The organism is Kitasatospora sp. NPDC047058, assembly GCF_040643935.1.
Lineage (GTDB): Bacteria > Actinomycetota > Actinomycetes > Streptomycetales > Streptomycetaceae > Kitasatospora.
Genome location: NZ_JBEYVJ010000031.1, coordinates 1 through 43119 on the forward strand (window position 1 = coordinate 1; position 43119 = coordinate 43119).

At 73.0% G+C, this 43119-nt stretch carries 40 protein-coding genes and 2 riboswitches; of the genes, 25 read left to right on the top strand and 15 right to left on the bottom strand.

The window, feature by feature from the left end; genetic code table 11:
* Positions 1-656 (bottom strand): aminotransferase class V-fold PLP-dependent enzyme (locus ABZ885_RS07315; RefSeq protein ID WP_360184402.1); only part of this gene is annotated, 656 nt, incomplete at its 3' end.
* A gap of 369 nt (positions 657-1025) precedes the next feature.
* Between ABZ885_RS07315 and coxB the strand changes: the two genes are divergently transcribed.
* The 4 genes from coxB to ABZ885_RS07335 all read left to right on the top strand — a co-directional run bounded on the left by coxB (position 1026) and on the right by ABZ885_RS07335 (position 5500).
* Entirely contained in the window at positions 1026-1880 is an 855-nt protein-coding gene (gene coxB, locus ABZ885_RS07320) for a cytochrome c oxidase subunit II (RefSeq protein ID WP_360184405.1), read from the top strand.
* An 86-nt stretch (positions 1881-1966) separates the two neighbouring features.
* Positions 1967-3652: a cytochrome c oxidase subunit I gene (gene ctaD / locus ABZ885_RS07325; RefSeq protein WP_360184492.1), complete on the top strand. Its 1686-nt coding sequence runs from the start codon at positions 1967-1969 to the stop codon at positions 3650-3652.
* Complete coding sequence (locus ABZ885_RS07330) at positions 3652-4068, top strand: cytochrome c oxidase subunit 4 (RefSeq protein WP_360184407.1); 417 nt, start codon at positions 3652-3654, stop codon at positions 4066-4068. Before ctaD ends, ABZ885_RS07330 begins: the two co-directional genes overlap by 1 nt.
* 169 nt (positions 4069-4237) lie before the next feature.
* Positions 4238-5500, top strand: coding sequence for an Ig-like domain-containing protein (locus ABZ885_RS07335; protein ID WP_360184409.1), 1263 nt, complete (start codon positions 4238-4240; stop codon positions 5498-5500).
* 37 nt (positions 5501-5537) lie between these two features.
* Here the strand turns inward: ABZ885_RS07335 and ABZ885_RS07340 are convergent, their stop codons facing one another.
* The 5 genes from ABZ885_RS07340 to ABZ885_RS07360 form a co-directional block, all read right to left on the bottom strand.
* Positions 5538-5909, bottom strand: coding sequence for a GntR family transcriptional regulator (locus ABZ885_RS07340; protein WP_360184412.1), 372 nt, complete (start codon positions 5907-5909; stop codon positions 5538-5540).
* A 143-nt stretch (positions 5910-6052) separates the two neighbouring features.
* On the bottom strand, positions 6053-7714 hold the full coding sequence (locus tag ABZ885_RS07345) for a ubiquinol-cytochrome c reductase cytochrome b subunit (protein ID WP_360184414.1): 1662 nt from the start codon (positions 7712-7714) through the stop codon (positions 6053-6055).
* Positions 7711-8769 (bottom strand): Rieske 2Fe-2S domain-containing protein, encoded by a 1059-nt coding sequence (locus tag ABZ885_RS07350; protein WP_360184416.1) that lies wholly within the window; start codon positions 8767-8769, stop codon positions 7711-7713. Before ABZ885_RS07350 ends, ABZ885_RS07345 begins: the two co-directional genes overlap by 4 nt.
* Positions 8770-8777: 8 nt before the next feature.
* On the bottom strand, positions 8778-9587 hold the full coding sequence (locus ABZ885_RS07355; RefSeq protein WP_360184418.1) for a c-type cytochrome: 810 nt from the start codon (positions 9585-9587) through the stop codon (positions 8778-8780).
* A gap of 187 nt (positions 9588-9774) precedes the next feature.
* On the bottom strand, positions 9775-10395 hold the full coding sequence (locus ABZ885_RS07360; protein WP_360184421.1) for a heme-copper oxidase subunit III: 621 nt from the start codon (positions 10393-10395) through the stop codon (positions 9775-9777).
* A gap of 396 nt (positions 10396-10791) precedes the next feature.
* On the opposite strand from ABZ885_RS07360, the gene ABZ885_RS07365 reads away from it, so the two are divergent.
* From ABZ885_RS07365 to ABZ885_RS07375, 3 genes are all read left to right on the top strand, one after another.
* Positions 10792-11217: a hypothetical protein gene (locus ABZ885_RS07365; protein WP_360184424.1), complete on the top strand. Its 426-nt coding sequence runs from the start codon at positions 10792-10794 to the stop codon at positions 11215-11217.
* A 146-nt stretch (positions 11218-11363) separates the two neighbouring features.
* Entirely contained in the window at positions 11364-12440 is a 1077-nt protein-coding gene (gene trpD, locus ABZ885_RS07370; RefSeq protein WP_360184426.1) for an anthranilate phosphoribosyltransferase, read from the top strand.
* Positions 12441-12546: 106 nt separating this feature from the next.
* Positions 12547-12664: riboswitch (SAM riboswitch) on the top strand.
* Positions 12665-12716: 52 nt separating this feature from the next.
* Positions 12717-14114, top strand: a complete 1398-nt coding sequence (locus ABZ885_RS07375; protein WP_360184428.1) for an aminotransferase class V-fold PLP-dependent enzyme — start codon at positions 12717-12719, stop codon at positions 14112-14114.
* 3 nt (positions 14115-14117) lie between these two features.
* Here the strand turns inward: ABZ885_RS07375 and ABZ885_RS07380 are convergent, their stop codons facing one another.
* Together ABZ885_RS07380 and ABZ885_RS07385 are read right to left on the bottom strand one after the other, a co-directional pair.
* Entirely contained in the window at positions 14118-14399 is a 282-nt protein-coding gene (locus ABZ885_RS07380) for an Lrp/AsnC ligand binding domain-containing protein (RefSeq protein WP_030240061.1), read from the bottom strand.
* A gap of 41 nt (positions 14400-14440) precedes the next feature.
* Complete coding sequence (locus tag ABZ885_RS07385; RefSeq protein WP_360184430.1) at positions 14441-15223, bottom strand: rhomboid family intramembrane serine protease; 783 nt, start codon at positions 15221-15223, stop codon at positions 14441-14443.
* Between the two features lie 214 nt (positions 15224-15437).
* Here ABZ885_RS07385 and ABZ885_RS07390 point away from each other — a divergent pair, with 214 nt between their 5' ends.
* The 6 genes from ABZ885_RS07390 to ABZ885_RS07415 all read left to right on the top strand — a co-directional run bounded on the left by ABZ885_RS07390 (position 15438) and on the right by ABZ885_RS07415 (position 22738).
* A complete protein-coding gene (locus tag ABZ885_RS07390; protein WP_360184432.1) occupies positions 15438-15707 on the top strand; it encodes a hypothetical protein in 270 nt (89 codons plus the stop codon).
* A gap of 307 nt (positions 15708-16014) precedes the next feature.
* The gene (locus ABZ885_RS07395) at positions 16015-17370 is read left to right on the top strand and encodes an NYN domain-containing protein (protein ID WP_360184495.1); all 1356 of its coding nucleotides are present in this window, start codon (positions 16015-16017) and stop codon (positions 17368-17370) included.
* Positions 17371-17581: 211 nt separating this feature from the next.
* The gene (locus ABZ885_RS07400) at positions 17582-18625 is read left to right on the top strand and encodes an NlpC/P60 family protein (protein WP_360184435.1); all 1044 of its coding nucleotides are present in this window, start codon (positions 17582-17584) and stop codon (positions 18623-18625) included.
* A 323-nt stretch (positions 18626-18948) separates the two neighbouring features.
* Positions 18949-19105, top strand: a riboswitch (cyclic di-AMP (ydaO/yuaA leader).
* A 10-nt stretch (positions 19106-19115) separates the two neighbouring features.
* Entirely contained in the window at positions 19116-20252 is a 1137-nt protein-coding gene (locus ABZ885_RS07405) for an NlpC/P60 family protein (RefSeq protein ID WP_360184438.1), read from the top strand.
* A gap of 225 nt (positions 20253-20477) precedes the next feature.
* Positions 20478-21542: an NlpC/P60 family protein gene (locus ABZ885_RS07410; RefSeq protein ID WP_360184441.1), complete on the top strand. Its 1065-nt coding sequence runs from the start codon at positions 20478-20480 to the stop codon at positions 21540-21542.
* 50 nt (positions 21543-21592) lie between these two features.
* Positions 21593-22738 (top strand): hypothetical protein, encoded by a 1146-nt coding sequence (locus ABZ885_RS07415; RefSeq protein WP_360184443.1) that lies wholly within the window; start codon positions 21593-21595, stop codon positions 22736-22738.
* A 68-nt stretch (positions 22739-22806) separates the two neighbouring features.
* On the opposite strand, the gene ABZ885_RS07420 is transcribed toward ABZ885_RS07415, so the two are convergent.
* On the bottom strand, positions 22807-24228 hold the full coding sequence (locus ABZ885_RS07420) for a glycosyltransferase family 87 protein (RefSeq protein ID WP_360184446.1): 1422 nt from the start codon (positions 24226-24228) through the stop codon (positions 22807-22809).
* A gap of 245 nt (positions 24229-24473) precedes the next feature.
* On the opposite strand from ABZ885_RS07420, the gene ABZ885_RS07425 reads away from it, so the two are divergent.
* Entirely contained in the window at positions 24474-25610 is a 1137-nt protein-coding gene (locus ABZ885_RS07425) for a glycosyltransferase family 4 protein (protein ID WP_360184448.1), read from the top strand.
* Positions 25611-25680: 70 nt separating this feature from the next.
* Here the strand turns inward: ABZ885_RS07425 and ABZ885_RS07430 are convergent, their stop codons facing one another.
* Positions 25681-27474, bottom strand: a complete 1794-nt coding sequence (locus ABZ885_RS07430; protein ID WP_360184451.1) for a long-chain fatty acid--CoA ligase — start codon at positions 27472-27474, stop codon at positions 25681-25683.
* 330 nt (positions 27475-27804) lie between these two features.
* On the opposite strand from ABZ885_RS07430, the gene ABZ885_RS07435 reads away from it, so the two are divergent.
* The 5 genes from ABZ885_RS07435 to ABZ885_RS07455 all read left to right on the top strand — a co-directional run bounded on the left by ABZ885_RS07435 (position 27805) and on the right by ABZ885_RS07455 (position 32107).
* The gene (locus ABZ885_RS07435; RefSeq protein ID WP_360184454.1) at positions 27805-28239 is read left to right on the top strand and encodes an SRPBCC family protein; all 435 of its coding nucleotides are present in this window, start codon (positions 27805-27807) and stop codon (positions 28237-28239) included.
* A gap of 27 nt (positions 28240-28266) precedes the next feature.
* Positions 28267-29439 carry an ArsA-related P-loop ATPase gene (locus ABZ885_RS07440; protein ID WP_360184456.1) on the top strand — a complete coding sequence of 391 codons (1173 nt, stop codon included), beginning with the start codon at positions 28267-28269 and terminating at the stop codon, positions 29437-29439.
* Between the two features lie 238 nt (positions 29440-29677).
* Positions 29678-30037 (top strand): DUF5304 family protein, encoded by a 360-nt coding sequence (locus ABZ885_RS07445; protein ID WP_360184459.1) that lies wholly within the window; start codon positions 29678-29680, stop codon positions 30035-30037.
* A gap of 193 nt (positions 30038-30230) precedes the next feature.
* The gene (locus tag ABZ885_RS07450) at positions 30231-31175 is read left to right on the top strand and encodes an ROK family glucokinase (protein WP_360184462.1); all 945 of its coding nucleotides are present in this window, start codon (positions 30231-30233) and stop codon (positions 31173-31175) included.
* Positions 31176-31348: 173 nt separating this feature from the next.
* Positions 31349-32107, top strand: a complete 759-nt coding sequence (locus ABZ885_RS07455; protein ID WP_360184464.1) for an endonuclease/exonuclease/phosphatase family protein — start codon at positions 31349-31351, stop codon at positions 32105-32107.
* A gap of 54 nt (positions 32108-32161) precedes the next feature.
* Here the strand turns inward: ABZ885_RS07455 and ABZ885_RS07460 are convergent, their stop codons facing one another.
* Entirely contained in the window at positions 32162-32701 is a 540-nt protein-coding gene (locus tag ABZ885_RS07460; protein WP_360184498.1) for a hypothetical protein, read from the bottom strand.
* Between the two features lie 184 nt (positions 32702-32885).
* Positions 32886-33680 carry an alpha/beta fold hydrolase gene (locus ABZ885_RS07465; protein WP_360184467.1) on the bottom strand — a complete coding sequence of 265 codons (795 nt, stop codon included), beginning with the start codon at positions 33678-33680 and terminating at the stop codon, positions 32886-32888.
* Between the two features lie 221 nt (positions 33681-33901).
* Between ABZ885_RS07465 and ABZ885_RS07470 the strand changes: the two genes are divergently transcribed.
* The 3 genes from ABZ885_RS07470 (at position 33902) to ABZ885_RS07480 (ending at position 36692) form a co-directional block, all read left to right on the top strand.
* Positions 33902-34738 (top strand): lysophospholipid acyltransferase family protein, encoded by an 837-nt coding sequence (locus ABZ885_RS07470; protein WP_360184470.1) that lies wholly within the window; start codon positions 33902-33904, stop codon positions 34736-34738.
* A gap of 42 nt (positions 34739-34780) precedes the next feature.
* Complete coding sequence (locus ABZ885_RS07475) at positions 34781-35986, top strand: DUF5931 domain-containing protein (protein WP_360184473.1); 1206 nt, start codon at positions 34781-34783, stop codon at positions 35984-35986.
* Positions 35987-36050: 64 nt separating this feature from the next.
* A complete protein-coding gene (locus tag ABZ885_RS07480) occupies positions 36051-36692 on the top strand; it encodes a response regulator transcription factor (RefSeq protein WP_360184501.1) in 642 nt (213 codons plus the stop codon).
* A gap of 57 nt (positions 36693-36749) precedes the next feature.
* Here the strand turns inward: ABZ885_RS07480 and ABZ885_RS07485 are convergent, their stop codons facing one another.
* The gene (locus ABZ885_RS07485) at positions 36750-38708 is read right to left on the bottom strand and encodes an anthranilate synthase family protein (RefSeq protein ID WP_360184475.1); all 1959 of its coding nucleotides are present in this window, start codon (positions 38706-38708) and stop codon (positions 36750-36752) included.
* A 302-nt stretch (positions 38709-39010) separates the two neighbouring features.
* Here ABZ885_RS07485 and ABZ885_RS07490 point away from each other — a divergent pair, with 302 nt between their 5' ends.
* Both ABZ885_RS07490 and ABZ885_RS07495 read left to right on the top strand, forming a co-directional pair.
* Positions 39011-40348: a class II 3-deoxy-7-phosphoheptulonate synthase gene (locus ABZ885_RS07490; protein WP_360184478.1), complete on the top strand. Its 1338-nt coding sequence runs from the start codon at positions 39011-39013 to the stop codon at positions 40346-40348.
* 176 nt (positions 40349-40524) lie between these two features.
* Entirely contained in the window at positions 40525-40788 is a 264-nt protein-coding gene (locus ABZ885_RS07495) for a (2Fe-2S)-binding protein (RefSeq protein ID WP_360184480.1), read from the top strand.
* A gap of 58 nt (positions 40789-40846) precedes the next feature.
* On the opposite strand, the gene bfr is transcribed toward ABZ885_RS07495, so the two are convergent.
* Positions 40847-41326, bottom strand: a complete 480-nt coding sequence (gene bfr, locus ABZ885_RS07500) for a bacterioferritin (protein WP_360184482.1) — start codon at positions 41324-41326, stop codon at positions 40847-40849.
* Between the two features lie 226 nt (positions 41327-41552).
* Between bfr and ABZ885_RS07505 the strand changes: the two genes are divergently transcribed.
* Entirely contained in the window at positions 41553-42182 is a 630-nt protein-coding gene (locus ABZ885_RS07505) for a sulfite oxidase-like oxidoreductase (protein ID WP_360184486.1), read from the top strand.
* Between the two features lie 47 nt (positions 42183-42229).
* Here the strand turns inward: ABZ885_RS07505 and ABZ885_RS07510 are convergent.
* Positions 42230-43119: PASTA domain-containing protein (locus ABZ885_RS07510; RefSeq protein WP_360184489.1), on the bottom strand; the 890-nt coding region annotated here is incomplete at its 5' end.

The window sequence follows — 43119 nt, forward strand, 5'->3', positions numbered from 1 at the left end:
TCGGCCGGCAGCGGCGAGGCGTACCGGACGCCCTTGCGCACCGCGAGGATCCCGACGCCGGCCGGCCCGCCCCACTTGTGCGCGCTGGCGGTCAGCAGGGACCAGCCGGCCGGCACGTCCACCCGCCCGGCACTCTGCGCCGCGTCCACCAGCAGCGGCACGTCGCCGCAGAGCCCGGCCACCTCGGCGACCGGCTGCACCGTACCCACCTCGTGGTTGGCGGACTGCAGCACGGCGAGCGCGGTGTCCGGCCGCAGCGCCGCCGCGAACTCCCCTGGCCCGACCCGCCCGTGGCGGTCCACCGGTACCGCGGTGACGGTGCCCCCGGCGCCCTCGTGCCGTTCGGCGGTGTGCAGCACGCTGGAGTGCTCGACCGCGGAGTGCACCAGGTGCCCGCCCCGCCGCCGGTTCCCGGCCAGCGCGCCGAGCACGCCCAGCTGTACGGCCTGCGTGCCGCTCGCGGTGAAGACGATCTCGTCGGCCCGGGCGCCGAGCACCGCGGCCACCGTCTCGCGGGCGGCGTCCAGCAGCATCCGGGCCTGCCGGCCGGAGCGGTAGAGCCGGGCGGGGTCGGCCCAGCCCTCGTCCAGGGCGGCGGTCAGCGCCTGCCGGGCGACGGGGTGGAGCGGTGCGGTGGAGGCCACATCGAAGTACACGGTCACATTTAACGACACGCACGGGTGCTTTCCGGCCCTCCGCCACTGCTCACCCGGCGTCAGTCGATCAACCCGAATGTCCGATTCGTCCGCGTCCGACGGGTCGTCACCCGTGTTGCCCGAGGTCATCCCCCGATCGGGCGTACGGGCCTCGAATGCCTACGATGACCTGCGGCGCAGCCCTTGCCGGGCCTGATCGGGCGACCGGGCGGCGCGTTACCGGGACCTGCCCGTCAGCAGCGCATAAGGCTGGAGTAGGGTTTGGCCCGCATAAGCATTCAAACCGTGCCCGTGGACGGGTCGCCGGGGAGGGTCACCGATCCTCCACGGGGCGACGCGAAGGCGGGCGAGACTTCGGGAAGGCGCTACGTGAGTCCCAACGGCTCCGACCGCTCGCCGCGGCGCACGATGCGGCGGAAGCTGCCTCAGGCGCTGGCACTGGGCCTCGTCATCGCGACCGCCACCGGCTGCTCGGCCAATGACCTCCCCAGGCTTGGCATGCCAAGCCCCGTCACCGAGGAAGGGCCCCTGGTCCTCCACATGTGGCAGGGGTCCTGGATCGCGGCACTGGTGGTCGGCGCACTGATGTGGGGTCTGATCATCTGGAGCGTGATCTTCCACCGGCGCAGCCGCTCCGGCGTGGAGATCCCCCCGCAGACCCGGTACAACGTGCCCATCGAGGCGCTTTACACCGCGGTCCCCATCATCATCGTGTCGGTGCTCTTCTACTTCGTCGCCCGCGACGAGTCGAGGCTGATCGCCGTCTCCGAGAAGCCGCAGCACACCGTCAACGTGGTGGGCTTCCAGTGGAGCTGGGCGTTCAACTACGAGAACACCGAGAACCCGGACCCGGCCAACAAGGACGCCGCGTACGAGGTCGGCACCCCTGCGGAGATGCCGACGCTGTGGCTCCCGGTGAACGAGAGCGTCCAGTTCCGGCTGACCTCGCGTGATGTCATCCACGACTTCTGGCCCATCAACTTCCTGATGAAGATGGACGTCGTGCCGGGCGTGGTGAACAAGTTCGAGGTCACTCCGAACGTCAAGGGCGAGTACGACGGCAAGTGTGCCGAGCTCTGCGGCGTGGACCACTCGCGCATGCTGTTCAAGGTCAAGGTCGTCGACCGCGCTGACTACGACAAGCACCTGGCGGAGCTGCGGGCCAAGGGCCAGACCGGCGCGTTGCCCTCCGGCATCACGACCATGGGAAGTGAAGAGAAGTGACCATCCTCAACGAGCCCGCCGCGGCCGGCGGGGGCGCCGGGGCCGTCACGGTCGGGGCGCAGCGGACCCGGAAGCCGGGTTCGACCATCATCAAGTGGCTGACCACCACTGACCACAAGACGATCGGCACGCTCTACCTGGGCACGTCGTTCGCCTTCTTCCTGATCGGTGGCATCCTCGCCCTGGTCATGCGCGCCGAGCTGGCTCGTCCCGGGACCCAGATCCTGTCGAACGAGCAGTTCAACCAGGCGTTCACGATGCACGGCACGATCATGCTGCTGATGTTCGCGACGCCGCTGTTCGCCGGTTTCGCGAACTGGATCATGCCGCTGCAGATCGGCGCGCCGGACGTGGCCTTCCCGCGTCTGAACATGTTCGCCTACTGGCTGTACCTCTTCGGCTCGACCATCGCGGTGGCCGGCTTCGTCACCCCGCAGGGTGCGGCCGACTTCGGCTGGTTCGCCTACTCCCCGCTGTCGGACGCGGTCCGCTCGCCGGGTGTCGGCGCCGACATGTGGATCATGGGTCTGGCCTTCTCCGGCTTCGGCACCATCCTCGGTGCGGTCAACTTCATCACCACGATCATCTGCATGCGCGCGCCCGGCATGACGATGTTCCGGATGTCGATCTTCGTCTGGAACGTCCTGCTGACCGCGGTGCTGGTCCTGCTGGCCTTCCCGGTGCTGGCCGCCGCGCTGTTCGCCCTGGAGGCGGACCGCAAGTTCGGGGCACACGTCTTCGATCCGGCGAACGGCGGGGCGCTGCTCTGGCAGCACCTGTTCTGGTTCTTCGGCCACCCCGAGGTGTACATCATCGCGCTGCCGTTCTTCGGCATCGTGTCGGAGATCGTCCCGGTCTTCAGCCGCAAGCCGATGTTCGGTTACTCCGGCCTGATCGCGGCCACCATCGCGATCGCCGGTCTGTCCGTGACGGTGTGGGCCCACCACATGTACGTCACCGGACAGGTGCTGCTGCCGTTCTTCTCCTTCATGACCTTCCTGATCGCGGTCCCGACCGGTGTGAAGTTCTTCAACTGGGTCGGCACCATGTGGAAGGGCTCGCTGAGCTTCGAGACGCCGATGCTCTGGACGATCGGCTTCCTGGTCACCTTCCTCTTCGGTGGTCTGACGGGTGTCCTGCTCGCCTCCCCGCCGATCGACTTCCACGTCTCGGACTCGTACTTCGTCGTCGCCCACTTCCACTACGTGGTCTTCGGCACCGTCGTCTTCGCGATGTTCGCCGGCTTCCACTTCTGGTGGCCGAAGATGACCGGCAAGATGCTGGACGAGCGCCTCGGCAAGATCTGCTTCTGGACGCTGTTCATCGGCTTCCACACCACCTTCCTGGTGCAGCACTGGCTCGGCGCGGAGGGCATGCCCCGCCGCTACGCCGACTACCTCGCGTCGGACGGCTTCACCACGCTGAACACCGTCTCGACCATCGGCTCGTTCCTGCTCGGCCTGTCGATCCTGCCGTTCCTCTACAACGTCTGGAAGACCGCCAAGTACGGCGAGAAGGTCGAGGTCGACGACCCGTGGGGCTACGGCCGTTCGCTGGAGTGGGCGACCTCCTGCCCGCCGCCGCGGCACAACTTCCTCACGCTGCCCCGGATCCGCTCCGAATCCCCGGCCTTCGACCTCCACTACCCGGAGATCGCGGCGCTGGACTACCTGGAGAACCACGGTGAGCCGGCCAAGCACCTCGCGGGTGTGACCCCGGCCAAGTACGACGCCCCGAAGCTGGACAAGGGCAAGAAGGAAGGCGACGCCTGATGAAGGAACAGGGCAAGATCTTCCTCGGCTTCGCGGTCTTCATCCTGGCGATGGCGATCACGTACGGCCTGTGGACGAACAACTCCGACCTGGGTCTCGAGGCCGCCGGCACCACCGCGCTGTTCCTCGCCTTCGCGCTCTGCGCGTTCATCGGGTACTACCTCGCCTTCACCGCCCGCCGGGTGGACAGCGGCGCCGGTGACAACCCCGAGGCCGAGGTCGCGGACGACGCCGGTGAGCTGGGCTTCTTCGCCCCGCACAGCTGGCAGCCGCTCTCGCTCGCGATCGGTGGCGCGCTCGCCTTCATGGGCGTGATCTTCGGTTGGTGGCTGCTGTACTGGTCGATCCCGATCATCCTGGTCGGCCTGTTCGGCTGGGTCTTCGAGTTCTACCGGGGCGAGAACCAGAACCAGTAGGTTCCTCCCCCTCGCAGAGGGCCGGGCTTCCCGCACGGGATGCCCGGCCCTTTTGCGTCCCCGGGGTGAGGCGCTCACTCCGGTGGGCCAACGGCGGGTCCCCCGGATGTCGCTCGCCCGCCCCTCGTTCCTACGATCTGATCAATCGTGCGAACCCTCGGAGGCGGTCATGGCCGACAGGCGCGGAATCGCAGGTATCGGCGGCATATCGCTGGCCCTCGTAGTACTGGTCCCGCTGGCCGGATGCACCTCCGGCGGGGACGACGGCGCCGGCGGCGCCGTGCACAGGATCGACCCGGCCCCGTTGGTGCACGTCTCGGCCGAGGGCAAGGTGGACCCTTCCCAGCCCGTCACGGTGACCGCCGTCCCGGGCAGCCGGCTCACCGACGTCACCGTGGTCGGCCCGGACGGCCGGGTCGTCGCCGGGGCGCTCTCGGAGGACCAGCGCAGCTGGCAGACCACCGGCCGGCTCAAGGCGGCGACCGACTACACCGTCAGGATCGCCGCCGACGACGGCAAGGGCGGCCGCGGCGAGACCACCGCGGGCTTCTCGACCCTGGCGGCGCAGCGCCTGCTCACCGCCAAGCTCGGCCCGGACTCCTCCGGCACCGGCGTCTACGGCGTGGGCCAGCCGCTCACCGTGCAGCTCTCCGAGGCGGTCAAGGAGCCGGAGGCCCGCCAGGAGGTCGAGCGGGCCCTGACGGTCACCTCGCAGCCCGCCGTGACCGGCGGCTGGTACTGGGTGGACGACAAGAACCTGCACTTCCGCCCGGAGGCGTTCTGGCCGGCCGGGACGACGGTGAGCCTGGCCTTCGACGGCACCGGCAGCCGGATCTCCGACGGGCTGTACGGCGGCGACCGGGCCGCCCTGGCACTGCGGATCGGCGAGCGGGTGGAGTCGGTGGTGGACGCCGCCACGCACGAGCTCACCCTGAAGCGCAACGGCGAGGTGGTCCGGACGATCCCGGTGACCACCGGCAAGCCCGGCTTCGACACCCGCAACGGCATCAAGGTGGTGCTCGGCCAGGAGCGCCAGGTCCGGATGAGCGGCGAGACGATCGGCATAGCCTCCGGCAGCTCGGAGTCCTACGACCTGAACGTCGAGTGGGCCACCCGGGTCACCTGGAGCGGCGAGTACGTGCACGCCGCCCCCTGGTCGGTGGGCTCGCAGGGCGTGGCGAACGTCAGCCACGGCTGCACCGGGATGAGCACCGAGAACGCCAAGTGGTTCTACCAGAACACCCGGATCGGTGACCTCGTCACCGTGGTCAACAGCCACGGCGCCGGCATGGAGCCGTTCGGCAACGGCTTCGGGGACTGGAACGTCGACTGGACCGACTGGGTCAAGCACAGCGCCATCGGACAGCCCGTCAGCACCACCCCGCCGGCCACCCGCGCCCCCGCCTCCGGAATGATCCGCCCGGAGGTCTGAGGGCCCGCCACGGCGGCCCGTCCGGCCCGCTCCCGGCTCACTCCTCCCCGTAGGCCAGCCGCAGCGCGGTCTGCACGGCCGCCAGGGCGTCCGCCTCCGGCACGCCGAGGCGCCGGGCCCGCCCGGCGTACTCGGCGGCCGCCGCGGCGGCCAGCCGGTGTCCGGTGTCCCCGGTCGCGGCGATCAGCGTGCCCCGCCGCCCGTGGGTCTCCACCACCCCGTCGGCCTCCAGCTCCCGGTACGCCCGCGCCACCGTCCCGGCGGCCAGCCCGAGCCGGTCGGCCAGGGCCCGGACGGTCGGCAGCTTCAGACCGGTCGGCAGCTCCCCGCTGCGGGCCTGCTCGGCGATCTGGGCCCGGATCTGCTCGTACGGGGGAGTGGCGGCAGCGGGGTCGACGGACAGCTCCACGAGGGCTCCTGACGGTGGGAGGGGCGGTGGGTGTGGGAACGGCGGGAACGGCGGGAACGGCAGGGACGGAAAAGCCCGAGGGCCGCCGACCAGAGCGGAGTCTGGTCAGCGGCCCTCGGGGTGGCGCGGGGGTGCGTACGGGATCAGTGGTGGCCGTGGCCGCTGGTGATCTCGTGGTGCTCCTCGGCGGTGGGCTTGGGGATCTGGCTGCCCTCGCCGTAGAAGCCGCGGGAGAGCTTGGCCCGGGTGCGGGTGACGACGCCGGCCTTGCGGGCCACGCCGTTCTCGTCCGTCTGGGCCGGCAGCTCGACCGGCTGGATCTGCTCGTGCGCGGTGAGCTTGTGCAGGTCGCCCTGCGGCAGCTGCGCGTGCACCTCGACGAACTCGCCGTGCGGCAGGCGCTTGATGACGCCCGTCTCGCGGCCGTGCAGCACCTTCTCCTTGTCCCGGCGCTGGAGGCCGAGGCACCAGCGCTTGGTGATGATGAAGGTGAGGACCGGCACCACGAAGAAGCCGACGCGGACGAAGTACGTGACGTCGTTGAGCGACAGGTGCAGGTGGGTCGCGAACAGGTCGTTGCCACCGGCGACCAGCAGCACCAGGTACAGGCTGATCCAGGCGGCGCCGAGCGCGGTGCGGACCGGGGCGTTGCGCGGGCGGTCCAGGATGTGGTGCTCGCGCTTGTCGCCGGTGATCCAGCCCTCGATGAACGGGTACAGGGCGATGGAGACCAGCACCAGCGGGAAGACCACCATCAGCGGGATGAAGACACCCAGGTTCAGGGTGTGGCCCCAGAGGCTGATCTCCCAGCCCGGCATGACGCGGATCAGACCCTCGGAGAAGCCCATGTACCAGTCCGGCTGGGCGTCCGTGGACACCTGGTCGGGGCGGTACGGGCCGTACGCCCAGATCGGGTTGATCGAGGCGATCGCGGAGATGGCGGCGATGACACCGAAGACCAGGAAGAAGAAGCCACCGGCCTTGGCCATGTAGACCGGCATCAGCGGCATGCCGACGACGTTCTGCTCGGTCTTGCCCGGGCCCGCCCACTGGGTGTGCTTGTGGTAGAAGACCAGGATCAGGTGCGCCACCAGCAGGCCGAGCATGATGCCCGGGATCAGCAGCACGTGGATGGTGAAGAACCGCGGCACGATGTCGTGGCCGGGGAACTCGCCCCCGAACAGGAACATCTGGACGTAGGTGCCGATCAGCGGGGTCGCCAGGATGGCGCCCTCCATGAACCGGATACCGGTACCGGACAGCAGGTCGTCGGGCAGCGAGTAGCCGAAGAAGCCGTCGAACATGCCCAGGACCAGCAGCAGGAAGCCGAAGACCCAGTTGATCTCACGCGGCTTGCGGAACGCGCCGGTGAAGAACACGCGCAGCATGTGCACGAGCATCGCGGCCACGAAGACCAGCGCGGCCCAGTGGTGGATCTGGCGGACCAGCAGACCGCCGCGGATCTCGAAGCTGATGTCCATCGTCGACGCGTACGCCTCGGACATCGGGATGCCCTTGAGCGGGACGTACGACCCGTCGTAGATGACCTCGCCCATCGAGGGCTTGAAGAAGAGCGTCAGGTAGACGCCCGTCAGGATGATGATGACGAAGGTGTAGAGGCAGATCTCGCCCAGCATGAAGGACCAGTGGTCCGGGAAGATCTTGCGCAGGTTGGCCTTGGCGAGGGAGTAGATCCCCAGCCGGCCGTCCGTCCAGTCAGCGGCGGCCTCCCACTTGTTGGCGGGCTTGGCGCGCGTGCTGGCGGGCTTGGCGGCACCGGAAGTGGTGCTGCTCGCGCTACTCATCGAGCACGCTCCCAGTAGCTCGGGCCGACGGGCTCCGCGAAGTCGCCGGTGGCGACCAGGAAGCCCTTCTCGTCAGTGGTGATCTTCAGCTGCGGCAGCGGGTGGCCGGCCGGGCCGAAGATGACGCGCGCGCCGTCCGCCAGGTCGAAGGTCGACTGGTGGCAGGGGCAGAGCGCGTGGTGGGTCTGCTGCTCGTACAGGCTGATCGGGCAGCCGACGTGGGTGCAGATCTTGGAGTAGGCGAGGATGCCCTCGAAGCCCAGCTCGGCGGACTTGTCGTCCTTGATGTCCTCCGGTGCGATGCGCACCAGCATCAGGGCGTCCTTGGCGATCTGCTGCTGGAAGTCCTCGTCGTGCGTGTGCAGGCCCTCCGGCATCGCGAAGGTCAGCGAACCGGTGATCACGTCCTCTGCCTTCATCGGCAGGTTGGTGTTCATGTTGATGAGCTGCAGCGGCTTGGCCTCGGTGGCCTCGCGCCAGCCGGTGTGCGCCAGCTTGTCCTCGGGCAGCGGGCCCAGGTCGCGCAGCAGCACCACGCCGGACAGCGGCACCAGCGCCATCGACCCGATGAGGGTGTTGCGGATCATCTTGCGGCGGCCGAAGCCGGACTCGGCGGCACCGGTCCTGAACTGCTCGATGACGTCGGCGCGGACCTCGTCGTCGGCCTCGATCGGGTGACGCTCGGCCGGGATCTCGTGGTCCGACATCAGGGTGCGGGCCCAGTGGACCGCGCCCGCGCCGATCATGAACAGCGCCACGCCGAGGGTCAGGCCCAGCGCGAAGTTCATCGCGCTGATGTTGCCCAGCGGGAAGACGTAGATGATCTTGTCGGGGTCGATGGCCACGTAGGAGGCGATGAAGCCGATCGTGGCGAGCATCGAGACGACGAACATCAGCGAGACCTGGCGCTCGGCGCGCTTGGCGGCCCGCTCGTCGATGTCGGTGCGACGGGGTTCGTGGGCCGGCAGGCCCGGGTCGGCGAACGGATCGCCGTGGGCGGCCACCTCGTGGTGCCCGGCGGAGCCGTGGGACTCCGGAAGCTTCTCTTCTGACATGTCCTGGCTCATGACTTCTTGGCCTTGGTGGTGTGGGCGGCGACCCAGATCGCGACCGCGATGAGCACGCCGAGACCGAAGATCCAGCCGAACAGGCCCTCGGTCACCGGACCGAGGCTGCCGAGCGTGAGACCACCGGGGTTCGGCTCATCGTTGGTGGTGTGGCGGACGAAGGCCACGATCTGCTTCTTCTGCTCCTCGGGCATGGTGGTGTCCGGGAACGACGGCATGTTCTGCGGGCCGGTCTGCATGGCCTCGAAGATGTGCTTGGCGTCCACGCCCTCCAGCGACGGGGCGTACTTGCCCTGGGTCAGGGCACCGCCCTGGCCCGCGAAGTTGTGGCACTGGGCGCAGTTGGTGCGGAACAGCTCGCCACCCTTGGAGATGTCCTCGGGGTTGGTCGAGGTGTACTGCTCCTCGCGGGGGGTCACCGGGCCGGGGCCGAGCGAGGCCACGTACGCGGCGAGCTGGTCGATCTCGGCCTGCGAGTAGATGTTCTTCTTGCGCGGCACCTGGGCGCCGGGCTGCTGCGCCGGCATGCGGCCGGTGCCGACCTGGAAGTCGACCGCGGCGGAGCCGACGCCGACCAGGCTGGGACCGTCGCTGCCGCCCTGGCCGTTCAGGCCGTGGCAGGAGGAGCAGCCCACGGCGAAGAGCTTCTTGCCCTCATCGATCGCGAGCGACTGCGCGGCGACGTCGGCCTGCGCCTTGTCGGCGGGCGCGAACGCGGCGTACAGCCCCCCGGTTGCCGCCAGGGCGAGAAGTAGGACGACCAGCGCCGCCAATGGGTGGCGCCGTCGTGCGGAGAGCTTTTTCACGGAATAACCCCGGTGTCAGGATCTGGTCGACTGGTGGGTGCACCCGGCGGCCGGTCTGGCCGGCACGAGGCTGCCTGTCTAGGGCTGCGCGCGCGGTCGGTCGGTGGGAGCGTCGGCACCGGACGAAGCGGCCCGTCGCCGGTGAGGGCGGGGCCGTGCGCCGGTGGCCAGCGACCTGATCAGCTGGTTACTTGATCAGGTAGATGGTCGCGAACAGGCCGATCCACACGACATCGACGAAGTGCCAGTAGTACGACACCACGATGGCGGCGGTGGCCTGCTCGTGCGTGAAGCGCTTGGCTGCGTACGTCCGTCCCAGGACCAGCAGGAAGGCGATCAGACCACCCGTCACGTGGAGACCGTGGAAGCCGGTGGTGAGGTAGAACACCGTGCCGTACGGGTCGGAGGACAGCGAGAGGCCGTCCTTCTTGACCAGCTCGGTGTACTCGAAGATCTGGCCGCCGATGAAGATCGCGCCCATCACGAAGGTGATGACGAACCACGAGCGGAGCTTCTTCACGTCCCCGCGCTCGGCCGCGAACACGCCGAGCTGGCAGGTGAGGGAGGAGAGCACCAGGATCGTGGTGTTGACCGAGGAGAAGGGCACGTTGAGGGCGTGCGCCTTCTCGCTCCAGAACTCGGCTCCCTTGACGGAGCGGAGCGTGAAGTACATCGCGAAGAGGGCCGCGAAGAACATCAACTCGGAACTGAGCCAGACGATCGTTCCGACGCTGACCATGTTCGGCCGGTTGACCGATCCGTGCGCGTGCCCGGTTTCTACTGCTGTTGCTGTCGCCACGACGGACATTATGTCGGTCCCTTATTCCGTCTTCACGCCGGGGGGTCTCCCTCGGAGTGTCCGGTGCGTGCGGTATGCCCCGGTGGCAGTCGACGGGGCGTCCGGACGGGGGCTGAGCAGCGGCGTGTCCCTTTTCTGACGGTTCCTCGACGGCCCCTTCGACCCCCTTGCCCAGCGTGTCGCTGCACCCCCGTGGGGCGCGCCGGGAGTAAGGGGAGCGCCCGTTCTGTCGGCCGTACGGGTGGACTGCGCCGCCGGGGGTGACGGCGTGTCCCCCGGGCGGGTGAGCCGTGGGCGCGGCGGCTTGAGACGGATCTCGCGGGAGGGGCTCGGCGGCCGGAGATCGGGAGTAGCATCCGGTTCAGGCGAACGTGGTCCGGATCACACTTTGAGGGAGCAGGGCCCATGGCGTACACGACCGGCGAGACGCTGACCGTTCTCGTCTACAGTCACGACCGCAACACGCGCGAGCAGGTGCTGACGGCGCTCGGCCGCCGGCCCGCGGAGGACCTGCCGGAGCTGTCCTACCTGGAGTGCGCCACCACTCCGGCGGTGCTGAAGGCACTGGAGAAGGGGGGAGTGGACCTCTGCGTGCTGGACGGCGAGGCGGTGCCGGCCGGCGGGCTGGGGCTGGCGCGCCAGCTGAAGGACGAGATCTACGGCTGCCCGCCGGTGCTGGTGCTGATCGGCCGGCCGCAGGACTCCTGGCTGGCCGCCTGGAGCCGGGCCGACGCGGCGATCTCCCAGCCGGTGGACCCGGTGGCGCTGGCCGAGGCCGCCGCCGTCCTGCTCCGCGGACGGCTGGCGAAGCGGACGCCCGCCGTCCGCTAGCGGCCGGTGAAACGGGCCTTTTCCGGCGGGCCGTCTCAGCAGAAGAGAAGAAGGGTTGCGGCGGGACGGTGTCGTCCCGCCGCTCGATAGGCTGACTCCGACCCTACGGACGTCCCCTCGGGGGACCACAGGAGCTGGAGTCGGCCATGGTGAACGTGAACCCTGCGAACGGCGGCAAGGACCCCGTGCAGGTGGTCCGCACCTGGCCGGACATCCTGTCGGCGCTGCTGCGGGGCGAGGACCTCGACCAGGGCGCCACCTCGTGGGCGATGGACCGGATCATGAGCGGCGAGGCCTCCCCGGCCCAGGTGGCCGGCTTCATGGTCGCGCTGCGGGCCAAGGGCGAGACCGTCGACGAGGTGGCCGGCCTGGTCGACGCGATGTACGCGCACGCCGAGCCGCTCTCCGTCCCCGGCCCGGCGGTGGACATCGTCGGCACCGGCGGCGACCGGGCCAAGACCGTCAACATCTCCACCATGTCGGCGATCGTCGCCGCGGCCGCGGGCGCCAAGGTGGTCAAGCACGGCAACCGGGCCGCCTCCTCGGCGAGCGGCTCCTCGGACGTGCTGGAGAAGCTCGGCATCGGCCTCGACCTCTCCGCCCGGCGGGTCGCCGAGGTGGCCGAGGAGGTCGGGCTCACCTTCTGCTCCGCCGCGAAGTTCCACCCGTCGATGCGGCACGCCGCCACCGCCCGGCGCGACCTCGGGGTGCCGACGGCGTTCAACATCCTCGGGCCGCTGACCAACCCGGCCCGGGTGACCGCGCACGCGATCGGCTGCTTCGACACCCGGCTGGCCGGGCTGATCGCCGGCGTGCTGGCCCGGCGCGGCGCCACCGCGCTGGTCTTCCGCGGCGACGACGGCCTGGACGAGCTGACCATCACCACCACCTCGCGGGTCTGGATCGTCTCCGGCGGCGAGGTCACCGAGACCGCCTTCGACCCGCGCGACGTCGGCATCGAGCCGGTCGGCATCGAGGCGCTGCGCGGCGCGGACCCGGCGTACAACGCGGAGGTCGCCCGCCGACTGCTGGCCGGGGAGCGCGGGCCGGTGCGCGACGCCGTCCTGCTGAACACCGCGGCCGGGCTGGTGGCCCTGGAGCTCACCGACGCGCCGCTCGCCGAGCAGCTGGCGGCGGGCATGGAGCGGGCCGCGGCGGCCATCGACTCGGGCGCCGCGCTGGACGTCCTGAAGCGCTGGTCGGAGGCCACCGGCAAGGCGTGACGGGGGAGCCGGGGCCCGTGGGAGAGCGTCCCGCGGGACCCGGCGCCGTCCGGATGGCGGACCGGTGTTTGACCACCCGCCGGACCGCGACCTAGAGTCTGGGCCAGGTCATGAGTGACAGCGCGAAGCCCCAGCTTGCTGTCCGGCAACCCTCCGTCCGTGGCGGGGTGCCCTGGGTGAGGACCGGGTCCCGCGGCAATCCGTCCGCGTGACAAGCGCGGACGCCGGCTGACACGCACTCCCGGGGTCCTTGGCCCGTAGCAGGAGTGCATCCTCATGTCTTCCCCCACTGTCGAGACCTGTGCCCCGCTCGCCGTCCTCGGCCACGACGTCCTGGTCCCGCTCGCGAGCGGCGCCAAGGTCGGTTACGCGGCGCTCGACTACGCCGCCAGCTCCCCAGCGCTCCAGCGGGTCTGGGACGACGTCGCCGCCTACGCCCCGTACTACGGCAGCGTGCACCGCGGCGCCGGCTACCTCTCCCAGCTCTCCACCGACCTCTTCGAGCAGAGCCGCCGCACCGTCGCCGAGTTCCTCGGTCTGCGCGAGGGCGACCAGGTGGTCTTCACCCGGGCCACCACCGACTCGCTCAACCTGCTGGCCGGCGCCGTCCCGGCGGGCACCCGGGTGTTCGCCTTCGAGACCGAGCACCACGCCTCGCTGCTGCCCTGGGCCCACGCCGGCCTGGACGTCACCTACCTGCGCGCCCCGCGCTCGCGGGCCGAGGCGGTCGCCGCCCTGGACACCGCGCTGGCCGGGGCGCCCGAGGGCCCCAAGCTGCTCTGCGTCACCGGCGCCTCCAACGTCACCGGCGAGCTCTGGCCGGTCGCCGAGCTGACCGCGGCCGCCCACCGGCACGGCGCCCGGGTGGTCCTGGACGCCGCGCAGCTCGCCCCGCACCACCGGGTCTCGGTGCGTGAGCTGGACGTGGACTGGATCGCCTTCTCCGGGCACAAGATCTACGCGCCGTTCGGCGCCGGGGTGCTGGCCGGCCGCGCCGACTGGCTGGACGCGGCCGAGCCGTACCTGGCCGGCGGCGGCGCCACCCGCACGGTGGCCCGGGAGGCCAGCGGCCCGGTGGCCGTGGAGTGGCACACCGGCCCGGCCCGGCACGAGGCCGGCTCGCCGAACGTGATCGGCGCCTACGCCATCGCCTCGGCCTGCCGGGCGCTGACCGAGGCCGGCTGGGACGCGCTGGAGGCCCGCGAGCAGCAGCTGGTCGCCCGGCTGAAGGCCGGTCTGGCGGAGATCCCGCAGGTGAAGGTGCTGAACCTGTTCGGCGCCGCCGAGGACCCGCAGAGCGTGACGCAGGTGGGCGTGCTCTCCTTCGTCGTCCGGGGCTGGAACAGCTCGCACTTCTCGGCCGCGCTCTCCGCCGAGTACGGCATCGGCGTGCGCGACGGCCTGTTCTGCGCCCACCCGCTGGTGCGCACGCTGCTGGGCGACGAGGAGGCCGCGCCGTCCGAGTGCGGGGCGCCCGAGCCGTCGCTGCCGGGCGAGCGGAGCCTCAACGCGATCCGGGTCAGCTTCGGCGCGGGGACCCCGGACGAGCACATCGACCGCTTCCTGGCCGCCGTCCGCGAGCTGGTCACGGACGGCGCGGCCTGGAACTACCGCAACGAGGGCGGCCGTTGCGTCGCCACCGTGCAGAGCGACCGGGGCCGCCGGGAGGGCTGAGCGCTACTCGTCGAGGCCGAGCGCGAAGGCGGCCTCCAGGTCGTGCTGGGAGTAGGTGCGGAAGGCGATCTGGGTCTCGGTGTGCGCCACGCCCGGGACCTTGTTCAGCCGGCCGGGGATCACCTCGGCCAGGTCGTCGTGCCGGCGCACCCGCACCATCGCCACCAGGTCGTAGCCACCGGTGACCGAGTAGACCTCACTGACGCCCTCGATGGCGGCGATCGCCTCGGCGATCTCCGGGATGCGGTCGACACTGGTCTTGATCAGGACGATGGCGGTGATCACTGTTCGGGCTCCTTTGTGAGGTGCCGCCAGCGTATCGGGCATCAGCCGGGGCGTCTCGGGGGGCGGGTGGCCAGGGTGCAGCCGTACAGGAAGCCCGCCGAGAAGCCGATCACGTGCACCAGGTAGGCCACCCCGGGCCCGGCCGAGTGCACCGACCACCACTGCAGGGCGAACCAGAGCCCGAGCACCAGCCAGGCCGGGAACCGCAGCGGCAGGAAGAGGAGGAGCGGGACGAGCGTGGTCACCCGGGCCCGCGGGTGGAAGCGCAGGTAGGCGCCGAGGACGGCGGAGATCGCGCCCGAGGCGCCGATCAGCACCCGGGTCGAGTCCGCCGAGTGCGCCTCGGCCAGCGCGAAGCCGTACGTGGCCAGCGAGCCGGCGGCCAGGTAGAAGAGGGCGAACCTGGCCCGGCCGAGCCGTTCCTCGACGGTGGGGCCGAAGACGTGGAGGAAGAGCAGGTTGCCCAGCAGGTGCAGCCAGCCGGCGTGCAGGAAGAGGGAGCTGAGCACCGAGAGGGCCGGGTGCTTGCCCGGGGTCGGCGCGGCCGGGCAGCCGGGCACCGGGTCGGGGGCCTCGGCGAGCTGGCCGGACGTCAGCGGGCGGCCGGCCAGCAGCTCGGCCGGGACGGCGCCCCAGCGCTGCTCGTACCGCTGCTCCGCGCAGACCCGGTCGTGGCCGCGGCCGTACAGCGGGTTGAGTCCGGCGGCCGGGCCGAGCAGGAAGACCACGGTGTTGAGCGCGATCAGCGCGTAGCTGACGGCCGGGACGGGCGCGGCCGGGCGGCCGCCCCGCGCGCCGCTGTGGTCGAGGACCGCGATCGCCATGGGGCCAAGCATCCCTCCGCCCGGCCCGGGTGACACCGGGCTTACGGCAGGTGGGCTAGGCGGTCACCGCGGGGTGCCGATGGTCGTAACCGGTCGTCGGCGTGGTTGCCCCAGGCAATAGGCTTGGGGCGGGCATTCCCGCCTCCCGCCGCCGACGCCGGGGCTCCGGGGGGAGCGCCTGAGCCCACGCAGGGACCACCCGAGAGGATCCCCGATGACCGTCCCCGCCCTGACAGCCGAGACGCGCTGGCGCTGCACCCTGTGCGGCAACCTGACCCGCTTCGACGTGACCCGGACCGCCCGGGTCACCGAGTTCCTGCACTTCGACCTGGCCGGCGAGTCCAAGGTGGAGGAGACCGAGGTCCACAGCGAGAGCATCGAGTTGGTGCGCTGCCGCTGGTGCAACGCGGTGGACCAGGTCGAGCTGGTGGCCCGCCCGGGCGCCGAGGCGGACGAGGCAGCGGAGTCCGCCGAGCAGGGTTGACGCCCGGCCCGTGCGGCGGGGGGCGGTGCGCGGCACGGCCGCCCGCCGCACGGGACAATACAGACAGAGCGCACGGAGCGTGACGACGAGGGCGGCCGCCGTCGGCCGTACCCGCTGGACCAGGATCGGAGCCGAGGACGTGGTGGACGCAGCGAAGGAGCCCGCCGGGCCGCAGGGGCGGCAGCCCGCTGTGGACGCGCAGGCGCCGGACGCGGCCGGGGATGCCACGTCCGCCATCGCGGAGCCCGCCGGGCCGGCCCGCGAGGAGTCCGGCGGTGACGAGCCGGCGGAAGGCGGCTCCGCGTCGGTGGAAGGCGGCTCCGCGTCGGCGGAGGGGTCCACGGAGAAGTCCGCGGAGAAGCTCGACCGGCCGCTGCCCGAGGGCGTGCGCCGCCGGGTGGTCGGCCTCGCCGCCGACGCGCTCGGCGGGCTGCCGCCCGGCGAGCTGCCGCAGTCGCTGCGCCAGTACGCCAAGTTCACCCCGGCCCGGCGGGCCAAGTACGCGGCCACCGCGCTGGCCGCCGCGCTGGAGTCCGAGCCCGCCTTCCGGGTGCGGATAGCGGAGCGGTTGCGACTGGGCCAGCCCGATCTGGTGAAGGCGCTGGAGTCGGGCAGCGTTCCCGGCGCCGCCGATCCGATGGACGTCGCGGCCGCCGCCTACCTGGTGCGCTCGGCGGGCTGGAGCCGGCTGGTCGCCGAGGCCGGCGAGGAGGCGGAGCGGGCCGGCGCCGAGGGCGCGGCCGCCGAGGCGGCCCGGCTGGTGGAGAAGCTGCAGGCGGAGCTGGCCGAGGTGCGGTCCGCGGCCCGGGCGGACCTGGACCGGCAGCGCACCGAGTCGGAGGAGGTCCGCAAGGAGGCCGACTCGCTGCGCCGGAAGGTGCGGTCGCTGGAGAGCGACACCCGCCGGGCGCAGGCCGAGACCCGTCGGCTGGCCGCCGAGCTGGAGGCGCTGAAGGCGCAGGCCGTCGCCGAGCGCGGCGCGGGGGAGAGCGAGGCGCGCCGGCTCCGGCACCGGATCTCCGAGCTGGAGAACGCCGCCGAGCAGGGCCGCCGTTCGGCCCGCGAGGGGCGCAGCGTCGAGGACATGCGGCTGCGGCTGCTGCTGGACACCGTGCTGCAGTCGGCGCAGGGCCTGCAGCGGGAGCTGGCGCTGCCGGTGTCGCAGATCCGGCCGGCCGACCTGGTGGAGGCGGTGGTGCCGGGCGCGGCCTCGCCGCACGACGTGGCCCGGCGCGGGCTGGCCGAGGACGATCCGGCACTGCTGGACCAGCTGCTGGCGATCCCGCAGGTCCACCTGGTGGTGGACGGCTACAACGTGACCAAGACCGGCTATCCGACGCTGCCGCTGGAGCAGCAGCGGATCCGGTTGCTGGGCGGGCTGGCGATGCTGGCCCAGCGCACCCAGGCGGAGGTCACCTGTGTGTTCGACGGGCAGGACCTGGACGTGCCGGTGATCATGGCGCCGCCGCGGGGGGTCCGGGTGCGGTTCAGCCGGACCGGGGAGACGGCGGACGAGCTGATCAGGCGCCTGGTGCGGGCCGAGCCGCAGGGCCGGCCGGTGGTGGTGGTCTCCACCGACCGGGAGGTCGCGGAGGGCGTGCGGAAGGCGGGCGCGCGCCCCGTCGCCTCGGTGCTGCTGCTGAACCGGCTGGCGCGGCCCTAGGCTGTCGCGGACCCCGCCGGACCGGTGTGACGCCTGGTCAGTGCCCGGATTGCGGCATTGTGGGGATTTGGTGAAGTCATGGCGTCGGGCCGGAGTTCACGCCATCGGGGGAGTGGCGGAAAGCCTGGATCTTCACTAGGGTCTGGCGTCAAACCTATTTTCCGGATTCTCACTCGTTCGGGTGAGTCCGTTGGAAGAAGGAGCCGGTCCCTTGGCCTCCCACCGCCGTCCCAAGCAGCCGAGTCGCGCGCGGGTCTCCGTGCTCACCGCTGCCGCTGCGACCGCGGTCGCCCTCTCCGCCCAGGTCGCCGCCCACGCCGCACCGAGTCCGTCCCCCAAGAAGGACGACGTGAAGGCGCAGATCGACCAGCTGCAGGAAGAGGCGGAGCAGGCGACCGAGAAGTACAACGGCGCCAAGGAGCGGGCGGACCAGCTGCGCAAGCAGGCGGACCAGCTGCAGGACCAGGTGGCCCGCGGCCAGGACCAGATGACCCAGCTTCAGGGCGGGCTGGCGGCCGTGGCCGGCGAGCAGTACCGCAGCGGCGGCATCGACCCGTCCGTCCAGCTGATGCTCTCCTCCGACCCGTCCGGCTACCTCGACAAGGCCTCCAGCGTCCAGCAGGCCAGCTCCAGCCAGACCGAGGCGCTCAAGGGCCTCCAGGACCAGCAGCGCCGGCTGGACCAGCAGAAGGCCGAGGCGGCCGCCATCCTGGCCTCGCTGGACAGCACCACCAAGGACCTGAACCAGTCCAAGGCGGACGTCAACAAGAAGCTCAAGGAGGCCCAGGACCTCCTGAACTCGCTGAGCGCGGCCGACCGGGCCGCCCTGCGCGCCCAGCAGCAGCAGGACGACCGGGCCTCGCGCGGCTCCGAGCGGGCCGACCTCGGCAGCCTGCCGCAGGCCGGCGGCTACGCCGGTGCGGCCGTCTCCAACGCGATGAGCAAGCAGGGCTCGCCCTACGTCTGGGGCGCCACCGGTCCGACCACCTTCGACTGCTCCGGCCTGATGGTCTGGGCGTACGGGAAGGCCGGCATCTCGCTGCCGCGCACCTCGCAGGCGCAGGGCAACGTCGGCGCCCGGGTGCCCTCGCTCGCCGAGGCCCAGCCGGGCGACCTGATCATCTACCGCAGCGACCGCAGCCACGTCGCGATGTACATCGGCAACGGCATGGTGGTGCACGCGCCGCACACCGGTGACGTGGTGAAGGTGATGAAGGCCGACGCCATGCCGATCAACACCATCCGCCGGGTCTGACGGACCGGCACGCCCGCGGGCCGCGTCCCGGCCCTGTGATCCGCGCCACCCCCGGGCCGGGGTGGCGCCGGCGTTTCCGGCCACGGCGTGACAAGCGATCAGCTCCGCGTGCGGCACCGGTCACGCCCGGTCATATTCACAAATGAACTTGGTTATTCTTCCGTCATTTTTCTGACAAGGATTTGAACGGATCACGGTTCTGTTACTAGGGTCGTGCCTCGAACCACCGCACAGTCGATCACCCAGCCTGGGTGGCGGCGGTGGTTACCGCCGAGTTCGTGAAGCAGCGGGACGGGCCGCACGGCCTGTCCGACGGGGAGCCCAGCAGTCGGGGGCCGCTGTGGAGCGGAGCCGGGGAACCATGTTCCTCCGGGGTGAATCGGCGCCAGGTCGGCCGGTGGAACGGCCGGTGAGGCGTCGTAGGGCAGCTTCCGGCCCGAACCCGTCAGCTCACCCGGTAGGCGGGCGTTGGAAGAAGGAGTCCGCCTTCGTGGCGTCCCATCGTCGTCCCAAGCCTGCCGGCCGCGCCAAGGTCTCGATCCTGACCGGCGTCGCCGCCGCCGCCGTCGCACTCTCCGCGCAGTCCGGCGCCCACGCCGACCCGACGCCGACCAAGGACCAGGTCAAGGAGCAGGTCGACCAGCTCAACGAGCAGGCCGAGCAGGCGACCGAGAAGTACAACGGCGCCCAGGCCAAGCAGCAGGAGCTGCAGAAGCAGGTCGGCGAGCTCCAGGACAAGGTGGCCCGCCAGCAGGCCGCGGTGACGGACGCCCAGGGCGGCCTCGCCGAGATCGCCGGCGAGCAGTACCGCAACGGCGGCATATCGCCGACCGTCCAGCTGATGCTCTCGTCCACCCCGGACAACTTCCTGAACCAGGCCGGTGCGCTCACCCAGGCCGGCAGCACCCAGTCCGGCGCGCTGAAGGACCTCCAGGAACAGCAGCGCAAGCTCGACCAGGACCGCAACGAGGCCCAGGCCAAGCTCGGCGAGCTGGAGACCACCACCCAGCAGCTGAAGGCCTCCAAGGAGGAGATCCAGGGCAAGCTGGCCAAGGCGCAGGACCTGCTCAACACGCTGACCGAGCAGGAGCGCCAGGCGATGCGCGCGGCCGAGGAGAAAGCCGCCGCCGAGGCGAAGGCGAAGGCCGACGCCGCCGCCAAGGCCGCGGCCACCGCGAAGGCGGACGCCGACCGCGCCTCCCGCGACACCAGCCGCACCGACCTCGGCGCCCCGCAGGCGGCCGCCCCCGCCCCCAAGCCGGCCGCCGCCGGCAGCTCGCGCGGTGCCGCCGCGCTGTCCATCGCCGCCGGCAAGGTCGGCAGCCCGTACGTCTACGGCGCCGCGGGCCCGAACTCCTTCGACTGCTCCGGCCTGATGGTCTGGGCGTTCAACCAGGCGGGCGTGTCGCTGCCGCGCACCTCGCAGGAGCAGGCCGGTGCCGGCACCCGGATCGGCTCGGACCTCTCCCAGGCCCAGCCCGGCGACCTGCTGATCTTCTACAGCGACGCCCACCACGTGGGGATCTACGCGGGCAACGGCCAGGTACTGCACGCTCCCAAGCCGGGTGCCTCGGTCCGCTACGAGGCCGTCTCCAACATGCCGCTGGCCTCCATCGTGCGGGTCTGATCCCGCTCGGGCGCTCACGGGCCCGGTCTCCCTCGCGGGAGGCCGGGCCTGCGGCTTTTCCGGTGGCTCGGGCTGATGCCCGATTAGGGGTCAAATATTCGGGTTGGGAGGGGTTTGGACTCGCTCGCCCGGACTCGCTAACGTCTGCCACCGGACTCCCGCTGGAGAGCCGCCCGGTCCCGGTGCGGCGGCGGGGCCGGGCCGCAGGATTGGAGCCGCCGCCGCATGGCCGTGCACCGCCGTTCCCCGCTGTCAGGAGCGCACGCCCTCGCCCGTGCGCTGGTGCTCACCGCGGCGGCCACCACCGTCCTGGGCATGGCGGCCGGCGGCACCGCCCAGGCCGCGCCCGGCGCACCCGACGCGCCGTCGAACCGCAAGGACGTCAAGGCCCGGGTCGAGCAGCTCTACGACGAGGCCGAGCAGGCCTCGGAGCAGTACAACGCGGCGCTCGACGCCCAGCAGCGGCTGCAGCACGAGACCGGCGCCCTCCAGCAGCAGGTCGCCGTCGCCCAGGACGAGCTGAACCAGCTGCGCGGCGACCTCGCCACCGTGGCCGGCGCCGAGTACCGGAGCGGCGGCCTGGCCCGGACCGCCCAGCTGATGCTCTCCTCCGACCCCGAGGGCTACCTCTCCAAGGCCCGCTCCCAGGACCAGGCGGCCGAGCGGCAGAACGAGACCCTGCACGAGGTGGTGGCCCACCAGCGCCGGCTCGACCAGCGCCGGGCCGAGACCGCCGCCAAACTCACCGAGCTGGACCGGACCCGCCGCGCGCTCGCCGAGAGCAAGCAGCAGATCCAGCAGCGGCTGGCCGAGGCGCAGAAGCTGCTCAACAGCCTGGACGCCGGCGAGCGGGCCCGGATGGCCGCGCAGGACGCCCGCGAGGCCGAGCAGCGCGTCACCCGCGGCACCGACCGGCTCGACCTGGGCAGCACCCCGGCCGCCTCCGAGCGCGGCGCCGCCGCCCTGGCCGCCGCGGTGCGGATGATCGGCGCGCCCTACGTGTACGGATCCACCGGGCCCCGCGCGTTCGACTGCTCGGGTCTGATGTACTGGAGCTGGCGGCAGGCGGGAGTGACCCTGCCGCGCACCTCGCAGGCCCAGGCGCACGCCGGTCAGCGGGTCGGCCTCTCCGACGCACGACCGGGAGACCTGGTGATCTTCTACCGGGACATGCACCACGTCGGCATGTACGCCGGCGGCGGGGTGATCGTGCACGCCCCCTACCCGGGCGCCAAGGTGCGGTACGAGAGCGTCAACGCCATGCCCGTCACGGGGGTGATCCGGCTCTGAGCCGGTCCGGGCCGATCCCGCCCCCCGCCGACGCCAGGGCCCGCGGCTGCGTGCTGTCCCGGCGCGGCGCGCTGCTGCTCGCCGCCGGCGGGCTGGCCCAGCTCTCGCTGCCCGGCGCCGCGCCCACCGCGTCCGCCGGGGCGGTGGCGGACCACCGGGCCGAGGTGGCCGCCCTGCTGGCCGCGCGGGCCCGGGCCCTGGCCGCCGGGCCGCCAGCCCTGCCGCTGGCCGAGGCCGGCTACCGGAACCTCGTGCTCGGCCCCGGCGCCGGACCCGACCGGCTCACCGCCACCGCCGAGCTGGTGGTCCAGGTGGCCGGCTGCGACGCGTACCCCGTGGTCCACCCGCGCCGGCTGCTGCTGCGGCGCACCGACGGGGGCTGGCAGGTCGAGCGGGAGGAGAGCGCGGGCGGCCCGCCGCCGCTGTGGGACCTCGGCACGGTCACGGCCGTGCGCGGCGACCACTGCCTGGTGCTCGGCCTGGCCGGCGGGCCGGACCTCGCGGGGCTCGCCGCCGCCGCGGACCGGGCCGTCCCGGCGGTGGGCGCGGTCTGGGGAGAGCGCTGGGCCGGCCGGCTGCTGCTCCAACTGCCCGCGACCGAGCAGCAGTTCGCCCGCCTGCTGGAGGCCGACCCGGCCGGCTGGACCGGCATGGCGGCGGTCACCACCGCGGCGCCCGGCGCGCCCTGGCACACCCCGGCCGACCGGGTGCTGATCAACCCCGAGGCGTTCGGCGGGCTCAGCGACTTCGGCCGCCAGGTGGTCGTCACCCACGAGGCGGTGCACGTGGCGACCCGGGCCGACACCCGGGCCTGGACGCCGCTCTGGCTCTCCGAGGGCGTCGCCGACTGGACCGGCTACCGCGGCTCCGGCCGGTCGCCGAAGCAGATCGCGCCCGAGCTGGCCCGCGACGTCGCCGCCGGCCGGCTGCCCTCGGCGCTGCCCGCGGACCAGGCCTTCACCGCCGGCGCGGGCGGCATCGCCCAGGCCTACGAGCAGTCCTGGCTGGCCTGCGAGCTGATCGCGCGCCGCTACGGGCCCGAGCGGCTGGTCGGCCTCTACCGCGCGGTGGCGGCGACCGGGCCTGGGGAGGACCGGGAGCAGCGGCTGGACGGCGTTCTCCGGGCCGAACTGGGCCTCGGGCTGGGCGAGTTCACCGGCCTCTGGCTGGACGAGGTCCGACGGCTGAAGGGCTGAGCCGGGTCGTGCCCGGGCAGCAGCGGCCGGTCACGCCGCAACGGGCGCGGGTCAGGCGCCGGCGGTGCTCAGCGGCGTTCGCTGGGCGCGGCCGGGCGCTCGATGCCGTCCAGCAGGTCCTGCTCGTACGCGATGCCCGGCCGCACCGAGTACGCGGCGGCGGGCACCGGCTCCGGGCGGGCCAGCACCACGGTGGCCGGCAGCGGGGCGTCGCCGCGGGTGGAACGCCAGAGCCGGAAGCAGGAGAGCCCGGTGGCGGCGAGCAGCAGCAGGTTGCGCAGGGCCAGCACGGTGATCGCGGTCGGGTCGCTGCCGACCACCTCGCTGAACATCAGCGGGAACTCCACCAGGGTCAGCGGCGTCGCGGCGAGGATCAGCAGGGCCACCGGCCGCTGGCTGCTGCCGCGCACGGTCAGGCAGACCGCCGCGACGCCGACCAGCCAGACCAGGTACTGCGGGCTGATCACCCGGCTGGTCACGGTGAAGACCAGCAGGGCGGCGAGCGCCGCGTCGTACATGGTGGCGGCGTTGCGGCGCTTGGCGGTGAAGCGCCACACCAGCAGCCAGCCGAAGCCCAGCAGGGTGCCGGCCATCATCACCTTGGTGATCACGGGCACCCACGGCCCGAGCATCTCCACCGAGCCGTAGTTCATCATGACCTTGCCGTCCCAGGCCCCGGCGATCCGGGCGAAGTGCAGCGGCAGCGCGCCGACCGACTCCACCTCGATGCCGCGGTCCTTCTGGAACGTCAGGAACTCGAACGCGCCGTTCATCCCGGCCGCGAGCAGGAAGCCGACCGAGACGCAGGCGGCGGCCGCGGACGTCCAGGAGCGGCGGGTGCGCCGGCCGGACGGCGTGCCCATGAGGCCGAGCAGCGGCCAGACCTTGATGATCCCGCCCAGGCCGAGCAGCATCCCGCCGATCGCCGGGCGCCGGACCAGCGCCAGCAGGCCGGCCACCGCGACCGCGGTGACGATCACGTCGTAGCGGTTGTAGATCATCGGGCCGAGCAGCGGGACGCCGGCCACCCAGACCCAGGCGCCGGTCAGCGCCCGGCCCTTGCGCAGCCCGGTCCGCACCAGCAGGGCCATCGCGACGGCGTCCGCGACCCCGCAGATCACCCAGAACGAGACCAGGTACGACCAGGGCAGCAGCCCCGGCAGCATGATGACCAGGGCGGCGCCGGGCGGGTACTGCCAGGTGACGTCGTCCAGCGGGAAGGTGCCGGTCTGCAGGACGCCGTACCAGCCGTGGTAGATCAGCCAGACGTCGGTGGTGATGTCCCCGCCGGGCATCCGCAGCACGCCGGTCACCAGCAGCACCAGCAGCGCCCGGGTGGCCAGCCAGGCCGCGCCGAGGGCGCAGACCGCTCCGGCGCGCCCGGAGGGGCGGCCGGCGGCCTGGACGGGCTCCTGGCGGACGGCCAGCGCCGTGCCGGGGCCGTCGGCGCCGCTGGGGGTACCGGACTCGGTGGCCGGGGCCAACTCCACTGCGCTCCCTCGTTCGTCTCGGACGTCCCACCGGAGGCGTCGCGCGACGGACGCCCGGGCGGTCGGTGGCGGGCGCTGCGCCGTCGTCCGGGCTGGCCCCACCGGCTGCCTAGGTACTAGGACAGACCCGGGGGTGAAACGGTTGCCGTGCGCGGATCCGTTCCCGGCGGGTCATGGTGTTGACCTATCGTACGGATCACCCAGCGGTACACCGAGCACCCCCCGACCGAGCGAGCCGTGGCCTGATGCACAAGACCTTGATCGTCACCAACGACTTCCCGCCGCGACCCGGCGGTATCCAGGCCTTCGTGCACAACATGGCCGTCCGTCAGCCCGCAGGGAGCGTCGTGGTCTACGCCTCGACCTGGCGGGACGGCAGCGAGGTGGCCCGCTTCGACGCCGAGCAGCCGTTCCCGGTGATCCGGGACCGCACGAAGGTGATGGTTCCCACACCGCGGGTGACCCGGCGGGCCGCCGAGATCCTGAGGGCGGAGCGGTGCGACGCGGTCTGGTTCGGCGCGGCCGCCCCGCTCGGGCTGATGGCACCGGCCCTGCGCCGGGCCGGGGCCGGCCGGCTGCTCGGCATGACCCACGGGCACGAGGCCGCCTGGGCCCAGCTCCCGGCGGCCCGGCAGCTGCTGCGCCGGATCGGCGCGGGCACCGACGTCCTCACCTACCTGGGCGAGTACACCCGCTCGCGGATCGCCGACGCGGTCGGTCCGGCGGCGGCCGCGCGGATGGTGCAGCTGCCGCCGGGGGTGGACGAGCGGACCTTCCACCCGGACTCGGGCGGTGCCGCCGTGCGCGAGCGGCTCGGCCTGGCCGGCCGGCCGGTGGTGGTCTGCGTCTCCCGGCTGGTGCCGCGCAAGGGCCAGGACACCCTGATCGAGGCGATGCCGCAGATCCTCGCGGACGTGCCGGACGCCGTGCTGCTGATCGTCGGCGGCGGCCCGTACCGGGCGGACCTGGAGAAGCTGGCCGACGCCCGCGGCGTGCGCGCCTCGGTCCGGTTCACCGGCTCGGTGCCGTGGGAGGAGCTGCCCGCGCACTACGGCGCCGGCGACGTCTTCGCGATGCCCTGCCGCACCCGCCGGGGCGGGCTGGACGTGGAGGGCCTGGGGATCGTTTACCTGGAGGCCTCGGCGACCGGTCTGCCGGTGGTCGCCGGGGACTCCGGCGGTGCGCCGGACGCCGTGCTGGAGGGGGAGACCGGCTACGTGGTGCCGGGCGGCTCGCCCGCGGCGGCGGCCGAGCGGATCGTCCGGCTGCTGAACGACGAGGAGCTGCGCCGGCGGATGGGCGAGGCCGGCCGTCGCTGGGTGGACCGCTCCTGGCGGTGGGACCTGCTGGCCGGCCGGCTGACCGCGCTGCTGGCGGGCTGAGCGCACGCCGGAACGGGAACCCCGCCCGGCGGGGTCCCCGTTCTCGTGGCCGGTCGGCGTCGGCGGCCGGTCAGCGCCGGTAGATGGCCTCGACGTCGGCCGCGAAGTCCTTCAGCACGACGTTGCGCTTGAGCTTGAGCGAGGGCGTCAGGTGCCCGCTCTCCTCGGAGAAGACGGTGTCGAGCAGGCGGAACTTCTTGACCGCCTCGGCGTGCGAGACGGCCGCGTTGCCGTCGTCCACGGCGGTCTGGAGGGCGGCCAGCAGGTCCGGGTCGTCACGCAGCTCGGCGACCGTGGCGGTGGCCGGCTTGCCGTTCAGCTCCTTCCACTTGGGGAAGAAGTCCTCGTCCACGGTGACCAGGCAGCCGATGAACGGCTTGCGGTCGCCGACCACCATCACCTCGCCGACCAGCGCGTGCGCCCGGATCCGGTCCTCGATCACGGCCGGGGCGACGTTCTTGCCGCCCGCGGTGACGATGATCTCCTTCTTCCGGCCGGTGATGGTGAGGTAGCCCTCGGAGTCCAGCGAGCCGATGTCGCCGGTGGCGAACCAGCCGTCCTGGAGGGCGTCCGCGGTGGCCTGCGGGTTGTTCCAGTAGCCGGTGAAGATCTGCGGGCCCTTGAGCAGCACCTCGCCGTCCTCGGCGATCCGGACGGCGGAGCCGGGCAGCGGCTGGCCGACCGTGCCGATCTTCGGCTTGTCGTGCGGGTTGAAGGCGGTGGCCGCACAGGTCTCGGTCAGGCCGTAGCCCTCCAGGACGGTGAAGCCGATGCCCCGGTAGAAGTGGCCGAGCCGCTCGCCGAGCGGGGCGCCGCCGGAGATGGCGTGGGTGGCCCGGCCGCCGAGCGCGGCGCGCAGCTTGCTGTAGACCAGCTTGTCGAAGACGGCGTGCTTGATCCGCAGGACGAACCCGGCGCCGCCGGCGTCCAGCGCCCGGCTGTACGCGATGGCGGTCTCCGCGGCCTTGTCGAAGATCTTGCCCTTGCCGTCGGCCTGGGCCTTCGCGCGGGCGGTGTTGTAGACCTTCTCGAAGACTCTGGGCACGCCCAGGATCAGCGTCGGGCGGAACGACGCGAGCTCGGCCGTGACGTCCTTGATGTCCGAGACGTGGCCGAGCTTGATGGGGGCGATCGCGGCGGCGATCTCGGCGATCCGGCCGAGGACGTGCGCGAGCGGGAGGAACAGCAGGACGGAGCCCTCGCCGGTCCGGAACAGCGGCTCCATGCGGGCCGTCACGTTGCCGAGCTCGGCCAGGAAGTTGGCGTGGGTGAGCTGACAGCCCTTCGGGCGGCCGGTGGTGCCCGAGGTGTAGACGATCGTGGCGACCGCGTCGGAGTCCGCGACCGAGCGGCGCTCGGCCACGGTCGCGTCGGTGACGTCCCGGCCGGCCTCGGCCAGCGCGGCCACCCCGCCGGCCTCGAACTGCCAGGTGTGCTTCAGCTCCGGCAGCCGGTCACGGACCTCCGCGACCACCTTGGCGTGCTGGTCGGTCTCGGTGAGGACGGCGACCGCGCCGGAGTCGCCGAGGATCCACTCGACCTGCTCGGCGGAGGAGGTCTCGTACACCGGCACGGTGATCGCGCCGGCCGTCCAGATCGCGAAGTCCAGCAGCGTCCACTCGTAACGGGTGCGGGACATGATGCCCACCCGGTCGCCGGGGGCGATGCCCGCGGCGATCAGCCCCTTGGCCGCGGCGTGCACCTCGACCAGGAACTGGGCGGCCGTCAACTCCTGCCACCGGCCGTCCACCTTGCGGCTGAGCACCGCGACGTCCGGGTGCTTCTCGGCGTTCTGGTGCACGAGGTCGGAGAGGTTACCGCCGCTCGGTACCTGGTAGAGGGCCGGAAGGCTGAAGTCGAGCAAGACTGCTCCTCGTTCGCGACGCTGCGGGACGGCAGGACGTTACTGCCCGGTAGGCAGCTTCGGCCAGGGGGTCGGCTCCGGTGTTCGAAGTGTCACACCTTTACCCGTCCGACCAGGCCGTGACCGGGTCGTTCGAATGGCACCCTACGGCAGCCCCGGGGTGACCGGCCGGTAGGCCGCCGTGCTCCGCATCCGGCCCGCATCCGGCCGGGTCGCGGCAGACCCCGCCCCGGACCGGCGCGGCCCCCGGGCGCGATAGCCTGCTCCGGGCGCACCCGACCGAGCAGCTCGGCCGGGCCGGCAGCAAGGGACGACGCGGAGGGCCATTCCATGGCGGAGCACACCAGGTCGAGCATCACCATCGACGCGACCCCGGCGCAGGTCATGGCCGTGATCGCCGACTTCGCCGCGTACCCGGCCTGGACCGGCGAGGTCAAGGAGATCGAGGTGCTGGAGACCGCCGGGAACGGCCGCGCCGCCCAGGTGCGCCTGCTCCTCGACGCCGGCGCCATCCGCGACGAGCACGTCCTCGCCTACACCTGGGACGACGACCGCGAGGTCAGCTGGACGCTGGTGCGCAGCCAGATGCTCCGCTCGCTGGACGGCTCCTACGCGCTCGCCCCGCTCGACGGCGGCCGGACCGAGGTCACCTACCAGCTCGCCGTCGACGTCAAGATCCCGATGCTCGGCATGATCAAGCGCAAGGCCGAGAAGGTCATCATCGACCGGGCACTGGCCGGGCTGAAGAAGCGCGTCGAAGGCTGACGCACGGAAATACGGGGGCAGCACGGCATGACGGCCACGCGCACCATCCTGGTCAGCGGCGACGCGGCGGCGCCCACGGTGGCCGCCGCCACCGCGCTGCACGCCGCCCGGCAGGGCCGCCGCACCCTGCTGCTGGCCGCCGACGACCCGCACCGGGCGCTGGACACCGCCCTCGGCGTCCGGCTGGAGCCCGAACCCGCCGGGTACGCGCCCGGGCTGACCGTGGCCCGGACCGACGAGCAGGCCGCCTTCCGGCACGCCCTCGGCGAGATCGGCGGCCGGCTCAAGCCCGCCCTCGACCTGCTCGGTGCCGACCCGCTCGACCCCGAGGAGCTCACCGCCCTCCCCGGCACCGCCCGGCTCGCCCTGCTGCGCGCCCTGCCCGCCGCCGACGCCGACGTCCTGGTGGTGCTCGCCCCGCCGCCCGCCGAGCTGATCGGCACGCTCGCGCTGCCCGAGCAGCTGGAGCGCTACCTCGCCCGGCTCGTCCCCGAGCAGCGCCAGGCCGCCCGGGCGCTGCGCCCGCTGCTGGCCGGGCTGGCCGGGGTCCCGATGCCCGCCGACTGGCTGTACGAGGCCCGGAGCAAGGCGGCCGGTGCGCTCGCCGAGGCGCGGGCCGCGCTCACCGCACCCGGCACCAGCGTCCGCCTGGTCGTCGCCGCCGACGGCCACCCGTACGAGGAGCTGCGCCGGATCCGCGCCGGGCTGGCCCTGCACGGGCACCGGCCGGACGCCGTGGTCGTCCACGGCGCGCTGCCGGAGGGCGCGGCCGGTTCGCCCGACCCCTGGCTGGCCGGGTTCGCCCGCCGCCGGGAGGAGGAGCTGGCCGCCCTCGCCGCCGCGAGCGACGTCCCGGTGCTGGTCACCGGCCCGGCCGAGACCACCCTCGAAGCCGTCGCGGACCGCCTCTACGGCGACGGGCCCGGCCCGGAGCCGCTCCCGTCCGGGCCGTGGCCGGTCGAGGACCGGCTCGCCGAGGAGGGCCTGCTGGTCTGGCACCTCGCGCTGCCCGGCGCCGACCGGGCCGACCTGGACCTGGTCCGCCGCGGGGACGAGCTGGTGGTCGGCCTCGGCGCCCACCGCCGGGTGCTCACCCTGCCCTCGGCGCTGCGCCGCTGCACCGTCGCGGGCGCGGGGCTGCACGACGGGGTGCTCGCCGTCCGTTTCGCGCCGGACCCGGCGCTCTGGCCGCGCGGCTGAGCCTCCTCCCCGCCGTGGCGGCCGGGCCTCCGGCCGCCGTCCGGCGCTCGGGCCCTCCGTTTCTCCAGGCCCTCCGTTTCGCCGGACTTCCCGGGCCGCGGGCTCCGGGTGCTCGTGCCGTCCGGGCTCCCGGCCGCCGGGTTTTCGGGTCTTCCGGCCCGGCCGGGACGCGGGGCCGGTCCGGTAGCGTCGGGGGGCAGTGGCCGCAGGCGCGGCCGGAGCCGAGGAGACGCGCGCGATGACCACTGCCGACGACCGCACCGAGCAGGCCGACGGCCACCCGTTCGGCCCGGAGCTGGGCCCGCTGGTGGACGAGGTGCGCCGGTTCGCCACCGTCGTCGGCCAGAAGGCGCAGGAGGCGAGCGCCGAGACCCTCATCTCGCTGGCCGGCCTCACCGACCGCCTGCGCGAGCAGCAGCCCGACGTCTACCGGCACCTGGCCGCCGCGGGCAGCGGGCTGGCCGCCGCCGGAGGCGAGCTGCTGGCCGCCTACCGGGCCGCCGTGGCCGGCCACGAGCACCGCTGGACCGCCGGCGGGAGCGCCCGCAGCGAGCGCATCGACCTCGACGGAGCTGACGGACCGTCCGACAAGCAGTGAAGACCTGATCCCGAACGGGTGACCGCCTGAGTGCGTGCTGCGACGGAGCGAGTAAGAATGTACGACTTTTGAATGAGCTCGGCGAGCTTGGCCGCAAATTGTCTTCGGTTAATGTATGCGACGGTGTGTACGGGGGCCAGGGTTGGACGGTACGGTTCCGTCCAGCGGGAACGAGTGAATAGCTGAGGGACACATGGCTCTGACCATCGGCGTCGACGTCGGCGGGACCAAGATCGCGGCAGGCGTGGTCAACGAGGCGGGCGAGATCCTGGCCAGGACCAGGGTGCCCACCCCGGCCGACCCGCAGTGGGCGGTCGACGCCATCGCGCAGGCCGTGCGCGAGCTCAAGGAGCAGTACCCCGACGTGGCCGCGGCCGGTGTCGGCGCCCCCGGCTTCGTCGACCGGGACCGCTCCACGGTGATCTTCGCCCCCAACATCGACTGGGAGGAGGAGCCGCTGCGCACCCGGATCGAGGAGCTCACCGGCCTCGACACCGTGGTCGAGAACGACGCCAACTGCGCCGCCTGGGCCGAGTTCCGCTTCGGCGCGGCCGCCGGGCACGACGACATGGTGCTGATCACCGTCGGCACCGGCATCGGCGGCGGCATCGTCCTGGACGGCCGGCTGCACCGCGGCCGGTTCGGCGTGGCCGGCGAGATCGGCCACCTCAACATGGTCCCGGACGGCCTGGCCTGCGGCTGCGGCGGCAAGGGCTGCTGGGAGCAGTACGGCTCCGGCCGGGCGCTGCGCCGGTACGGCCGGGAGAAGGCCGCCGCTGACCCGATCCACGGCAAGCGGATGCTGGACCTCAACGACGGCGTCGCCGAGACCATCCGCGGCATCCACATCACCCAGGCCGCCGAGGAGGGCGACCCGCTCGCCCTGGAGTGCTACGCCGAGCTGGCCGACTGGCTGGGCCGCGGCATGGCCGACCTCGCCGCGCTGTTCGACCCGGGCGTCTTCGTGCTCGGCGGCGGCGTCTCCGACTCCGGCCGGCTGCTGCTCGACCCGGTCGCCAAGGCCTTCGGGCACTACCTGACCGGCGGGGTGCACCGTCCGCGCGCCGAGGTGGTGCTCGCCTCGATGGGCTCCGCCGCCGGCATCGCCGGCGCCGCCGACCTGGCCCGCACCCTCTGACCCCACCCGCATGCGCCCGCCGACGGCGGCGGTGCGGCCGGACGCCCCCCCGGGGCCCGGCCGTGCCGTCGCCGTCGCCGTGTTCCCCGCCGTGTTCCCGCGCCGTGGCTCCTGCCGTGCGGGGCGGCCCCGTTGCCGTACGGTCGTCCCCAGACGCCCCGGGGAGGACCAGCATGACGAGCGACCCGACGACCGCGGCTCCGGCCGAACTGCCGCGGCCCGGGCCGGGACGGCTGCGGCTGCTGGGCTACAACGTCCGCTCGCTGCGCGACGACCGGCGGGCCCTGGTCCGGGTGATCCGGGCCTGCGCCCCGGACGTGGTCTGCATCCAGGAGTCGCCGCGCTACTGGCGGCCGCAGGGGCAAGCGGCCTGGCTCGCCCGGCAGACCGGCACCGTGGTCCTGGCCGGCGGCGGCCGGGCCGCGGCGGGGCCGCTGCTGCTCGGCCGGCCCGGGGTGGAGCTGCTCGCCGTCCACGACCGGCTGCTGCCCAAGACCCGTGGCCTGCACGCCCGCGGCTTCGCCGGCGCGCTGCTCCGGGTGGCCGGCTCGGTGCCCTTCTCCGTCACCAGCTGCCACCTGAGCCTGGACCCGCAGGAGCGCTACGGTCAGTTCGAGCTGCTGCTCGACCAGCTGCGGATCGCCGAACTCGGCGTCGTCGCAGGCGACTTCAACGAGCACCCGGACGGGCCCGGCTGGCGGCTGCTGGCCGGGCGGCTGCAGGACGGGTACCGGACGGCGCCCTGGGGCGGCGAGTTCACGTCCGTGCCGGAAAACCCCTACCAGCGGATCGACGCCGTCTTCGCCACCCCCGGCGTGCGCGTCCTCGCCTGCGGGGTCCCGCACGGCCTGCCCGGCGTCACGGGGGCCGACCTGCGGGCCGCCACCGACCACCTGCCGGTGCTCGCCGTCCTGGAGCTCCCGACCGGCTGACCGGCCGGACCGCGAGGCCGGCGAACCGCCGGACCGCCGGGCGCGGGCCCGCGGTCAGACGACCGCGCCGCCGTGCGGGTCCTCGGGCTCGTCGTCGTCGCGCTCCCGCATCCGGGCCACCAGGGTGACGAAACCGCCCAGGAAGGCGGTCACCCCGACCCAGGCCGGCCAGCCGGAGACCTCGCGCCAGACCAGCGCGTCGACGAGCAGCAGGGCGGGGCCGCCGAGCACGGCCAGCCAGGCGAACTTGGCGGTGACGTCCGCGGCCGGCAGCGGGGGCGGCTCCGGCGGGACGAAGTGCCCCTCGTCGGTCGCCTCCTCCAGCTCGAAGTCGCGCGGGCCGGAGCCGGCCGCCGGCATCACCGGCCGGGTGGAGCGGGGGCGGGGCTGCGGCGCCAGTTCGGAGAGGTCGTCCGGGTCGGCACGGTGCCCGGAGCCGTCCTTGAAGCCGCCCTTCAGCTCGCCGCGGGCCCGGAGGTTCTCGATCTCCGGCCAGTTCGGGTTGTTGAGGTCGACGGGGTCGTCGAACTGGGCGACCAGCGCGGCGAAGATCTCGTCCTGCTCGGCCTGGCTGCGTTCGGGCGCGCGCCGCACCCGCGGCGGCTCCGCGGCGCCGGCCTCCGCGCCGCTGCCGCCCCCGGCGGTGCCGTCCGTCCCGGCGCCCCCGCCCTTGGCGGCGTCCCCGGCTCCGGGGGCCTCGGCCTTCGTGTTCTCCGCGTCCTCGCGGGGCGCTTCGTCCTCGCCGCCCGCCGTGCTGCTCTCGTGCACTTCCGGCCCTTCAGCCTTGGTGATCGTCGGATTCGACCCGAGTGACGCCCGCCGCGTGCGCGGGAGCCAGCCGTCGGATGAAGTCCAGACTGGCCGCGAATATTTCCGCCGCGTCGTGGTCCAGCGTCGCGACGTGGTAGCTGCGCTGGCAAAGCCGCTCCGTCACGTCGGTCGAGGATATCCGGGCCAGCACCAGTTCAGAGTTGGCCGGGGAGACGACGTGGTCCTGCGGGCTGTGGAAGAGCAGCACCGGCTGGGTCACCTCCGGCAGCCGGCCCTGGACCTCCTTCCACAGCCGGGACAGCGACCAGGCGGCGTGCAGCGGCGTCCGGTCGTAACCGAGCTCGGCCGCGCCGGGCTTGGCGATGTCGTCGGCGATCCCGGGCAGGCTCGGCACGAGGTGACGCAGCACCGGAAGCAGCACACTCGCGGGGTTGTCGGAACGCACCGACGGGTTGACCAGCACCAGTCCGGACACCGCCGGCCCGTGCACGGCGGCCAGCCGCAGGGCCAGCGCGGAACCCATCGACAGTGCGCAGACGAAGACCTGCTCGCACTCCGCGGAGAGCGCGAGCAACTCCCGCTCGACCTCCGCGTACCAGTCCTCCCAGCGGGTCGGCTGCATGTCCTGCCAGCGGGTGCCGTGGCCGGGCAGCAGCGGCAGCGCGACCGTGAACCCGGCCGCCGCCAGCTCCTCGGCCCACGGCCGCAGCGACTGCGGCGAGCCGGTGAAACCGTGGCAGAGCAGGACACCCACCGGCCCGCCCTGGTGGTGGTACGGCTCGGCACCGGGCAGCAGCGGCATGGCGGGCTCCTTCGCGGGCGGGAACGCTGTGGAGGAAGAGGGCGCCGGGCCCCACGGGGATGACCGGGGGCGCGCGGGTCGGGGAGCTGCGGAAACCGCATCGTCCCACGGCCCGCCCGCCCCGTACACCCCTGCCGGGGCACCCCGGCAGGGCGGGGCGGGGCGCGGGCGGGGGCCGCGGGGCATTAGGATCGTCCGGTCCGCATAACAGGAGGCCCGGGTTGTTCTACCGACTGATGAAGATGATCGTCGCGCCACTGCTTCGGATCTTCTTCCGGCCGTGGATCGAGGGTGAGGAGAACATCCCCGCCGAGGGTGCCGCGATCATCGCGAGCAACCACCTCTCCTTCTCGGACTCCTTCTTCTTCCCCGCGCTGATCAGGCGCCGGGTGACCTTCATCGCCAAGGCCGAGTACTTCAACACGCCCGGCGTGAAGGGCAAGCTGACGGCCGCCTTCTTCAAGGGCGTCGGCCAGCTGCCGGTGGACCGCTCGGGCGTGCGCGGCGCCGGCGAGGCGGCGATCCGCTCCGCCATCGCGGTGCTGGACCGCGGCGAGCTGTTCGGCGTCTACCCGGAGGGCACCCGGTCGCCCGACGGCAAGCTGTACCGCGGCAAGGTCGGCGGCCTGGCCCGCGTCGCCCTGGCCACCGGTGCGCCGGTGATCCCGGTCGCGATGATCGACACCGAGAAGGTGCAGCCGCCCGGCCAGGTGATCCCCAACTTCGGCATCCGCCCGGGCATCCGGATCGGCCGGCCGCTGGACTTCTCCCGCTACCACGGCATGGAGAACGACCGCTTCATCCTCCGTTCGGTGACGGACGAGGTGATGTACGAGATCATGCGGCTCTCCGGCCAGGAGTACGTGGACATCTACGCGACCGCCGCCAAGCGGCAGATCGCCGACGACAAGAAGCGCGCCGACGCCGAGCGCAAGGCGGTGCAGAAGGCCGAGCAGGCCGCCGCCAAGGCCGAGAAGGCCGAGGCGGAGAAGGCCCAGAAGGCGGCGGAGAAGGCGGCCGAGCAGTCCGGCGAGAAGCCGGGCGAGCAGGAGCAGTAGGAGAGCGGGTCGCACCGGGCCCGCCGGGGGAGGGCAGGGACGATGACGGACGGCAGCAGAGCCGGCGCGGTCGGCGGGGCCGTCGCGGCCGGCGGGATGTCCGTCGAACTGCCGCTCTGGCGCGCCATCTCGATCTTCCGCGTGCTGGCGCTCGGTTACGCGGTGCTGCGCTACTTCAACTCGTACATGGGGTTCCTGCACCCCGTCGCCGGGTGGATCTTCCTGGGCGCGCTGACGCTCTGGACCCTGGCGAGCACCCGCGCCTTCGCCGGGCCGCAGCGCTGCACCTGGTACGTGCTCGGCACCGACCTCACGCTCGCCGTCACCGGCATCGTGATGAGCGGCCAGACCGACGACCCGGCCCGGATCAGCCACGGCGCGCCCACCCTGCCCACCATCTGGGCGGCCGGCACCGTGCTCGGCTTCGCCGGCAAGGGCGGCTGGCGCTGGGCGGCGTCGGCCGGTTCGGTGATCGGGGTGGCCAACATCCTCGGCCACGGCGGCCCGACCGGCGACAACATCCACAACATCGTGCTGCTGATGATGGCCGGCTGCGCTATCGGCTACGTGATCGAGCTGGCCCGGGCCAGCGAGGCGACGCTCACCCGGGCGCTCCAGGTGGAGGCCGCCACCCGGGAGCGCGAGCGGCTCTCCCGGGACATCCACGACGGCGTGCTCCAGGTGCTCGCGCTGGTCCAGCGCCGGGGCGGCGAGCAGGTCGCCGGCCGGGACGCCGACTTCGCCGAGCTGGGCCGGCTGGCCGGCGAGCAGGAACGCGCACTGCGGGCCCTGATGAGCGGCGGCCCGCTGCCGGCCCAGCGCGCGCCGCAGGAACCGCAGGACCTCCGCACCCTGCTCGGCCCGTACGCCGACGAGCGGATCACGCTCTCCGCCCCCGGCACCCCGGTGCTGCTCCCCGCCCCGGCCGCCGGCGAGCTGGCCGCCGCCGTCGGCGCCGCGGTGGACAACGTCCGCAAGCACGCCGGCCCGGAGGCCCGCGCCTGGATCCTGGTCGAGGACGAGCCGGAGGCCGTCACGGTCAGCGTCCGCGACGACGGCCCGGGCTTCGCCCCCGGCCGGCTCGGCGAGGCGGAGCAGGCCGGCCGGCTGGGCGTCTCCCAGTCGATCCGCGGCCGGCTGCTGGACCTCGGCGGCACGGCCGAGCTGTACTCGGCGCCCGGGGAGGGCGTCGAGGTCGAACTCCGCGTTCCGAGGAAGGGCTCCGATGACCGACCAGCCGACCACTGAGCAGCCGGCCACTGAGCAGCCGGCCACCGGCCGGGCGACCACCGGACAGCCGGCGGTGCGGGTCATGGTCGTGGACGACCACCCGATGTGGCGCGACGCCGTCTCGCGTGACCTCGCCGAGGCCGGACTGGAGGTGGTGGCCACCGCCGGCGACGGCGAGGAGGCGGTCCGCCGGGCCCGGGCCTGCTCCCCGCAGGTGGTGGTGCTGGACCTCAACCTGCCCGCCCTGTCCGGCGCCGAGGCCTGCCGCCGGATCGTCGCCCAGGACCCGTCGGTGCGGGTCCTGGTGCTCTCCGCGAGCGGCGAGCACGCGGACGTGCTGGAGGCGGTGAAGTCCGGCGCGACCGGGTACCTGGTGAAGTCGGCCGGCCGGGACGAGCTGCTGGACGCGGTGCGCCGCACCGCCGTCGGCGACGCCGTCTTCACCCCGGGCCTGGCCGGCCTGGTGCTCGGCGAGTTCCGCCGGCTGGCCGCCGAGCCGGCCGCCCCGACCGCCCCCGCCGTCCCGCAGCTGACCGCCCGGGAGACCGAGGTGCTGCGGCTGGTCGCCAAGGGCCTGTCCTACCGGCAGATCGCCGACCGGCTGGTGCTCTCCCATCGCACGGTGCAGAACCACGTCCAGAACACCCTCGGCAAGCTCCAGCTGCACAACCGGGTCGAGCTGGTCCGGTACGCGATCGAGCAGGGCCTGGACGACGAGATCTGAGCGGGGGCGGGCCGCCCGGCCCGCCCCCGCCCTCCGCCCTCCGCGCGGCCGGGGGGCTCAGCCGCGGAGCGCCGCGGCCTCCCGGAGCAGCCCGGCGACGATGTCCACGCCGTCCCGGGTGAGCACCGACTCCGGGTGGAACTGCAGCCCGGCGAAGCCCGGCCCGCGCAGCGCGTGGACGTCGCCGGTCAGCGGGTCGCGGGCGATCTCGACGCCCTCGGCGGCGAGCCGGGCGGCGTCCGGGTCCGAGCAGCGCGCGGTGAACGTGTTGTAGAAGCCGACCGTGCGGCGGGTGCCGAACAGGTCGATCGTCTCCTGCGCCCCCTGGAACGGGACGGCCTTGCGGGCCAGCGGCAGCCCGAGCACGCCCGAGAGCAGCTGGTGACTGAGGCAGACGGCGAGCAGCGGCGCGGTCCGCGCGCCGGAGCGGACGGCGGCCAGCGCATCGGCGACGACCGGGCGGAGCACCGCCATCTTGGCGTCGTCGGCGGCGGCCGGGTCGCCCGGGCCGGGGCCGAGCACCAGCGGCCCGCGGTGGGCGGCGACCCGCTCGCGCAGGCCGGGCTCGTCGAACCGGGCCACCGTGACCCGGTGGCCGAGCGAGGTCAGCAGGTGGGCGAGCATCGAGGTGAAGGTGTCCTCGCCGTCCACCACCAGGGCCGGCTCGGTCCGGGTGACCACGGCCGGCTCCTGCATCCGCAGCCAGAACGGCGCGAGGCCGGCCCGCCGGGCGTCCAGGGCCGCCTGGACCCGGTGGTCGTCGGCGAGCCGCGGGCCGGAGCGGTGCGGCAGCCGGGCCGGGGCCGGGCGGGCGCCGATCGCGGTGAGCACCCCGGCGGCCTTGGCGTGCGTCTCGGCGACCTCGGACTCCGGGTCGGAGTGCCGGACCAGCGTCGCGCCGACCCGGACGACCAGCCGGCCGGTGGCCGGGTCGATGTCGGCGGTGCGGATGCAGATCGGGGAGTCCAGAAGCTGGCCGCCGCTGGCCGAGCGGCCGATCAGGGCGAGCGCGCCGGCGTAGTAGCCGCGCCCGCCGCGCTCGTACCGCCTGATCACCCGGGTGGCGTTCTGCACCGGGCTGCCGGTGACGGTGGCGGCGAACATCGTCTCCTTGAGCACCTCGCGGACGTCCAGCGAGGTGCGCCCGCGCAGCTCGTACTCGGTGTGCGCGAGGTGGGACATCTCCTTGAGGCGCGGGCCGAGCACCTGGCCGCCGAGGTCGCCGACGGTGCACATCATCTTGAGTTCCTCGTCGACCACCATGGTGAGCTCCTCCAGCTCCTTGGGGTCGTGCAGGAACGCGAGCAGCGAGTCGAGGTCGGCGCCGCCGGCCGGGTAGCGGTAGGTGCCCGAGATCGGGTTCATCACGACCGTCCCGCCGCTCTGCCGGACGTGCACCTCGGGGGAGGCGCCGACGAGGATCCGGTCCCCGGTGTGCACCAGGAAGGTCCAGTAGGCGCCGCGCTCCTGCTCCAGCAGCAGGCGGAAGAGCGACAGGGCGAGCGCCGGGGAGCAGTGTCCGCCGGCGGCCCCGTCGCGGGCCTCCAGGGTGGCGGTGAAGTCGCGCCGGATGACGAAGTTGGCGCCCTCGCCGCGCCCGATCTCGTCCTCGATCACCCGGCGGACGATGCCGGCGTACTCGGCGTCGTCGACGTCGAACGAGCCGCCGGTCAGCGAGAACGGCACCTGCGGCAGTGCGGCGGTGAGTTCGGCCAGCGGGAGGGCGTACTGGCCGGTCACCGAGAGGGCCTGCAGCGGGGTGTCGTCGTCGTGCGCCTCGAAGCCGCGTTCACGGATCTGCCGGAAGGGCACCAGCGCGAGCAGGTCGTGCACCGGGCCGTCGGCCGGGACGCCCGCGCGGACCGGCAGGTCGGCCAGTCGTTCGTAGCTGCCGACCGTCCCCAGCAGGACCTCGACGGTGTCCGGGGCGAGTCGGGGGGTGCGGCGGTGCAGCAGGGCGAAGGCCGGGGCGTCCGGGCCGGTCAGTCGGGCGAGCAGGTCGGCGGCGGTGGTCACGGTGGCGGCTTCCTTCCGGTGGATGCGGGGGGCGGTTCTGGGGTTCCGCTCCCGGGAGGGCCGTCTGCCGATACGCCGACGGCCGCCCCGAGGGGCGGCCGTCGTGTTCGTCTAGGAACGCGCGATCTGTGGGCCACCCGAGGGGTCGGCCCACCACCAGGAGTAGGTGTGCGGCGCGTTCATGCGACGAGCGTAGCGGATCCGGCGGACCGGGTGAGGCCGGTCACGCGATTGTCCGCGTCGTGTCTCACCCATCGGGCAGTGGTCACAAATCGGTTGTCGCACCCCGTAGCCTTGGCCCTGTGACCGTGACAAATCCCCACCCCTGGCAGTCCCTGCCCGCGGCGCAGCAGCCTGAATGGCCGGACCACGAGGCTCTGCGCAAGACCCTTGCGGAGCTCGCCTCCTATCCGCCGCTCGTCTTCGCCGGCGAGTGCGACCAGCTGCGCGCCCGGCTCGGTGCCGTGGCGCGTGGTGAGGCGTTCCTGCTGCAGGGCGGTGACTGTGCCGAGGCCTTCGACGGCGTTTCGGCCGAGCACATCCGCAACAAGCTGAAGACCCTGCTGCAGATGGCGGCCGTGCTGACGTACGCGGCCTCCGTCCCCGTGGTGAAGGTCGGCCGGATCGCCGGGCAGTACTCCAAGCCGCGGTCCAAGTCGACCGAGACGCGGGACGGCGTCACCCTTCCGGTCTACCGGGGCGACTCGGTGAACGGGTTCGACTTCACCCCCGAGTCCCGCATCCCGGACCCGGAGCGCCTGAAGCGGATGTACAACGCGTCCGCCGCGACCCTGAACCTGGTCCGTGCGTTCACCACCGGTGGGTACGCGGACCTGCGCCAGGTGCACGCCTGGAACCAGGACTTCGTGCGTAACTCGCCGGCCGGCCAGCGCTACGAGCAGCTCGCCCGCGAGATCGACAACGCGCTGGCGTTCATGAACGCCTGTGGCGTGGCGCCGGAGGAGTTCAGGACGGTCGAGTTCTTCTCCTCGCACGAGGCGCTGATCCTCGACTACGAGACCGCGCTGACCCGCGTGGACTCGCGCACCGGCGACCTGTACGACGTCTCCGGCCACATGGTCTGGATCGGCGAGCGCACCCGCCAGCTGGACCACGCGCACATCGAGTTCGCCTCCCGGATCCGCAACCCGATCGGGGTGAAGCTCGGCCCGACCACCACGGTCGACGAGGCGCTCACCCTGATCGAGAAGCTGGACCCGGAGCGCGAGCCCGGCCGGCTCACCTTCATCACCCGGATGGGCGCGGGCAAGGTCCGCGACCACCTGCCGACCCTGGTGGAGAAGGTCACCGCCTCCGGTGCGCAGCCGGTCTGGATCTGCGACCCGATGCACGGCAACACCTTCGAGGCGTCGAGCGGGCACAAGACCCGCCGCTTCGACGACGTGCTGGACGAGGTCAAGGGCTTCTTCGAGGTGCACCGCGCGCTCGGCACCCACCCGGGCGGCATCCACGTGGAGCTGACCGGCGACGACGTCACCGAGTGCGTCGGCGGCGGCGACGAGGTGCTGGTCGACGACCTGCACCAGCGCTACGAGACGGCCTGCGACCCGCGGCTCAACCGCAGCCAGTCGCTGGACCTGGCGTTCCTGGTGGCCGAGATGTACCGCGGCGGCCACTGAGCGGAACCGAGTGTGAGATAAGCCTCTCCGGCCCCGGGACATCCGGGGCCGGAGAGGCTTTTTCACGCCCGCTCCGCCGGGTAAGGTGAGGCTTAGTGAACTAAGGCAAGCCTTAGTCAAGATCGTTTCACGCCAGTTCCGGCCATTCGGCCCGCACCACCCCGGGAGAGACCGCGATGTACGTGTGCATGTGCCATGCGGTCACCGAGGACCAGGTCAAGAAGGAGATCGACGCGGGTGCCAACTCCCCGCGCCAGATCGCCAAGGGCTGCAAGGCCGGCACCGACTGCGGCTCCTGCGTCCGCCGGATCCAGGCCCTGCTGGGCGAGCACGGTGCCCGGCCCTGTCCGACGGCCCGGCTCGCCGCCCGGCTCGGGCTCGCCGACCCGGAGGCCGCGCCGTCGGAACCGGCCCGCCCCGCGCCGCTGCGCGCGGCCTGAGGCCCCGCGTCCCGGGCGGCCCGGGGCCGTACGGTCCGGGGCTGGGCGGCCCGGGGGCTCAGGACTCCGGCTGCTCGATCAGCTGGGCGAGGTAGAGCGCCTCCCCGAGCTTCTCCAGCAGTTCCAGCTGGGTGTCGAGGTAGTCGATGTGGTGCTCCTCGTCGGCCAGGATGTCCTCGAAGATGTTCGCCGAGGTGACGTCGTTCTTGGCGCGCATGACCACGATCCCGCGCTTGAGCCGGTCGATCGCCTCGACCTCGACCTGGCGGTCCGCCTCGAACATCTCCTTGACGGTCTGGCCGATCCGGACGTGGAAGAGCCGCTGGTAGTTGGGCAGCCCGTCCAGGAAGAGGATCCGGTCGGTGAGCGTCTCGGCGTGCTTCATCTCGTCGAAGGACTCGTGCCGGGTGTACTTGGCGAGCTTCGTCCAGCCGAAGTTCTCCTGCATCTTGGCGTGCAGGAAGTACTGGTTGATGGCGGTCAGCTCGGCGGTGAGCTGCTCGTTGAGGAACTCGATGACCTCTGCGTCGCCCTTCATGGCGCTGCCTTCCTGCTGTGCGTCCTGGGTGTGCGGGAACCGCGGCCGTGCCCTCCGGCTGCACGCATCGTGGCACCGCAATGGGACGGAATTCCAGTAAGTTCACACTCACTAGGACATGTGTCGGAATATCCGATTTGGGCGTCCGTTGGCCCGTACGGGCGGGCGCACTGTGCGGGGAAGGGGCGCGCGCCGGGCGCCGTCCGCCGTCTGTCACCATGGAGCCATGGGTCAGTCCGAACAAGAACCGTCTCCGCCGTCTGACCCGACCCTCCCGCCGGGGCAGCGCACGCAACGCGGCTGGCCCGCCCTGCACTACGGTCCGGTGCCCCGCTTCAAGCCGCTGACCTGGGAGTTCCAGGTGTTCGGCGCCACCGCCTCGGCCGAGAAGCACAGCTGGGACTTCGTCGGCTTCAGCGCCCTGCCGCGCACCACCGTCCGGGCCGACCTGCACTGCGTCACCCGCTTCTCGATGCTCGGCAACGAGTGGACGGGCGTGCCGGCCGCCGAGGTGCTGGCCCGGGTGCCCCCCGCGGCCGGCGTCACCCACGTGATGGTCTGGGCCGAGTACGGCTACAGCGCCAACCTGCGGCTGGCCGACTTCGCCGACCCGCGGACCCTCTTCGCCACCCACCGCAACGGCGAGGCGCTCACCGCCGAGCACGGCTTCCCGGTCCGGCTGGTCGTCCCGCAGCTCTACGCCTGGAAGGGGCCCAAGTGGGTCCGGGCGGTGGAGTACATGCGGGCGGACCGGCGCGGCTTCTGGGAGGAGCGCGGCTACCACAACCTCGGCGACCCCTGGAAGGAACAGCGCTACTCCTACCAGGAGGAGCCGGGCGACGGCCCGCTGCGCTGAGGAACCGGGGGAGGCCGCGGAACCGGGGGGTTCAGGGGATCAGGGGATCAGAGGAAGGGGAAGGTGACCGTCACCACGGTCCGCTGCGGGCGGCGCTCGCCGGCGGCGGGCGACTGGCTGGTGACCTTGCCGTTGCCGAACAGGTTCACGCCGCTGCTCTGCATCGCGAAGCCGGCCGCCTGGAGCGCCTTCGCGGCCTCCTCCTTGGACATCCCGGTCACGTCCGGCACCGGGACCATGCCCTTGCTGACCACCAGCGAGACCGGCGTGTTCTCCGGCAGCTGCTGGCCGGCCGCCGGCGAGCTGCTGATCACCGCGCCCTCCGGCACGGTGTCGTTGTAGGTCTCGGTGACGCCGCCCCGCGCCAGCTGGGCGCCGGCCAGCGCGGCGGCGGCCTGGTCGGCCGGCTTCCCGGCCAGCTCGGGCACGGGGATCCGCTTCGGGCCCCGGGAGACGGTGACGCCGACCCCGTCGCTCTTGCGGGCCCGGGCGCCGACCCCCGGGTCGGTGGAGATCACCTGGCCGGCCGGGACGGTCTCGCTGTACACCTCGGTGAACTTCCCGTGCATGCCCGCACCGTCCAGGATCCGCTGCGCCTCGGCACGGTCCTTGCCGAGCACGCCCGGCACCGTCGTGTACAGCGCGCCGGAGAGCGCGTACGTGGTGCCGCCGACCAGCAGCACCAGAACGGCCACGACGGAGGCCCAGACCAGCGGCTTGCGGGGGATGCGGGCCGCCAGCCGGTTGGGCCGCCGGGTGCGCACCGGCGTCGGCTCGTCGTACGGGCGCGGCTCGGCGAGCAGCTGCTCCATCACCTCCGGCGGGACGTCCAGCACGCTGGTCCGCTCGACCGGTGGCGCGGCGGGTGCGGCGGGTGCGGCCGGTGCGGCCGGTGCCGGGCCCGGCTGGTCGGCGGCCCCGGCGGCGGCCGCGGGCC

What these genes read in the sequence shown, in the direction of transcription:
- ABZ885_RS07330 (WP_360184407.1), top strand. Translation starts at nt 3,652, where the DNA reads ATGAAGGAACAGGGCAAGATCTTCCTCGGCTTCGCGGTCTTCATCCTG.
- ABZ885_RS07335 (WP_360184409.1), top strand. Translation starts at nt 4,238, where the DNA reads ATGGCCGACAGGCGCGGAATCGCAGGTATCGGCGGCATATCGCTGGCC.
- ABZ885_RS07345 (WP_360184414.1), bottom strand. Translation starts at nt 7,714, where the DNA reads ATGAGTAGCGCGAGCAGCACCACTTCCGGTGCCGCCAAGCCCGCCAGC.
- ABZ885_RS07350 (WP_360184416.1), bottom strand. Translation starts at nt 8,769, where the DNA reads ATGTCAGAAGAGAAGCTTCCGGAGTCCCACGGCTCCGCCGGGCACCAC.
- ABZ885_RS07360 (WP_360184421.1), bottom strand. Translation starts at nt 10,395, where the DNA reads ATGTCCGTCGTGGCGACAGCAACAGCAGTAGAAACCGGGCACGCGCAC.
- ABZ885_RS07365 (WP_360184424.1), top strand. Translation starts at nt 10,792, where the DNA reads ATGGCGTACACGACCGGCGAGACGCTGACCGTTCTCGTCTACAGTCAC.
- trpD (WP_360184426.1), top strand. Translation starts at nt 11,364, where the DNA reads ATGGTGAACGTGAACCCTGCGAACGGCGGCAAGGACCCCGTGCAGGTG.
- ABZ885_RS07375 (WP_360184428.1), top strand. Translation starts at nt 12,717, where the DNA reads ATGTCTTCCCCCACTGTCGAGACCTGTGCCCCGCTCGCCGTCCTCGGC.
- ABZ885_RS07385 (WP_360184430.1), bottom strand. Translation starts at nt 15,223, where the DNA reads ATGGCGATCGCGGTCCTCGACCACAGCGGCGCGCGGGGCGGCCGCCCG.
- ABZ885_RS07390 (WP_360184432.1), top strand. Translation starts at nt 15,438, where the DNA reads ATGACCGTCCCCGCCCTGACAGCCGAGACGCGCTGGCGCTGCACCCTG.
- ABZ885_RS07410 (WP_360184441.1), top strand. Translation starts at nt 20,478, where the DNA reads ATGGCCGTGCACCGCCGTTCCCCGCTGTCAGGAGCGCACGCCCTCGCC.
- ABZ885_RS07425 (WP_360184448.1), top strand. Translation starts at nt 24,474, where the DNA reads ATGCACAAGACCTTGATCGTCACCAACGACTTCCCGCCGCGACCCGGC.
- ABZ885_RS07435 (WP_360184454.1), top strand. Translation starts at nt 27,805, where the DNA reads ATGGCGGAGCACACCAGGTCGAGCATCACCATCGACGCGACCCCGGCG.
- ABZ885_RS07440 (WP_360184456.1), top strand. Translation starts at nt 28,267, where the DNA reads ATGACGGCCACGCGCACCATCCTGGTCAGCGGCGACGCGGCGGCGCCC.
- ABZ885_RS07445 (WP_360184459.1), top strand. Translation starts at nt 29,678, where the DNA reads ATGACCACTGCCGACGACCGCACCGAGCAGGCCGACGGCCACCCGTTC.
- ABZ885_RS07450 (WP_360184462.1), top strand. Translation starts at nt 30,231, where the DNA reads ATGGCTCTGACCATCGGCGTCGACGTCGGCGGGACCAAGATCGCGGCA.
- ABZ885_RS07455 (WP_360184464.1), top strand. Translation starts at nt 31,349, where the DNA reads ATGACGAGCGACCCGACGACCGCGGCTCCGGCCGAACTGCCGCGGCCC.
- ABZ885_RS07465 (WP_360184467.1), bottom strand. Translation starts at nt 33,680, where the DNA reads ATGCCGCTGCTGCCCGGTGCCGAGCCGTACCACCACCAGGGCGGGCCG.
- ABZ885_RS07475 (WP_360184473.1), top strand. Translation starts at nt 34,781, where the DNA reads ATGACGGACGGCAGCAGAGCCGGCGCGGTCGGCGGGGCCGTCGCGGCC.
- ABZ885_RS07480 (WP_360184501.1), top strand. Translation starts at nt 36,051, where the DNA reads ATGGTCGTGGACGACCACCCGATGTGGCGCGACGCCGTCTCGCGTGAC.
- ABZ885_RS07495 (WP_360184480.1), top strand. Translation starts at nt 40,525, where the DNA reads ATGTACGTGTGCATGTGCCATGCGGTCACCGAGGACCAGGTCAAGAAG.
- bfr (WP_360184482.1), bottom strand. Translation starts at nt 41,326, where the DNA reads ATGAAGGGCGACGCAGAGGTCATCGAGTTCCTCAACGAGCAGCTCACC.
- ABZ885_RS07505 (WP_360184486.1), top strand. Translation starts at nt 41,553, where the DNA reads ATGGGTCAGTCCGAACAAGAACCGTCTCCGCCGTCTGACCCGACCCTC.